We start from the raw sequence: 54405 nt of genomic DNA on the forward strand, positions 1-54405 counted from the left end.
CGGCAAGACCGACCAGCGAGTGGAACCCGGCAACCAGCTGCGGCATCGAGGTCATCGGAATGACCCGGGCGATATAGGCGCCGGCACCGCCGCCGATGGCGAGACCAAGGACGATCAGCACGAAACCGCCGAAGGATGGTGTCGCCAGCGTCAACGTGGTGAGGATGGCGATCGCCATGCCGGCCATGCCGTAGAGATTGCCCTTGCGGCTGCTGGCCGGATGGGAAAGCCCGCGCAATGCCAGGATGAAGAGAACGCCGGAAACAAGATAAAGGAAGGCTGCGATACTGCTCATGCGGTCCTCACTTGTCCTTCTTCTTGTACATCGCCAGCATGCGCTGGGTGACAAGGAAGCCGCCGAAGATGTTCACCGAAACGAGAACGAGCGCGACGAAGCCGAAGCCGGTTGCAAGCCCGCTCGTCGAAATGCCGACCGCCAGGAGCGCACCGACAACGATGACCGAGGAGATCGCGTTGGTGACCGCCATCAGCGGCGTGTGCAGCGCCGGCGTCACCGACCAGACGACGTAATAGCCGACGAAGATCGCCAGCACGAAGATCGCGAACTGGAACACGAAGGGGTCGATCGCGCCGCCTGTGGCGGCACTTGCGGCCTCCGGTGCGTGGGCAGCAGCCGACGTCACGGCATTCACGGCCTGGTTCAATTGCTCCAGCGCCTTGTCCATTGCCTCACTGGCCATCAGTTATCCCCCTTTTTCGCGCCGCCGAATGCCGGGTGCACGACACTGCCGGCATGCGTCAGCATCGTCGCCTTGATCAGTTCGTCCTCGAGATTGAGGGCGACCGCCTTCGTTTCCTTGTTGACCATGGTCTCGAGGAAGGTGACGAGGTTCTTGGCGTAGAGAGCCGAAGCGCTGGCCGCGATCCGACCGGCCAGGTTTGCGTAACCGATGACGCGCACGCCATCGACGTCGGCGACCTTGCCCGGCTTAACGCCTTCGATGTTGCCGCCGCGTTCGACGGCGAGATCGACGGCAACCGCGCCCGGCTTCATCGATTTCAGCATGTCACGCGAGACCAGCTTCGGTGCCGGACGCCCCGGGATCAGGGCAGTGGTGATGACGATGTCCTGCTTGGCGATATGATCGGCGACAAGGGCCGCCTGCTTCGCCTGGTATTCCTTGGACATTTCCTTGGCGTAGCCGCCCGCGGTTTCGGCCGCCTTGAACTCCTCGTCCTCGACGGCGATGAACTTCGCACCGAGCGAGGCAACCTGCTCCTTCGCCGCCGGACGAACGTCGGTCGCCGATACCGCAGCACCTAGACGACGCGCCGTGGCAATCGCCTGCAGGCCGGCAACGCCGGCGCCCATGACGAAGACCTTGGCCGCCGGAACGGTGCCGGCCGCCGTCATCATCATCGGCATGGCGCGGTCGTAGACCGCCGCCGCTTCGATGACCGCCTGATAACCTGCGAGGTTTGCCTGTGAGGAAAGAACGTCCATCGATTGCGCGCGGGTAATGCGCGGCATCAGCTCCATGGCGAAGCTGGAGAGCCCGGCCTTGGCCATGGCTGCGATCGCCTCGTCATTGCCATAGGGGTCCATGACCGCGATCACAATCGCGCCGCTCTTGTAGCCGCCGATCTCGTCGTCGGTCGGACGACGAACCTTCAGCACCACATCGGCGGTTGCTGTCGCACCGACCGAACCCATCCGTGCGCCGACGGCCTCGAACTCCGCATCCGGTATTTTCGACTTGGCCCCGGCTCCCGCCTCGACCACGACGTCAAGGCCAAGACCAATCATCTTCTTTACGGTTTCGACGGACGCAGCAACGCGCGTCTCGTCCCCCGTGGTTTCCTTCGCCACAAAAACAATATTGCCCAACCGCCCCCTCCTCCGGGTCAGCCAGTCTGCCGCAGGCTTCGCCTGCCCAGCCCGAGCATTCAGTCAAAGCTTTGGAAAAAGCGCCCCTCCCCGCGCCGCGCCTAGCGCAGCAGAACGAGGCCAGCGATGAAGACGATCAGCAGGACAACGAGGCCGCCGAGGAAGCCAGCACCGGTGAAGAAGCCAGCCGTCATGCCAAGCAGAAGAGCAACAAGAAACAGCGTGCCGTACTTCGTCGCGGCAAGGAACATGTTGTAAGTCTGCTCATGCTCCTTGTAGTCCATCGGCGCGCCGACTTCGGCAGGTCCCGTGTGATGCTCGGCCATGAATATCGTCTCCCTCAAACTTCCCGGTCGGCACGCAAGCAGCACGACCGTTTGACTGCCATGATTCCCTCGATCCCACGAGGAAATGTCCCTGCAGAGGGATTACACAAAGCGTCGATAAAGCGCAATGCATGAGAATGCCGCAGGCGGGCGACATTCTCAGCCAAATTCAAGCGGATGGGATCACAGGGGAAGATCAGTCCCAAGATCGCCCTCAGCCATGAAACGCGCCGTCGGTATGATGGTCAGCGGCGGCAGCGTGTGATTGGGCGTACGCGAGAACATCATCCGCTGTTCGCTGGCGCTCGAAATGAAGAACGGATAGCGCGTCAGCAGCTTACGGCCGACCTCGATGACGTTGGTCGCCATCAGCGTCAGGTCGAAACCATAGGTCTCGGTCATCCGGCTTGCGACGACGGTGTCGGCGTAGAAGACGCGCTTGTAGAAGGCCGCGTGCGCCGGGCGCACATGCTGCATTACACGGTCCGCGCGAAAATGCGCGGCAGCGACGATGTTCGGACGCAGCGTCAGATAAGGGATCCACGGCATTTCGGTGCTGAGTTCGGGGTCGGCAGCAAAGCGCGCCGGATCGATCAGGCTCAGCCCCGCGTCCAGAAACGCATCCATTTCCGCCGGAAAGATACCGCCCGATTGTGAGACACGGTGGTCCGGCGTCACGTGATGGATGCGAATCGTGCTGACGAGCTGTTCATAATAGTACAGTCCGAAAACATACGCCTGGCTATCGAAATCGGCTTCGTCGATCATGCCTTTGGCGGCGACCGGAAGCACTTCACGGGCCTTGTAGGCCTTGTAGCGCAGGCGCTCCACCGCTTCCATGTCCTCGCCGCTTTCGACGCGACGGTATTCGACGTGGTCCATTATCTCAAGAAGTTTACTGCTGAAATCACTCGTCTTTAAAGGGCTGTCTGCCATAGTTACCCGGTCCGCCTGTTAACGAAGCATTAATCATATGGAACCGGGCGAAGGGCAAGAATGCTTCGAGGATTTGCGTTATATTTGAATTGTTAAGGTTAACGGCCCGCTCTTGAACCAGAGCGCGGTCGGCCGAAGCGGCCGCTCAGATCATGCAACTTTCGGGCGACGACGTGGGGCCGTGCGGCGACTGAGGCTTTGGGAGAGGATGGCGATGTTCTGCGCCGGAACAGCCGGCGAAAAAACGTAACCCTGCACCAGATCGGTGGCACGATATTTGTTGAGCAAGGCCAGTTGCTCGGTGGTCTCGACACCCTCGGTGACGATCTTGAGGCCGAGCTCGCGCGCCAGGTTGACGGTGCCGCGCAGCAACTTGAGGCGGCGCCCGTCCTCGACGATGTTGCGCAGGAACGAGCGGTCGATCTTGACGATGTCGAGCGGCAGCGTGTCGAGGTAGCTGAGGCTGGAGAAGCCGGTGCCGAAGTCGTCGATCGCAATCGTGATCCCGCGCGCCCTGAGTTCCGCGAGAATCGCGCGCACCGCGGCCGGCTCGTCGATCAGGCAGCTTTCGGTAATTTCGAGATGCAATCGCGCGGGCTCGAGACCCGACGCCTCGAGCGCTTCGGAAACGACGGCAAGAATATCCGCGTCGCGCAGGTCGCGCGCCGACAGGTTGACCGAAACGGCGATATGATCCGGCCAGCTCATGCAGTCGGCGCACGCCTTCATGAGGATGAAGCGCGTAATCTCGGAGATGATGCCCATCTCCTCTGCAAGACGAATGAAGACATCCGGAGGGATCGCACCCTTCTCCGGGTGGACCCAGCGCGCCAGCGCCTCGGCGCATTCGATGCGTGTTCCGTCAGCCCTGAACATTGGCTGGTAGGCAATGCTGAGGCCGTGCTTGCCGATCGCCTCGCGCAGATCCGCCTTGAGCTTCTGCTGCTCGATATAGCGGCCATCCATCTCGCGTTCGAAGCCGGCAATGCCGCCGCGCTGTTTTGACTTGCTCTCGAAGAGCGCGAGATCCGCCTTGATGCTCCACTCCTCCATCGCGAAGGCATCGCTCTCGAGAATCGCAAAGCCGGCGCTCAGCGAAACGAGGAACGTGACGTCATCGGCCTCGTAGTTGCCCTGGATGCTCTCATGGAACCGATGAATCTCGGCGTCGAGCGCAGCCATGTCCTTCGCATGCGGGAAGAACAGGATGAACTGGTCACCCATCAGGCGGCCGACGATCGCCTTGCCCGCCTGCTTGGCGATGCGGGCTGCGATGGCACAGAGCAGGCGGTCGCCCGTGATGTGGCCGCGCATGTCGTTGACATGCTTGAACTCGTCGATATCCAGAACCATGAAGCCGACGGGGCCGCGCTTCTTCGGATGCTTGCCTAGGTAGTCTTGCACGAGATGGCTGAAGTACTCGCGGTTCGGCAGGCCGGTCAGCGCATCGAAGCGAACCATGTGCAGGATCTTCTGCTCGGCCTTCACGCGGCTCGATACGTCTTCGAAAATCAACACGGCGCCGCCGTCGGCACGGCGGCTGGCGGAAAACTCCAGCGACAGATCCTCGGGAAAGTGGATCAGCGTGCGCGACAGCTTGCCTTCGGCGACGTGCGTCATCTGCCGCAGGATAAGCTCCGGCTGCGTGGAATCCATAAAGCTGTAGCGGGCGCCGTAGCGCAGCACAGCACCGAGGTCGCGCTCCTTCAAGCGATCCGGATCGCCGATCTTCAGGAGGTCGCAGGCCTTGCGGTTGATGACCTGAATGCGGTTTTCCGGATCGACCATCACCAGGCCGTGCGGCATGTTGTTGAGCGCCGTGTCGAAGCGATCGGCGATCATCGAGATCTGGCGGCGCGCAATGACGTTCTCATAGAGGAACTCGCGCACACCATTTGCCATTGCCCGCGTCGTCAGGCCGAACGGAATGAGGAAGGCCGACAGGATCGCACGATAGAAGTCGAGCGCCATCAGGCTGCAGATGATCATCGGCAGACAGCAGGCCAGCGTCTGCAGGTCGATCGCCTTTTGCGATCCGTAGTTTCGGCCGACGACGGAGACCATCGACGCCATGGTGACCGCAATGCAGGCCAGTTCGGCAAACGGATCCTGCAGGAAGAAGATCGCGTAACCGCTGCCGATGCCGAGGATCGCAGCGGTCGAGGCAGCGCCGATGACGTAGACCGTTTCCCAATGTTCGATCTGGTCACGCGACAGCGTCAGCTTATCGACCTTGTCGAACATGCGGAAGGTGACCATGCGGCCGGCGAAAACCGCAAGAAAACCGAGCGAAAGAACGACGTAGAATGGAGAGCTGGTTTTCAGGGCAACAGCGAGGAAGGCAACCACATGCACGACGACACCCGCGACGAGTGTCATGCGATTCCCGAAGAGGGAACTGACAAACGACAGATAAACGTCGGTAGGGACCCTGTTCGGGTTATGTGGCTTCATCCATACTTTCCCTGTGCGGCGAAACCTTATCCCCAACCCTTTAAAAATTGATTTCGTGTAATCCATACATTTTGTCGAATTTTCCAAAACCCTGGCGTGATTTTTAGCGATTGCAAGGACTTATGCAGCCATGCGGGGAAGTTTTCGCCGTTTCCCGCCTAGCTTCAGGTTGTTTAGATGCTTCAGCACTAACGCCTAGCGGGTTGCGAAAGGCTTATACGACTATATTCCAACATACCCCCTTTGACCTTTCAATTTAAAAAACCGTGGTCTACACCGGTGGAAAGATAAAAGGCGCATAAAACCGCGCGACATAACAGGGGGAATGGCATGCCGGCTTTGCTGACCGTCAGCCGGCTGATCGATGCGGTCAGCCAATTCATGGGAAAACTGTCCGAATACATGGTGCTGCTTTGCTGTCTGATCAGCGCAGCCAACGCGCTGATCCGCTACTCTTTCAACTACAGCTCCAACGGCTGGCTCGAGATCCAATGGTATCTCTTCGCCTTCATCGTCGTGTTAGGCGCAGCCCATACGCTGCGCATGAACGAACACGTGCGCGTGGACCTTATCTACGGCTCCGTCTCCGACAAGGCCAAGATCTGGATCGATATCATCGGGCTCATTGTCTTCCTGATCCCCGCCTGCATCTTCCTGACCTGGCTCTGCTGGCCCTTCTTCCTGGCCTCTTACCTGCAGCATGAGATCTCTGCCAATGCCGGCGGCCTGATCCGCTGGCCGGTCAAGCTCGTTCTGTTCCTCGGCTTCGGGCTGCTGACCCTTCAGGGCATCTCGGAGTTGATCAAGCGGATCGCGGCCCTCACCGGCTACATGCAGATCGACACAACATACGAAAAGCCGCTGCAGTAAGCCGGACCGGGAGGAACACCATTGTTTGATTTCGGCATCATTCCGCCGGCCATGTTCGTGGGCATGGTCCTTTTCATGCTCTACGGCTTTCCGGTCGCCTTTTCGCTGGCTGCCGTCGGCCTGTTTTTCGGCATTATCGGCATCGCCACTGGACATTTCAGCGAAGCCTTCCTGCAGGCGCTGCCGCTGCGCTTTTTCGGCATCGTCTCCAACGATCTGCTACTCGCCATCCCCTTCTTCACCTTCATGGGCGCCATCCTGGAACGCTGTGGCCTCGCCGAGGACCTGCTCGAGGGAACTGGCAAACTGTTCGGCCGCATTCCGGGCGGCTTGGCCTACGCGGTAATCCTGGTCGGCGCCGTGCTTGGCGCCATCACCGGCACGGTGGCCGCCTCCGTCATCACCATGGGCGTCATCTCGCTGCCGATCATGCTGCGCTACGGCTACAGCCCAAGGCTCGCGACCGGCGTCATCGCCGCCTCCGGCACCATCACTCAAGTCATCCCGCCGTCGCTCGTGCTGGTCGTCCTTGCCGACCAGCTCGGCAAGTCGGTCGGCGACATGTATCTCGGCGCCATCGGTCCATCGATCCTGCAGGTCGCGATCTTCATGGGCTATATTCTGGTCCTGTCGATCCTGAAGCCGGCCTCCATGCCGCCGCTGCCGAAGGAAGTGCGCGGCGACTTCAACTGGTCCCTGCTCCTGAGGGTACTCTCGGGCATGGTGCCGTCGATCGTTCTGATCTTCCTCGTTCTCGGCACGATCTTCATGGGCCTCGCGACGCCGACGGAAGCGGGCGCGCTCGGCGTCGTCGGCGCCATGGTGCTTGCCGCGATGCATCGCCGCCTCACCTGGCCGCTGATGCAGGAAGCTATGCGGTCGACAATGCACATCACTTCGATGGTGGTGATGATCCTGATCGGATCAACCGTCTTCAGCCTCGTTTTCCAGGGCATGGATGGCTCGCGCTGGATCGAGCACATGCTGTCGGGCATCCCAGGCGGCCCGGTCGGCTTCCTGATCTTCGTCAACATCTTCATCTTTGTGCTGGCCTTCTTCCTCGATTTCTTCGAGATCGCCTTCATCGTCATCCCGATGCTGGCGCCGGTGGCCTCGGCTCTCGGCATCGACCTGATCTGGTTCGGTGTGCTGATCTGCGTCAACATGCAGACGAGCTTCATGCACCCGCCCTTCGGCTTCGCGCTGTTCTACCTGCGGTCCATTGCCGATCGGAACGTCAAGACCTCAGACATCTACATGGGCGCCCTACCCTGGGTCTGCATGCAGCTAATCCTCGTCGCAATCGTGATCTTCTGGCCGCAGTCGGTTACCTACTGGCTGGACAAGGGGCCGAAGGTCGATCCGAACTCGATCAAGATCGAGGTGCCGGGCTTCGGCGGCAACGGCCTGGGGCTGCCGCCGCTTGGAGCACCGGGCGGCTCGCCACAACTGCCTGGCCTGACCTTGCCGCCGATGAACGGCTTGCCCGGCCAACCGCCAGCAGCGGCACCCGCACCGCCGCCGGCAACGGACCTCAGCCAGCCGCCGAAGATCAACTGACAACAAAAAGCCCCGGATCGAAATCCGGGGCTTTTCCTTGTCCGAACTCAGCTGCCGGTCAGATCTTGCCGGCGCGCTGCTGGATCATCATGAACGTGTCGAAGGTGTACTCCGACAGCTGCGCCCAGAGATAGGCATCGCGCTTGAACGCGGTCTGGTCCTCGTAGATCTTCTTGAAATACGGGTTCGACGCCGAAATCTCCGCATAGATGCCGAGGGCCGCCTGGAAGCAGGCTTCCATGATTTCCTGACTGAAGGGACGCAGCGTGGCGCCTTCCGATACCAGCTGCTTCAGCGCCGGCGGGTTCTTCATGTCGTACTTTGCCATCATGTTGGTGTTGGCAAAGGCGCAGGCATCGGTGAGCGCCGCCTGGTAGTGCTTCGGCAGGCTGTTCCACTTCTCCAGATTGAAGAAGGCATGGACGGTCGGTCCACCTTCCCACCAGCCCGGATAGTAATAGTACTTCGCAACCTTGTGCAGGCCGAGCTTCAGGTCGTCATAGGGACCGACGAATTCGGAGGCATCGATCGTGCCCTTTTCGAGCGCCGGATAGATGTCGCCGCCGGCGATCTGCTGCGGAATGACGCCGACCTTGCTGATGACCTGGCCGGCCAGACCGGCGATACGCATCTTGACGCCCTTTAGGTCGTCGAGCGTATTGATTTCCTTGCGGAACCAGCCGCCCATCTGGGCGCCCGTGTTGCCCGCCGGCAGGCCGTAGATGCCCTGCGTGGCGAAGAACTCGTTCATCAGCTTGTTGCCGTTGCCTTCGTAGAACCAGGCATTGGTCAGGCGACCGTTGAGACCGAACGGGATCGCCGTTCCGATCGCATAGGTTGGATCCTTGCCGACGAAGTAATACGAGCAGGTGTGGGCTGCCTCGACGGTGCCTGCGCTGACGGCGTCAGCGGCCTGCAGGCCCGGAATGATTTCACCAGCCGCGAACGGCTGAATGGTGAAATTGCCGTCGGTCGCCGCGGCTAGGTGCTTGGAGATATCGTCGGCCGCGCCATAGATCGTATCCAGGCTCTTCGGGAACGACGACGTCATGCGCCACGAAATCTTGGGGTTCTCTTGTGCAATCGCAGGCGCTGCCAGCGTGCCTGCAGCAGCAACCGCACCGACGCCGGCGGTTCCTGCCTTCTTCATGAATGAACGACGATCCATCAAAAACCTCCCGTATAGATGGTACTGCGAGGTGAACCCTCATCTTTGCCCGCAGCGATAGGGGAACTAAGCACGGTGGCGACCGTGTTTCAAGCACTCTCCCATTAGTCTTTGGCATCACGACGGCAATATAGCGGCGAGAAGCATTTCCATCAAAATCAGCGAGTTAGGCGGGCTTCGCCGAAGCCAGCTGCCGACAATGCCGTAATTCTGCCTGCGATTGCGCCGAGACGTTGACTTCTAAGCCGTTCTCGGCTCTCACAATAGCAACCGCATCTTCTGACCGGGGTCAAAATGACGAAGCCGATCGTCGCCGTTCCTGCCGATATCCGCACCTTCGACGGCGCCACATGGCACGCCGTCCAGCATCAATATGTGCGCGCGGCGCTCAATGCCGCCGGCGTCATGGCCTTCATCATTCCGGCCTTCGAGGAAGGCTACGGAACGGACGCGATTCTGGACCGGGTCGACGGCCTCCTTGTCTCCGGTTCGGCCAGCAACGTTCACCCGTCTTACTACGGCGCAACCGCGACCGATGCCGACGGCCCCTTCGATATCGCGCGCGATGCCACCACCCTGCCCCTGATCCGCCGTGCCATCGACCGCGCCATTCCGCTGCTCGCAATCTGCCGCGGCATTCAGGAACTCAACGTCGCCTTGGGCGGCACGCTTGCCAGCGAAATCCAGGACCAGCCGGGCATATGGGATCACCGCACGCCGGCCGAGGTTGACCGTGACGGCAAGTACGCGATCCGCCAGAGCGTCTTCGTCAAGGAAGGGTCCTGCATCGCGGGCATCGTCGGTCCGGGCGAAATCAGGGTGAATTCGTTGCATCGCCAGGCCATCGCTAAGACGGCCCCGCGCCTGCAGGCGGAGGCAGTGGCCGAAGACGGGACGATCGAAGCGGTCTCCGTGATCGATGCGCCGGCTTTTGCGGTCGGTGTTCAATGGCATCCGGAATACTGGGCCGAGACTGACAAGCCATCGAACCAGATCTTCACGGCCTTCGGCGACGCCGTCAGGGACTACGCGGCAAGCAAGCTACTGAGGGAAAGACACCTGCCCGCCTGACCGCCAGCCAATCGGTCGCTCTAGCGCCGCATCGCCCATCGCAATCCTACAGTCACGGCCAGGCCCAGAAGCGGCCATATGGCCCAGAATACGCCGTGCCATGACAACAGATTGATCATGACAATGCCGATGCCGACAATCGCGAATCCGGCTATGCGCCGGTCAAAACGGTTCTGGCTGCGGACCCACCCCATGGCGACCACAAAGGCAAGGGCAAGGAGCGGCCACGCCGCCCAGAACACGCCCTGCCATGACAGCAGGTTGATTACCAACAGAGCGATGGCGACCACCGCGAACACGCCGCCCATCTTCCGCACCCTGGGGTCAGACAAGCGGATCGGCTCGGACGCGACTGCTGGCGACGGACCGGCCGCCGGAGCTGGTCCGGCAGATGGTTCTACTCCGATCCGAACGGAATAGCTTGGCACCGCCTCGCTGACGTTCTTTACCGTCAGCGCTCCTAGAAAATCGAAGCCGACGGCGACCTTGTTTCGAACCTGATCATAGACGGTATTGGAAATCACGATGCCGCCGGCCGGTGCGGAAGCCTGAAGCCTGGCGGCGATATTGACGCCGTCGCCGTAGATATCGTCGCCCTCGGCGAGGACATCGCCGAGATTAATGCCGATCCTGTAGAGCATCCGCCCGTCCGCCGGCCGAGCTGCGTTCATGCCGACGAGTTCGTTTTGGACGTCGATTGCGGCGCGTACGGCCTCCACGACGCTCGGGAATTCGGCAATCAGCCCGTCGCCCCAGGTATTGATCACCCGGCCGCCATGCGCGCCGATCAGTCGCGACATCGCATCGCGCGACCACTTCAGCATGGCAAGCGTGCCCTCTTCGTCGGCACCCATCAGTCGCGTGTAATCCTGGACATCCGCAGAGAAGATGGTCGTCAGCTTGCGCCGCATTTCGTTCATGATGTCTCGCCTTTACCCAATCAACGCAAGGCCGTCCGAGAAGCGAAATGAATATGCGCGATTGTGATTGATGTAAATTGACGCGACCGAACGTTGCCGAAAAACCTCTCGTGCACGCCCCGCTGACCGCGACATTCTGCCGCAGACCCATGATCGCGGAACAGCTGTCCCGATGGAGCGTTTCTATCAGTTAGATTGGGTACTACCGGCATTCCGCCGGCGGTCCCGAGTGGGAGGAAAATCATGAAAACGCTGTTGCTCTCAATGGCCGTGCTGGCCACGAGTGCCCTCTCGGCATTTGCCGCCGAACCGGCCAAGATGGTCGATACGAAGATGGGCAAGATCCTGGCAACCGAAAAGGGCATGACCCTCTATACCTTCGACAAGGATGCCAAGGACAAGTCAAACTGCGACAAGGCCTGCCTGAAGAAATGGCCAGCCTTCCATGCCGCGGCCAAGGCCAAGGCGGAAGGCGACTGGACGTTGGTCAAGGCAGCGGACGGCAAGGAAATGTGGGCCTATGAAGGCAAGCCGCTCTACATGTTTGTCGACGACAAGATGGAAGGCGACATGAAGGGCGATGGCATGGGTGGCGTCTGGCATGTTGCCAAATAGCTGAGTCGCCTATCCGACGGGCGCGCCTTCGCGCGCCCGCTGGCGAGCTACGCCTTCACCGGAGTCTCTGGTACGGGTGTGAGCGGCTTGCCCTTCCCGAACCACTCGACGAGGTTGTCGACAACCAGATCCGCCATGGCATTCCGTGTCGGCACCGAGCCCGACGCGAGGTGCGGCAGAAGCACCGCGTTCGGCAGATCGAGCAGGTGAGTAGGGACGTTCGGCTCGTCGTAGAAAACATCGAGCCCGGCGGCACCGATGGTTCCGGACTTCAGCGCCTGAGCAAGTGCATCCTCGTCGACTGTCCAGCCGCGCCCTACGTTGATGAAGACGCCGTCAGGTCCAAGTGCGGACAGGATTTCCGCATTTATGGTCTTATGGGTCTGTGGTGTCTTCGGGACGATGGAGATCAGCGTATCGACGGCCTCGGCGAGATCCTTCAGCGACGGATAATAGCCGTACGGCGCATCGGGGTGACGCGTGCGCGTGTGATAGCTGATCTTGACCTTGAACGGCTCCAGGCGCTTGGCGATTTCCTGGCCGATCCGCCCAAGGCCGTAGATTCCGACATGCCGCCCCTTGAGGGAGAAACGCGACAGCGGATAGTTCTGCCCTGGCAGCCAGTTGCCGGCACGCAACCAGTTTTCCGCACGCGGAAACTCGCGGATCGTGTTGAGTAAGAGCCCGATCGCCGTATCGGCCACCTCGTCGTTCAGCACGTCGGGCGTATTGGTGACGATGATGCCCTTGGTCGCAGCATATTTGGCGTCGACGCCATCATAACCGACGCCGAAGCTGGAGATCAGTTCCACATTCGGAAGACTGTCGATTGCAGCCGCATCGAACGTGCCGGAGACGGCAACACCGCGAATCTTTCCGGCCGTCTCCGCGCCAAGCGTCGAGGGATTGCCCTCGATAACATCGAAGCTCTCCTTCAGGCGGGTCAGGACGCCCCCGTGTATCTTCCCTGGAACGAGAACAGCGATGCGGGACATGGCATTTCCTTTTGGCTTACCTAAGGGCGCGGGCGATGAGGACTGGTCGACTGGCGGATGCGCATCTCCGGCTTGATGAGATGGAGCCCGTCAGGCTCGTGGCTGCCGGCCAGACGATCAAGGAGCGCGCGAGCCGCAAGGCGTCCAACTTCTGCCTGGCCATTCCATACCGTCGTCAGCGCCGGCATCGAGATCGACGCTTCCTCGAGGTCATCGTAGCCGGTGACCGAGATATCCTTGCCCGGGACGAGACCGGCGCGGGCAATGCCGTTCATCAGTCCGATCGCGACGAGGTCATTCCAGCAGACGGCGGCCGTCGGCTTCTGCGGCAGCGACAGGAAGTGCACCGCCGCTTCGAAGCCGCCCTGCATCGAGCGCGGGCCGGGGATGCGCAAGCCAGGGTCGACATCTATGCCGGCCTTGCGCAGCGCGTTGACGTAACCCTGGTAACGATCACGCCCCGTCGAGGTCTGGTCGGTGCCGCCGATCATCGCGATCGAGCTGTGGCCAAGGCCGATCAGATGATTGGTGGCGAGCGAAATGCCGTAGCTGTCGTCGCCGCGGTACGTCGGAAGGTCCAAGCCGTCCAGCGAACGGGCAACCAGGATCGCCGGCATGCCATTGTCTTCGGCAAGCTGCATGTCCTCCTGCGGCGTGCCGATCGCCGGCGACATGATGACGCCATCGCCACCGAGCTGCAGCAATGTCTCGATGAAGGTGCGCTGCTTTTCGACCGAGTCGTAATGATTGGACAGGATGAAAGTATGGCGGCTGCGATCGAGCTCGCTTTCGATCGCCTTCAGGATTTCACCGTAGAACGGATTCATGATGTCGTGCACAACGACACCGATGATGCCTGAGCGAGACGTGCGCAGGCTGGCGGCGCGGCGGTTGTATATATAGCCGAGCGCCCGCGCCTGTTCCTTGATTTTGTCTCGGGTGGCGCCAGCCACCAGCGGGCTGTCACGTAAGGCAAGAGATACGGTTGCTGTTGAAATGCCGAGCGTTTCGGCGATCGTCGAAAGCTTGATCTTTTGTGCCACGTGTCCTCCCCAGGCAACGCGCGGATTTCTATGCGCTCAGCCGATGGAGCGGCCGAGCCTTATTAAAATGTTTAATTAAAAGATTAAACGCAGCGAGGCAATTCGTAATTTCACAAATTTGTCAGATTTCCTCAGGCTCGTCGAACGGGATCGCGGCCGACTGCAGATTGGCATCGATGGCCTTCAAGAGACGGACCAGATTGCGGATTTCCTTCTCTGAAAACTCCTGGGTCGCCATGTGGTCGCAGGCCGACGCTGCCGTTTCGATTGCCTGCACGCTGCCGCGACCAAGCTGGGTGAGGTAGACCTTCGTCAGGCGGGCATCTTCCGCGTCCGGCTTGCGCTCGAGGAAGCCTTGCGCCTCCATGCGTCCGATCGTGCGCGTCATGGTCGGCGCCTTGACGCCGAGTTTGTGGGCCAGTCCGCCGGCCGTCATCCCGTCGCTCTCAGCCAGGGAAAGGATCACGCCGTCCTGGCCGGCATAAAGGCCGCTTTCGAGGAGATTGCGCGATAGGACAGTTCGCATCGACCGCGCCGCCTGTGTCAAAGCCGGCGAAAGATCAACGACGGTATATTCGGTCTGGTCCTTCTTCTTGGACTTCTGCTTCTTTCCGTCCTTGTGCTTCTTCCCCATCGCCATCCCTTTGACTTTGCTGCGTTGCGCACCCCTTACGTGTGGGGAGCAGGAACATTCATGATCACCTCCCCCAAATCGATTTCGATTTAAGGGGTTATGCGCTAAGCATTGAGAACGCTGCACAATGACATTGCGCATCATTTCGTCATAAACAAGAGGTCTTAGCCGGATGACGGAGCCTTCTCGCGACTTCGCGGATAACGATACGAACCTGACGCCCGCGGACCGCCGTCAATGGATCGCCGTTCTGCCGCTTGGCGCGCATGAACAGCATGGTCCGCATCTGCCTTTCGATACCGACACCCTGATCGCGAGGGGCATCGTTGCCCGGCTCAAAGCCGCACTTCCCGCCGCCTTGCCGGCGACGTTTCTGCCCACGGAAGAGGTCGGCTACTCGGTCGAGCATATGGACGTGAAGGGCACACAAACGCTGACATATGGCGAGGCCGTCGAGCGCTGGCTGGGCATTGCCCAAAGGCTCGCGGGGACGGGCATCCGCAAGCTGGTGATGCTGAACGCCCATGGCGGAAACTCACCGCTGATGACGATCGTCGCGACCGAAGCCCGAGTCCGGTTCAACATGCTGGCCGTCGCCACCAGCTGGACGCGCTTCGGCGTTCCCGCCGGTGTCATCTCGCCCGAGGAGAAGACGATCGACATCCACGGCGGCGACATCGAGACCTCTGTGATGCTGGCGCTTCACCCCGAAAAGGTGGACATGGAGAAGGCTGCGGATTTCCCCTCCCGCCAGTCCGATTTTGCCGCCCGCTTCAAGCATCTGCGCGCCTACGGCCCGCACGCCTTCGGGTGGAAGATGTCGGATCTCAGCGCATCGGGTGTGGCGGGCAACGCATCGCGGGCGACGGCGGAAAAGGGCGAGGCGCTGATTGCGCATTCGGTAAAAGGGCTGGTCGAACTGCTGCAGGATGTCGACGCATTCGACCCGGCAGAGCTTCATTGAGGCCGCCGCCGCTGCGACGTGATCTTATAACATACGAATCCCTTTGAACTGCCGCGCGCAACTCCTTATATGTGACCGACGAATTTTCAGCCCCGCCCCCGGGCGTGCCATCTCTCGAGGTTCTTATGACCGACGCGATCCCCACCCAGCAGAAGCCAATCCCCGTTACCGTTCTCACCGGCTACCTCGGCGCCGGCAAGACGACCTTGCTCAACCGCATCCTGTCGGAGAACCACGGCAAGAAATATGCGGTCATCGTCAACGAGTTCGGCGAGATCGGCATCGACAACGACCTCATCGTCGAATCCGACGAAGAAATCTACGAAATGAACAACGGCTGTGTCTGTTGCACCGTGCGCGGCGACCTGATCCGCGTCGTCGAAGGCCTGATGCGCCGCCCCGGCCGTTTCGACGGCATCATCGTTGAAACCACGGGCCTTGCCGATCCGGTGCCGGTCGCGCAGACCTTCTTCATGGATGACGACGTTCGCGCCAAGACGGAACTTGATGCCGTCGTCGCCCTTGTCGACGCCAAGCACCTGCCGCTACGCCTGAAGGACAGCCGTGAAGCCGAAGACCAGATCGCCTTCGCCGACGTCGTGCTGATCAACAAGACCGACCTCGTGACGCCGGAAGAACTCGCGCAGATCGAGGATGTCGTCCACGCCATCAACCCATCGGCCCGTGTTTACAAGACCAGCCGCTCGGGCGTCGATCTCGCGCGCGTTCTCGATCAGGGCGCCTTCAACCTGGAGCGCGCGCTGGAAAACGATCCGCACTTCCTCGATCATGACCACGACGATCACGTCTGCGGCCCGGATTGCGATCACGACCACCACCATCATCACCATGCGCATGATCACGATCACGATCATGACCATCATCACGACGATCACGACCATGATCATGACCACCATCACCATGGCGCCGTGTCGCCGATCCACGATGTAACGGTGCAGTCGGTGTCGCTGCGCGGCGGCGAAATGAACCCCGAACGCTTCTTCCCCTGGGTTCAGAAGATCACCCAGACGCAGGGCCCGAACATCCTGCGCCTCAAGGGCATCATCGCCTTCAAGGACGACCCGGAGCGCTATGTCATTCAGGGCGTCCACATGATCGTTGAAGGCGATCATCAGCGTCCGTGGAAGGATGGCGAGAAGCACGAAACCCGCCTCGTCTTCATCGGCCGCGAACTCGACCGCGAAAAGCTCGAGGCTTCCTTCAAGGCGTGTGAGGCGGCAGCCTGATGCCGACAGTTGCCCCGTTTGATCTCGACGGCCATATCCTGGCCGTCGAATTTTTAGGTGACACTCCCTTCTTCGCCAATGCTGCTGGCACCTTTCACCGCCTCGACGGCGGCGAGAAGGTGACCGAAGCCCATCAGGGCATGCTGAGCTGCATCCGCGATCCCTATAGCGAAAGCCTGATTTCCGGCGGCGAAGACGGCAAGGTGCTGCGCATCACGGCCGACGCCAACGTCACAGAACTCGCCAATGCGCCGCGCAAGTGGATTTCCCAGCTTGCCGCCGGCCCGCAGGGCTCCGTCGCCTACTCCTACGGCAAGAGCGCCTTCGTCCGCCTCGCCGATGGTACGACCAAGGAATTTACCGAAGAACGCACCGTCGAAGGCCTCGCCTTTGCGCCGAAGGGCATGCGCATTGCCACGGCGCGCTATAACGGCGTATCGCTGCATTGGGTCGGCACCGCTGCCAAGCCCGTCGACCTCGAATGGAAGGGTGCTCATACCGGCGTCACCTTCTCGCCTGACGGCAACTTCCTCGTCACCACGATGCAGGAAAACGCGCTGCACGGCTGGAAGCTCGACAGCAAGGCCGGCGCCGAGGCCCGCCACATGCGCATGACCGGCTACCCCTCCAAGGTGAAGTCGCTCTCCTGGTCGGCGAAGGGCAAGTGGCTTGCCTCCTCGGGTGCACCGGCCGCCATCGTCTGGCCCTTCCAGGGCAAGGACGGCCCGATGGGCAAGGCACCGCTCGAGCTCGGCACCCGCGCCAACATCATGGCGACGTCGGTCAAGTTCCATCCCGTGGAGGACATCCTCGCAATCGGCTTCATCGACGGCATGATCCTCGCAGTGCGTCTCAACGACAGCAAGGAAGCGCTGCTGCGGCGCCCCGGCAAGGGCGCCATCACCTCGATGAGCTGGAGCAAGAACGGCAAGCTGCTGGCCTTCGCCTCCGAAGCCGGCGATTGCGGCGTCGTCGACATCGCGGCCTAGCCGCCATGCGCCGCGGGATGCAGCAGCCCGACGTTGTCCGGCTTGAGGCCAAACATATGCGAGACGCCGCAATGCTGCGTCGTCTCGCGCTTTCGGAGCGGCTCCCCTGGTTGTCGGATGTTCATACCCCGGAAGAAGACGAGGTTTACTGGCGCACGCAGCTTTTCCCCAACCGCACGATACTCGGCGCCATCTCGGATCAACGGCTCGTCGGAGTTATCGCGTATGGCGAAAATGAAATCGAGCAGCTCTATGTCCTCCCCGAGTTCCAGGCCAGGGGTATAGGCAGCATGTTGCTTCACCGCGCTCAGGAAGAGATGGACGAAATAGAGCTCTGGACGTTCCAGAAGAACACCAATGCGCGACGGTTCTACGAGCGCAACGGTTTTGTCGCCGTAAAAGAGACGGACGGCGCTGGCAACGAGGAGCGGGAGCCTGATGTTCTGTATCACTGGCGCCGCCCGCCGTCATTGAGTGACCAACTGAAGTCTTCGGACACTTAGCCCGCATCCGGCTTTCGCTGATCAGCTTTGGCGGCTGGCAATGATAATCTCGGCCAATACACCATGCAGGGCATCGCGATAGCCGGTGCGCGCGGATGGGCCGGTTTCCTCCGATGTCATAACAACGGTCATCCCGATCGAGGGGACGATATAAAGCATCTGGCCGCCATAGCCCCAAGCGAAATGGACCTCTTCCCCGCCGATCCGGCGTGAGAACCAGCCATAGCCGTAGTCGTCACCAGAGAAGCGCGAATTGGTACGATGCTGCCAGGACTGGGCGATCCAGTCCGCCGGAACGACCTGCGTCCCGTTCGCCGTCCTGCCGCCATTGCGGTAGAGTTCCCCGAAGGCCAGCAGCGAGCGCGCTGTCATCGCCATCTGGTTGCCGCCGAGATAGATGCCTTGCGGGTCCCGCTCCCAGGCACCTATGCGAAAACCGTCGACGGGTGCAAGCCATTCGCGGGCGAGCGCCAGCGTCGACTTCCCGCTGACCTTCGTGAGGATAGCCGAGAGAAGGTGCGTGGAGGCTGTCGAGTAAAGCATCTGACCGCCGGGCTCGTCGTCGAAAGGCTGCGCAAGCGCGAACCGCACCCAATTCTGCGAGGCAACCCAGCGGCCGTAGTTGGGACCGGAGAGCCGCCCAAGCCCCGCCTGCATGGAAAGCAGGTTGCCAATCGTGATCTGGTTGAGACGCGGATCGGGATCGGCAGGCAGGTCGCCCTTCAAGATGGGAGCGATCCGCTGATCGGGGGCCTCAAGGAGCTTCTTCTCGATCGCAATGCCGACGAGGCTCGAAATGATCGATTTCGACGCGGACTTGATGTTGACGGACTCGGTCGTTGTGTGCCCGCGATATCCTTGCTCTGCCACGATCCGACCGTCTCTGGCGACGATCACGGCTTTCAGTGGCTTGAGATCCGTGCGGGACGACAAATTCTCCAGGAGAGCTGCCGTCCGGCCGTTTTCCTGCTGCGCGAAGGCAGCAAACGGCGACAGCAGGACAACGATGAGAAGAGCGAGGCGTTTAATCATTCCGCTGAGCTAGCGTAGCCACACTCCAAAATCATCGCCAGCGCGATGCGCCTCACGCGGACGTGAAGGTTTATGATCGGTGGGCGTTCACTGATGCACGCAAGTGCGGCTGATCGACGACCGTTTCGGCGCCTTTCTGTACTTGGCGATCATGCCGCTCGGACATTTCTTGTCGTCATAAAGCACCGCTTGGCCCGGCTCCAGCGACTCCAGGGTTGGCTTCGATGTGACCGTCCGGATCGCGGCGCTTGCCGGCGCGGAGCTGGCCGCGGCGAGGAGCAAAGAAGTGAACATCAGAACCAAGATTGAACGTCCCATTTGCACACCCTCAAGTTCAACATTGCTAATTTACTATCTTACCGAAAGAAGGCCGGCACAACGAAGCCGAAAGGCGTAAGCCGGCATTCGCGTAGGCGGCCCAAGACGCCGCGCGGAGCAGTGCTTCGCGACGGCTTTGCCGGATCGGAGATGGGCGGGGAGTGCAAATGTCAGGCTGTATCGCCTGCCCGATCGCGTCAGGCTTTCGGCGCCTCGAGATCGGCAGGAGCGTCTCCCGACCCCAATTCCCCCGATGGATCTTCCACCCTGACGGCTTCAGACCCAGCCTTGGCAACCGTCATCGGGCGCCGAAATATGAACGGAAAGCGGACCGGTTCATGAACCCGGCTCCCTGCCCGATGACGAGGAGATCATAGAGCGACCCGGCGTCAGCGAGGAAAACTTCTGCCCAAACTTTCATCTACATGCTTGAATTTATTGCACATTAATGAGAACAAACCGGGAATTCCATCCCCTTCGGGGTGAAACTCAGGTGTTGCTAAAATATCATTAATTTTTGCTCTCACAGTTTTTTGTTCATCTGGCGTTCAGAAAACTCTTGGGAAAGCCGCCTTTTGAGCCCACATTGAACTCCTGAGAATAGGAGTGCATGAATGATTCTAAGGGCCACTGCCGCAGCGACTGTATTCGCGGTTTATGCTTTCACGATGTTCTTCATCGCCGCTATACCTGAAAATGTCGTTCAGACTGCCGGAACTCAAATCATCGACGCAAGCGTCGTGAAATGATTGAAGCCTGAGGGGGCAAGCAGTCGTAAAAGTTTAGGCTACGCGTTCGCCGGCTCTTCCGGCGTCTCTAAACTCGATTTCCAAAAAGCAGGAAACGAAAAAGCCCCTCCCCATCAGGGGGAGAGGCTCTGCCGATCACGCCGCCCTGCGGACCGGGGCGCTTGTCAGCATCCGTCCCGAGGGGACGATCATGCCGGCCGCGCCGTCAAGCCAGCCTTCGATGAGTTGCAGCGCCAGGAAGCGCGAACGTTCGAAAGGGCCCGGCATGACGAGGTGTTGAGCCTTCTCGGCAAAGAAGCCGAAACGCTCGTAGTAAGGGGCATCGCCGACGAGCAGGATGGCGCCGTGCCCACGGTTCTTCGCTTCCAGAATGGCGGCGCGCATCAGTGCCGAACCGACGCCCTTGCCCTCGAAGGTGGAATCGACGGCCAGCGGCCCAAGCAACAGCGCATTGATCGGCGTCGCATCGGCATTAACGCCGGCCTCGATGTTCCATAGACGGACAGTGCCGATGACATGGTTGTCGCGATCACGCGCGACAAGTGCCAGGCCTTCGGCCGGCAGGCGGCCGCGGCGAATCTTCTCCGACGACTTCTTGCGGCGGTTCGGGCCCATGGCGCGATCGAGCAGGTTTTCGCGCGCGACGACATCGCCGGGGTTTTCGGCGTCGATGGTGAAGACAGAAGGCGCAAAATATGCGCGGACAGAATCAAGAACAGCGGCCATCGTGGCCTCCCGAACTCAAAACCGTTTCAAACGGTATCGTCAGATCATTGTGAGGGTGCCGCCCCGGCTGGCTACGGGGCGAGCGTGGTCTTTACTGGCACATAAGCCTTTCTCGGATCTGCGATCCGAGGGTCATGTGCTAGATAATGTAGGCCTTCAGCGGCTCGAAGCCGTTGAACGCGACCGCCGAATAGGTGGTCGTGTAGGCGCCGGTGCCTTCGATCAGGATCTCGTCGCCGATCGAAAGGGTGAGCGGCAGCGGGTAGAGATTCTTCTCATAAAGCACGTCGGCAGAGTCGCAGGTCGGGCCGGCGATGACGCAGGGCTCCATCTCGTCGCCGTCGCGCTCAGTGCGGATCGGGTAACGAATGGCTTCGTCCATCGTTTCGGCCAGACCGCCGAACTTGCCGATGTCGAGGAACACCCAGCGAGCGGCGTCGTTGTCGGACTTCTTCGAGATCAGCACGACTTCCGTCTTGATGACGCCGGCGTTGCCGACCATGCCGCGGCCCGGTTCGATGATCGTCTTCGGCAGGTTGTTGCCGAAGTGGTCACGAAGGCTCTGGTAGATCGCACGACCGTAAGCTTCCGCCGACGGAACGTCGCGCAGGTACTTGGTCGGGAAGCCGCCGCCCATGTTGACCATCTGCAGGTGAATGCCCTGCTTGGCCAGCTGAACGAAGACGCGCTTGGCATCGGCAAGAGCCGAATCCCAGGCATCGACCTTGGTCATCTGCGAACCGACATGGAACGACACACCGTAGGACTCGAGGCCGAGCTGATGAGCGTAGACGAGCACGTCGACGGCCATCTGCGGCACGCAGCCGAACTTGCGCGACAACGGCCATTCGGCGCCTTCGCCATCCGTCAGGACGCGGCAGAACACGCGGGCGCCGGGAGCGGCACGCGAGATCTTCTCGACTTCCTCGTGGCTGTCGACCGCAAAAAGGCTGACGCCGAGCGCATGCGCGCGGGCAACGTCGCGTTCCTTCTTGATGGTGTTGCCGTAGGAGATGCGGGCAGCGGTCGCACCGGCGTTCAGCGCCATTTCGATTTCGGCGACAGACGCGCAATCGAAGTTGGAGCCCATGTCGGCGAGCAGCTTCAGGACTTCCGGAGCCGGGTTTGCCTTGACGGCGTAGTAGATGGCGCTGTCCGGCATCGCATGACGGAAAGCGGAGAAATTGTCGCGCACGACGTCGAGGTCGACCACGAGGCAGGGACCGTCGGGACGTCGGGTTGCGAGAAAGTCGCGGATGCGCTGAGTGGTCATATCAATCCCTTTTCCAATTCCAGAGCTCCGGAAAAACCGGAGGACAAAGGGCAACCAATCACTCGCCTAGGAACCAGCCGGTGGAGACCCCGGAACCTTAGCAAGCGCTTGGACTGCGCAGATGATGAATCAACGCCGCGAAAGCGACATGGATCCGGCTTTGTCTGCCATGGATTGGAGGGGGTTCCCTACCGCACTTCCGGCAATGAAGGTGTGCCTCTTCAGTAACCCCCGCTGATGGAAAGCAGGGAGAGAACAAAAAGGCCCGCACCGTCGTTGCTTCAGGCGTCCTCGCATTTTCCGGTTGGCCGGAATAGCGACTGGAGGGGTTAATTCCAGGTACCTTACCGATTTCCTCACCAATTCGAGGGTTCGGCGGACACCCATGGGCACGTGCGACTTTGGGCTGACCCCGAAATAGGAATATTCGCAGTCATAATCAAGCGGTTTTTTCGGATCTCCCGGCAGAAAATATTTGAACAATACACCGCAATTTGTTCAACGTGGCGAAACGGCCCGCAACTGGCTGATTTGAATGGCGGTTCGGCGCTTTTTTTGGGAGACCACCATGGACACGCTCACTCGCATCCGCGCCTTCATCGATGTCGTTGAAGCGGAAGGCTTTTCGGCCGCGGCGCGGCGCACTGGCCGTTCCAAGGCGCTGCTCTCCAAATACGTTCGCGAACTTGAAGACGAACTCGGCGCCCTGCTGCTCAATCGCACGACCCGCCAGTTCTCCATGACGGAAGCCGGCCACACTTACTATCGCACCGCTTCCGACATCCTGAAGGAGATCGACAACCTCGCCGATCTCGTGCGCGAGAACAACGCGCAGCTGAAGGGCCGGCTGAAGGTCTCCGTGCCTCGCACCTTCGTCGACGCCGATGTCGGCCAATCGCTGATCGATTTCGCCAGGGAAAATCCCGATCTCGCGCTGGAGATTGCCGCCGACGACCGATTCGTCGATCTCATTGAGGAAGGCTTCGACGTCGCCATCCGCGTGACCAAGCTCGAGGATTCCGGCATGATCGCCCGCAAGATCTCGGATTTCCGGGTCCATCTCTGCGCGACAACCGATTTCGTGGAACGTCATCCCGAACTCGCCCACCCCTCGGACCTCTCGAACGTCCCCTTCATCATCGACACGAACTCGCGCAGCCAGGGTAGCATTCGCTTCTACAATCCCGACAACACCTCCTTTGCTGTTGCCGTCACCGGCCCGATGGAAGTCAACAGCCCGCATGCGACGCTACGCGCGGCGCTGGCGGGTATCGGCGTTGCGTTGATTCCCGATTTCATCGCCCGCAAACCGATCGAGAATGGCGAACTGGTCACGCTCTTCAATGATTACATTCCGACCGATCGCGGCATTTATGCTGTCTATCCGCACCGGCGGTATCTGCCGGCCAAGGTGCGCATCTTCGTCGACTATCTTCACAATTGGTTCAAGAAGCACCCCTGAGCTTTGCTGTCCGGGGCCGGTCCCAATTCCGTCCCATTTTCTGGCGAGGATTCAGGGCGCAACGCGATCCCGCAATTAAGAGCACGCATGAAGAAATCGACACTCCTGATGGCGTCGCTCCTGTCGCTTCTGCCAGCCGCCGCCTTTGCGCACCCGCATGTGTTCGTTGAGGCAAGGCTCGAAATAGTCGCTGACGACGATGGCAATGTCGCGGAGCTGCGCAACGTCTGGCGTTTCGACGAGGTCTTCTCGTCCTCCGTCGTCATGGATTTCGACAAGAATACCGACCTGAAACTCGATCCGAACGAGCTGGCCGAGGTCGGCAAGACGGTGCGGGGCTCCTTAGTCGACTACGACTACTACATGAACCTCACGATGGACGGTAAGAACATCAAGGTCGAGAAGCCCGACTTGATCCATGTGGACTACAAACAGGGCCAGCTCCTGATGTTCTTCGCCGTCAAGCCGGCGGAGAAGATGCCGCTCAAGGGACAGCTGACCTTCGGCGTCTATGATCCGACGCTCTACACCTCGATCGACTTTCCGAGCGACAACGAACTGGTCCTCGTCGGCGATGGCTTCAAAAGCTGCAAGCACCAGGTCGTCCGCCCTGATGCTGACCAGGTGATCGCCGAAAACAAGCAATCCTTGACCGACGCCTTCTTCAACGACCCGACGGGAACGAACATGTCGAAGCTCTTCGCGACGCGGCTGGATCTGACATGCTGAGGCACGGGCTTCGCCCGGTTGCGCTCTGCGCCGCATTGGTGCTCGTCGCGGGCATGGCCGTTGCCCATGCACAGTCGCCGCTCGGCATCGGCACGTCGGAACCGAGCTTCCAGCCGACAGGCGGCCCGCTCGCTCCCCTCCTCCTCTACATTAATGCGCAGCAGCAGGCCTTCTATCGTGCACTCACGGGCGCGCTGCGCGCCATGCGTGAGGATTCCTGGCATCTCTGGACACTGATCGGCCTCTCGTTTGCTTATGGCGTCTTCCATGCCGCTGGCCCGGGACACGGCAAGGCGGTCATTTCCTCCTACATGATCGCCAACGAAATCGAGCTGAAACGCGGCGTGTCGATCTCCTTCGTCTCCGCCTTCCTGCAGGGACTGGTCGCCATCGCCCTGGTCGGCGGCGCATGGTTGGTGCTTCGTGGCACTGGAATAACCCTGACCGCAGCAACGCAGGCGATGGAAATCGCCAGCTTCCTCATGGTCATCCTCTTCGGCTGCTGGCTGCTGTTTCGCAAACTGCGGGTGCTTACCGCCGGCATGCCGAACCGCGAGGCCATGGCAACCTCTTCCGGTCCCGTCAGCATGATGCTGGACTGGAAGGATAATGAAGCGCAGACGCAAGGCTCGAGCTACGCCTTCGGTGAAGCCGACGCTCTTAGGGCCGGCCACAAATTCATCGCGGGAATGGCCTGCGAGACCTGCGGGCAATCGCACATGCCCGATCCATCGCTGCTCGGGGCAGAGAAGTTCAATATCCGTGAAGCCTGGTCAGCCATCATTGCCGTAGGCCTGCGCCCCTGCTCGGGCGCGCTTCTGGTGATGACCTTCTCGCTTCTGAATGGGCTCTATCTCGGCGGCGTACTGTCAGTGATCGCCATGTCGCTCGGCACTGCGATAACGGTCGCGATCCTGGCAACGCTTGCCGTCATCGCCAAGGGCACGGCGATGCGGCTTGCCGGCCGCGGCTCGGCGGCTTCGGTATGGATTGGGAATTCGATCGAAATTCTGGGCGCCCTGCTGGTGATTGCCATGGGCGCGCTGCTGCTCGGCGCCTCGCTACAAGGCTAGTCGAACGGCTGCAGCGCTACTTGCCGCGCCGGCGCTGATAGCGTGCTCTCAGCCAGAACACGACGAAGAAGGCCAGGATCAGGCAGGCGCCGACACCGGCAGCAAGATACGGCGAGTAGCTGCCGAGTGCGAGCACGATGGTCGGCATGAAATAGAGGACGATGCCGGCGGCCACGAGAATAAGGGCCGCCGCAATTGCCTGCGAACGGCCTTCCGATTTCGGAGCCGTCATACGGCTGTTTCCTTGCTGATCTCAGCACGAATGTCCTCCAGCCGGCTCCTCTGCTTGCCATCCGCGTCAAAATTGTTGGGAGACAGCCATGCCTCGAACGCCGCGTTCAGGGCGGGCCATTCGGAATCAATCATCGAAAACCACGCCGTGTCGCGGTTGCGGCCCTTGGAAATCATGTGCTGGCGGAACACGCCTTCGAAGGTGAAGCCATAGCGGGCTGCCGTTGTCTTGCTCGCCTCGTTCAGATTATCGCATTTCCACTCGTAGCGCCGGTAGCCAAGCTCCTCGAAGATATGCTTGGCCATCAGATAGTGGACTTCCGTGGAGAGCGGCGAGCGCTTCATATCAGCGCCGTGCGCAACACCGCCCACTTCGATCACGCCGTTGGCTGGATCGGCCCGCATGTAGTTTGCCATGCCGACGATCTTGCCGGAGGCATTGTCGCGGAAGATATGCGTCAGCCAACCCGATTTGGCGACCGACTGCAGCCAGTTGGAGAAATCTTCCATACCGGTAAAATCGGGCTGCGCGAAATAGCGCAGCAGGGGATTGATAGCCATGCCGCCGAGCCCATCCCACAACGCTTGCAGATGTTGTTCGCGAACATAGGGCTCAACCGTGACGAAACGGCCCTTGAGGGTTACCGGCTGCGGTGCCGGGCAACCCTTGAAATTCGATAGATCGCGCATGCGCTCCTCCAGATAAGGACACATGGCTTAGGCCAGCCGCCCGGGAAAGGCAACTGGCCGATTGGTACCCTTACAAACTGATCTTGGCGGATGACACCGTTGCCTCGATGTGATCGACAAGCGCATCGGGAAGGCCGAGACGGCCGGCCAGCAGGTCGAGATAGCCACGCTCGGCGCGCGAATCCGGTTCAATGGTCAAGCGCGATGCGGTATACAGTTCCACCCGCTGCTCCTCGGTCGCCGCGGCGGCAACCAGCGCATCGATGTCGGTCGGCTGCGACAGCTCCCGTTCGATGAAGGCCGCGGCTTCGCCACTGACATCGGCAGCCTTGATCTTGTCGAGAATGAGCGCCCGTTCACCATCGTCGATATGACCGTCGGCCTTTGCCGCGGCGATCATCGCGCGGATGAGAACGAGGACGAACTCGTTGCTTTGAGCCGGTGAAGCCGCCCCGAACCCGGAGTCAGCAGGCGGCGGCAGCACGGCCGTCTTCGGCGGCGGCGCATCGGATGGCGTTGCGGGCGCCTGCCCTGCCTGGTAATTTCTGTAGGCCTGATAGCCGAGGCCGGCGATGGCGGCCAAACCACCGATCGTCAGTGCATTGCCAGCGATACTGCGACCAGTCTTGGTTCCGAGGAGCACGGTCGCAAGCGCGCCTGCCTTCCACGGATTATCCTTGGCCATCTGGATCGCGTCGCCGGCCCGGTCCTTGACGGAACCGCCGACCCCTGGCACCTGCGAACCCAAGAACTGCTCAAGAAGCTTTTTCGCGTCGAACATTCCTCATCATCTCCCTGTCTAGAGGCCAGAGGGGAGATAGGTATTGACGTTGGAAATACAAATGCAGGCGGAACCTCCGCCTGCATGACGCGCGGTTTCCCGCCAAATCAGGCCTTCAGGGCAGCTGCTTCAGACGCAAGCTTGGTGATGCCGACCCAATCGCCAGCGGCTACCAGTTCCTTCGGCGCAACCCAGGAGCCACCGACGCAGATGACGTTCGGCAGAGACAGGTAATCCCTTGCATTCTTCAACGAGATACCGCCGGTCGGGCAGAAGACGGTGCCTGCTAGCGGCGAGGACAGCGCCTTGAGATAAGCAGCGCCGCCAGCCTGTTCTGCCGGGAAGAACTTCAGAACCTGATAGCCTTCCTCGCGCAGCGCCATGACTTCGCTTGCGGTCGCAGCACCCGGCAGCAGCGGAACCGACGACTTGCGCGCAGCGTCGAGCAATTCCTGTGTTGCACCCGGGCTGACGACGAACTTGGAGCCAGCGGCAACCGCAGCATCCCAGTGGGCGGCATTGAGGATGGTGCCAGCCCCGACCTCGGCGCCTTCGACCTCGTCGGCAACGGCACGAACAGCATCGAGCGCAGCCGAAGTGCGCATCGTGATCTCGATTGCCTTCAGACCGCCTGCGACAAGAGCGCGCGCGAGCGAAACGGCGGACTTGACGTCATCGACGATCAGGACCGGAACAACAGGCTGGAGTTTCAGGATGGAAAGGAGCTTTTCTGTCTTTTCGCCCATGGCCGCGTGATCCTTTTGAAACGATTGAATTCGGGATCGGAATAACCCCAAGGGTAAGCTTTGTCGAGCCGAAACACATCTTTGGAATACTATGGGTACCCATGGCGGTAAAATTAGGCTAGCGTAACAAAATCGTCACACAAGGTTCACCGGAAATGGCGAAAGAAATCGAGCGGAAGTTTCTGGTGCACGGCGATGCCTGGCGCGCTGGAGCTGAAACAAAATCCGTTTTCAAGCAAGGCTATATTGCCTCGATGGACGACCGCTCGGTACGCGTGCGCGTACTCGACAATGTGAAGGCGAGACTGACCGTAAAGATCGGCCGGAGCACGCTGACCCGCGAGGAATTCGAATACGACATCCCCGTCGCCGACGCCGCGCAACTGCTCGACGAAGCAATCGGGATCATCATCGAGAAAACCCGGTATCGCGTCCCTCATGGCGGTTTCGTTTGGGAGGTTGACGTGTTCGCCGGGCAGTACCGTGGCTTGGTGATCGCCGAAGTGGAGATGCGCTCGGAGAGCGACAATCCTTCGCTGCCTTCATGGGTCGGCCGCGAGGTCACTGGCGATTTCCGTTACTCAAACCAAGCGCTTGCCACCGAATACGAGCACGATCGGCATGCCCTTTCGCATACGGCCTGACCACAGTTTCACGGCGGAGTTCCGGAAGGCCGCTGCAGGCCAGATGTCTCACGCGATCCGTACACTTGAAGAAAGACCGGAGGGTAAGCACGAGGCGATCCATGCCTTTCGCAAAAACCTGAAGCGCGTGCGTTCCCTTTATCGCTTGGTGTCCAGCGAGGTGCCGGAGTTTCGCGAGCGGGAGAACGCCCGGCTTCGCGATCTCGCAATGTCGCTTTCCGCTATCCGGGACGCGACCGCGCTGATCGAGACTGTCAGGTACCTGAAGACAAACGCCCGCAACACAGCAGAGGCGAAGGCGCTTGGCCGCATCGTCGCAGCCCTCGAAAACCGGCGCGACCATATGGCCGAAGCCGAAGCCGACATTGATCAAAAACTCGCCGAGGCACCGGGCGTGCTGAGGGACGCCATCGCAGCTGTTGAAGAGGTCCACTTCAACGGCGGTCCGCGCAGGAATGCACGGCTTGTCGCCAAGGGCTGGCGCGACACAACATCGAAGGCGAGGAAGGCCATCGAGCATTGCCAGGCCGAAGCTTCGGCGGAAACCTTTCACACATTGCGCAAGCGGGCACAGGACTACCGGGCCTACCAACGGCTGCTCCGGCCACTCTGGCCTGCTGCAATGAAGGCGAAATACGAGGTGACGAGCAGCCTGATCGATCTGCTCGGCCATATCCATGACCTCGACGTGCTATGCGCACTGGTGGAGGCGGAACCACAGCACTTTCCGAATGCAGACGACCTCGCACGTCTGCTCGATGCGATCATCTTCCGCCAGCAGGAAGATCGACGTGCGGCACTCGAGCGGGCAGAAGACGTCTTCGGCGATGATCCGCAGGAGGAAGCGGACAGGATCGAACTGCTCTGGCGCGCGCAGGTGAGCTGAATCGCCCCAATTGCGCAAAAACCCGGAAAGCTGTATTTGCAGCCGCATGACAGACACGCTGACACAACCGACGTCTGCGACGAGCCCCTTCCTCGTTGCGGCTCTCTACCATTTCGTTTCGGCCCCGCGCTTCGAAAGCCTGCGCGAGCCGCTGCAGACGCTTTGCGAGGAAAACGGCGTGAAGGGCACGCTGCTTCTGGCGCACGAGGGGATCAACGGCACGATCGCCGGCCCGGATGCGGGCATCAAGACGGTGCTGGCGTTTCTGCGTGCCCAGCCGGAATTCGCCGCGCTCGAGCACAAGGAAAGCCGTGCATCGAAGATGCCCTTCCTGCGCATGAAGGTGAAGCTCAAGAAAGAGATCGTCACCATGGGCGTCGAGAACATCGACCCCAACAAGGTGGTCGGCACCTACGTCACGCCGCAGGACTGGAATGCGCTGATCTCCGATCCTGATACGATCGTCATTGACACCCGCAATGACTACGAAACGGCAATCGGGATCTTCCGCGGAGCCGTCGATCCGAACACGAAGACCTTCCGCGAGTTCCCGGACTGGGTGCGCAACAACAGCGGCCTGCACAACAAGCCGAAGATCGCCATGTACTGCACCGGCGGCATCCGTTGCGAGAAGGCAACCGCTTTCATGAAGGAGCAGGGCTTCGAGGAGGTTTACCACCTCAAGGGTGGCATCCTGAAATACCTCGAGGAGGTCCCGCAGGAAGAGAGCCTCTGGGACGGCGCCTGCTTCGTCTTCGACGAGCGCGTGTCGGTCGAGCACGGCCTGAAGGAAGGCGAGCACAAGCTCTGCCACGCCTGCCGCAATCCGATCACGGCCGAGCAGATTACATCACCGCAATACGAGGAAGGTGTGTCCTGCAGCAACTGCTACCACACGCGCAGCGAGGACGACCGTCTGCGCTATCGCCAGCGGCAGCATCAGATTGCGCTCGCCAAGAAGCGTGGCCAGAAGCACATCGGCAGCTGAAAGCCTGCGTCAGGCGGCGTTGGTGCGGCGGGTCGTAACCTTCGCCGCGCGGATATGCATCAGCCGTTCCGTGATCTGCTCGGCGGGCATCGGTCGACCGAAGAAATAGCCCTGCAGCGTATCGCAGCCGAAGAGCCGCACCGCGATGCCCTGCTCCTCGGTCTCGATACCTTCAGCCGTGACTGGAATGTCGAGCGAGCGGGCAAGCGCCACGGTCGCCTGCAGCATTTCGCGCTGGCTCTCGCTTTCGAGGATGTTCATGACCAGTGAGCGATCGATCTTGATGCGATCGAAGCCGAACTGCCTGAGATAACCGATGGATGAGAAACCCGAGCCGAAATCGTCGAGCGCAACCTTGACCCCCAGCGTCTTCAGCCGCTCGATCGCCTGACGGGTGCGCTGCGGGTTCTGGATCATGTAGCCTTCGGTGACTTCGAGCGTCACGCGTTTGGCCTCGATCTCCGTCTGCTTCAACACGTATCGGACATAGTCGGCAAAAGCCGGGTTTCGGAACTGCCCTGGCGAGACATTGACCGAGATACGCAGTTCCGGCCATTGCTTGGCGGTTTCACAAGCCTTGCGCAAAACAAAAAGACCCAACGCCTCAATCAGCCCGCTGGTTTCCGCAATGGGGATGAAAACTTCAGGCGAGACGGGTCCGTGGCCCGGACGATTCCACCGCACCAACGCCTCGACGCCAGTCATTTCATGCGTCGCGGCGTCGATCAGCGGCTGATAGGCGATCTGCAAGTCGCCGCCTTCGATCGCCATCCGCAAATCGAGTTCCAGAGCGTTGCGCTCCGCGCGGTCCGCATCCATTGCCGGATCGTAAAGCGTCATGCGCGCGCGGCCGGCTTCCTTGGCCTTGTACATGGCAAGGTCGGCACGACGAACCAGTTCCTCGCGGTCGATCGCGCCGCCTTCCGACATGGCGATGCCGATGCTCGCGCCGATGACAACGACACGCCGGCCGATCTCCAGGGGCTCGGCCAGGAAGTCCAGGATCTGCTCGGAAAGCTGCAGAGCAACCGCATGCTCACTTTCGGAGACAAAAGCGATGGCGAACTCGTCGCCACCGATGCGGGCCAGAACAGCGCCCTCCGGGATGAGCACGTTGAGACCGGCGGCAACCGCGCGGATCAGCTGGTCGCCAGTCCCGTGACCATACGCGTCGTTGACTTCCTTGAAGCCGTCGAGATCGAGGTAAAGGATGAGCACATTGCGGCGTGTATCGGCTGCTTCTGCGACGAAGGCGTCGATCGCCGTTCCAAGCCCGTCGCGGTTCATCAAACCGCTCAACCTGTCACGATTGGCTTCCTCGCGGGCATTGATTTCCTCCGCCTTGAGGCGTCGCAGCGCCAGCCAGCCGATGATGAGGAGGACGATGAAGAACAGGCCGACGAGCCCGACCGCCTTCACGACCATCGGACGAACCTCGCCATAGCCGATATCGCCGGGCGCTCGCGACACCCAGACCAGCTTGCCGAGAGCAACCGATTGCGCGTCGGTGATCGTCACGGAATAAGGAGTTTCGAATTCCGGAGCGACCAGCTTCAACCCGCCAATAACGTAGGTCGCACCAAGCTCCGTAACCTTGTCGGCGTTGAGATGCCTGGCGAAGATGAGGTAGCGATGCTTTCCCGCCGGAATATCGAGCGAGCCCGATTTCTCGCGCACCAGCGCCACGCCAACGACGGCGATCCCAGCTTTCGTGCTGACAAAGCCTGTAGCCTCGGGATTGTCCTGCGGGGCCGCAACCTTCACCTTGTCGAACAGCGTCCAGAGCGAAGAGGAGAAGAAATCATTCAGCGCGCCGTCCATCGGCTTGCCTTCCTGATAGGCCATGATCGGCTTCTTCTCGTCATCGATCACGATCGCCATGTCGAACAGCGAACTGTTGACCGACATCTCACCATAATTGCTGATCGTCCAAGCCATGCCATCGGCGGCATAGACGTTAACGGCAGCGTCATCCCAGGCTGCGTAGTCGTTGAGCGTCGCGCCCAGCTGCATCTCGAAGGTCTTCAGAGCGCCGGACATCGTTTCCCGTGAGCGCTCGTCGTCCAGCACATTCGAACGGTCCGCGACGCGTTGAAGCGCGCTCAGCACGAGAAGGGTGACGATCGCGACGACTATGGCGAAGGAAAAGAGCACGCCAGCGACGGTCGCATGGCGACCGAAGCTTAAACCTCTTTTGTTTCCCCCGAAAATTACCCGCATTCACTGCTCCCCGATTGAGGAAGTCTGCCAGCCAAGGGCTCAAGAAACGGTTAAAGATCGATGTAACGATTAATCATCCGCCTTCCAGCGTGATGACCACAGAAACGCAGAATATTTTTAAATATTTCAAATACTTGTCTGACGCGATCAGATCTTTGGGATATTGATTGCAGCACAGAATTTTACAAGTGCTGATACGAGGGGACCGCTTATGGTGCTTTCGGCCAAGGCGGCTGCCAGCGCGTCGTCCGATTTTCCGAGCAACGGAAGCCGCAAAAAGGCGCCGTCGACGAGGGCGAACGACATCGTCCTCAGCACTTCGGTCAACTGTTCTAGCGCGAAATCGCCGCGATGCGAGGCATGCGCGATCATCACAGGCTTGAATGGCACTTCGTCACGGGACACGAGCCAATCGAGCGCGTTCTTCAATCCGCCCGGCAGGCCATGGGCATATTCCGGACAGGCGACGATGATGCCGTCGGCCGCCCGGATCTTGGCTGCGAACGTTTCAACGATCGCTGGCGTGCTTTCGCCCTCGCGGTCGGGGCTGAAGATCGGCAGTTCGCCGATCAGATCCGAGATCTCGATCGCGACACCTGCAGGTGCGTTGTCGCGGAGGGCTTCGAGCAGCCGGCGGTTGGTCGAAGCCTTTCGCTGGCTGCCGCAGATCGCATAGAGGACGAGCGGCTTTTCCATGCGCTTGGGTTTAAGCCACGGCGCCGATTCGCGCCATGTGCCCTTAGCTGCTCTTGTGGTTGCCCTTCGGGAACTGCGCGGCAAGCTCGCTGTACCACTTGCCACTCTTTTTCACCGTGCGAACCTGCGTGTCGTAGTCGACATGCACGAGGCCGAACCGCATGCGGTAGCCCTCGGCCCACTCGAAATTGTCCATCAGGCTCCAGGCGAAGTAGCCGCGCATCGGATAGCCGTCCTTGATCAGGTCGGCGACCGTATCGAGGTGCTCGCTGTAATAATCCAGGCGCATCGTATCGTTGACTTCTCCCTGTTCGATGCCGGTATTGTCACAGGCACCGTTCTCGGTGATGTAGCACTCCGGCAGCTCGTAGCGACGATAGAGATCCTCAACGACGTTCTTCAGGCCAGGCGCATAGACTTCCCAGCCGATATCGGTCTTCACGTCGCTGACGCGTGGCGCCTCGACGGTCCAAGGGAAATCGCCGTTCTTCGCAGGATCATCGGCGACACGCAGCGGCGTGTAATAGTTGAGGCCCCACCAGTCGAGCTTCTGGTTGATGATCTTCAGGTCACCCTCTTCCACAACAGGCATGCGGTCGCCGAGCGCTTCCAGGAACTCCTTCGGATACTCGCCCTTGAAGACCGGATCGAAGAAGGCACCGTTGTGGAACTGGTGAGCACGTTCCCCAGCCGCCTGATCGGCCGCGCTGTCGGAGCCCGGCATGACGGACATGGCGTTGAGCACGAGGCCGACAGGCACATTGGGCGCTTCCGCGCGGATCGCCTCGACGCCGAGACCGTGCGCGAGGTTCATGTGGTGCATGGCGTGCAGCGCCGCCTGCATGTAGCGCTCGCCCGGCGCATGAATGCCATAGAGATGGCTGAGCCAAACAATGCACCACGGTTCGTTGAAGGTCGCGACGCTGTCGAGGCGGTCGCCGAGGCGGGCCATCACGGTCTTGGCATAGCGCTGGAACGCATATGCCGTCGACCGCGCCGTCCAGCCGCCGTCACCGGCAAGAAGCAGCGGCAGATCCCAGTGGTAGAGCGTTGCGAAGGTCTTGATGCCCCGCGCCTTGCAGCCATCGACGAGGCGATCGTAGAAATCGAGACCTGCCTCGTTCACCGGGCCGGTGCCGTCAGGGATGATGCGCGGCCAGGCGATCGAGAAGCGGTAGGCTTCGACGCCCATGGACTTGATGAGATCGAGGTCCTGATCGAGCCTGTTATAGTGATCGCAGGCGACATCGCCATTGTCGCGGTTGAAGACGCGACCCGGCATGTTGCAGAAGGCATCCCAGATGGAGGGCTTGCGGCCGTCTGCCTTGGAAGCGCCTTCAATCTGAAACGCTGCCGTCGCAACGCCAAAGGTGAAATCGCCCGGGAAGCGGGCAGCAAGGGTCTTCGGATCGATCATGGAAATCCCGTTCTTCATGGTTTCGAGAGGCGGTTTAGCCAAGCGGACCGGTGTTGTACAGGGTGGAAGTAACAACACTGTAACGTTTCAGGTTAGCCATCCCGAGGGCGCCTTACGCATCAGGCGTTCGTGCCTTGCATTGCCCGCCTTTTCGCGAAACAACCCTCACATGAGCATTCCCACCACACACCCCTTCGCTTTCGACCCCACCTACGGCATGACCCTTGCCGACCTCCGAGCGATCGTACCGCCAGAGGCGCCGCCGGGCTTCGACGCCTTCTGGCGGGACCGATACGAAAAGGCGATCGCCACCGACCCACAGCCGGTGCTTCGGAAAAGCAAGCTGACCCATCCCGACTGGCAGGTCCTCGACATCACCTACACTTCGACCGGTGGATTCGGGATCGGCGGTTGGCTGCTCCTGCCGCGGCGGCGGCCGGTGCGCCGCGGGCTTGTCGTCGGCCACGGCTATGGCGGTCGCGACGCGCCCGACTTCGACCTGCCGGTCGAGGAAGCTGCAATCCTTTTCCCCTGCGCCCGCGGCCTGTCGCTCAGCGCTCGGCCACCGATTCCGGCTGATGCGTCGGGCCACGTCCTGCAGGGCATCGCGCGTCCGGACACCTACATTATCGGTGGCTGCATCGACGATCTCTGGCTTGCCGTCTCAACGCTTCTGGCACTTTATCCATGGCTCTCCGGCCACATCGGCTATAGCGGCGTCAGCTTCGGCGGCGGCATCGGCGCGCTGGCGATCCCGTTCGATCCGCGCATCGATCGCGGCCACCTCGTCGTCCCGACCTTCGGCGACCGGGAACAATGGTTGACACTGCCGACCGTCGGCAGCGCCGATTCCGTGCAGACGTACCAGAAGGCACACGGAAGCGTGCTCGACACCCTCCGCATGTTCGACGCCGCCAGTGCTGCAAGCCGGATCAAGGTGCCGATGCTCGCAGCCGTCGCCCTCTTCGACCCAGCCGTGGCACCGCCCTGCCAGTTCGCGGTGGCCAACGCCCTGCCGACATCAAAATATAATGAAACCTTCATATTGGATGCGGGACACTTCGATTATCCCGGAAGCATTGAGCAGAGCGCGATCCTGCGCGAGAAAGTGCGAGATTTCTTCAAGGTGTTATGAACCGGGAGTATCTGCGCTGGCATAGTCCGCGCCTGCATCGCGAGATGGAGTTGCTGGTGTTCGGCCATGCCGGCGCCAAGGTGTTGATGTTTCCGACCCGCGAGGGGCGTTTCTGGGAGTACGAAAGGCTCGGCGTTATAGAGAGCCTTGCCGAAAAGCTGCACGCCGGCCAACTGCAGCTCTACTGCATCGAGGGGCTCGCCGCCGAGACCTTCTACGGCTTCGACCGTCATCCGGCCGACCGCATCCGCCGCCACACGGCCTTCGAAGATTATATCCTGAACGAAGTCCTGCCGCTGATGGCATCGAAGAACGGACATGAGTGCACCATCGTACATGGCTGTAGCCTCGGCGCCTTCCAGGCCGCCAGCCTGGTCTTCCGGCATCCGCACCTGTTCCGCAAGCTGGTTGCCTTCTCCGGCCGCTATGACCTGACGATCAGGGTCGAATCCTTCGGCGATCTGTTCGACGGCTATTACGACGACGCCGTCTATTTCCATACGCCGACGCACTTCCTGCCGGGACTGCATAGCGGCTGGCAGCTGGAAAAACTGCGCGAGGTCGAGATCGTCCTGACCATCGGCGACGCCGACCCGTTCCTCGACAACAACTACCACCTCAGCCGCCTGCTGGCGGAAAAGCAGGTCGGCCACCAGCTGCATGTCTGGAACGGCCGCGCGCATCGCGCAGGCGCCTGGCGCAAGATGGCCGGCCTCTACATCTGATCCGGCAGCCATCTGCCTAGACAAGAACCTCTTCTCCCAGCGGAAGCTGTATCAGTCGCGATATGCCGATATTCTCCAGAAACACCTCATCGTGACTGACGACCAGCAGCGCACCGTCATAGGCCTGAAGGCCAGCCTCGACGGCCGCTATGGAATCGATATCCAGATGGTTGGTCGGCTCGTCCAAAATCAGCAGCGGCGGCGGCTTCGCACCGCCGAGGACGCAGGCAAGCCCAGCGCGCAGCAACTGCCCTCCAGACAGCGTCGACACCTGCTGCAGGGCGGCATCTGCCCGGAACATGAAACGCGCCAGCGCCGCGCGGCAGGCATTTTCGTTGGCGCCGGGATTGAGATTGCGGAAATTCTCGCGGATCGATAGCGATCGATCGAGGAGACTGACGCTCTGATCGAACAGCGAAAAGCCCGTCATGACGGCGACCGTTCCGGACCACGGCTGCAACGCGCCTGTTATCAGGGCCAGCAGGGTCGTCTTGCCGGAGCCGTTCGGTCCGGCGATAGCGACACGATCGGGGCCGGTGATTGTAAGGGAGAGGTTTCGGATGATTGGCGCCTCCGACCGATAGCCGGCGGTGACGCCTTCCAGTCTGAGAACATCCCTGCCGGGCGGCAGTCCCGTTGAGGCGAGCTGAGCCGAGAAAGGCTGCAGGATCTCGATCCGCTTCCTCGCCGCCGAGGCCTCTTCCATCGCCTCCTCGCGACGTTTCTCGCCAAGGCGAACCTTGTTGCCGCTGGTGTTTTCCGCCGCCCGCTTTAGGCCGCCGGCGACGATGCGCGGCATATCCCCACGTGCCGCCTTCTTGCGGCCGTTACGGTCACTGCGGGCCTGCCGTTCGGCGGCGACCTGGGCGCTGCGGGCCACATCGGCAACGCGCCGCTCGGCGTCCGCGAGATCGTGTTCGGCGGCAGCGAGCTCGAGCGACTTGCGCTCCTGAAAGGCACTCCAGTTTCCACCATATCGCCGGGCGCCAAGCGTGGTGATCTCGACGATCGCATCCATGGTTTCAAGCAGTTCGCGATCATGGCTGACAACGATGGCGCCGGCGCGCCAGCCGGCGAGCAAGGCGATCACGGCTTCCCGCCCATCGCGATCGAGATTGTTGGTCGGCTCGTCGAGCACAAGGAGATCGGGATCCGAGAAGACGAGAGCCGCAAGACCCACGCGCGTCCGCTGCCCGCCCGAAAGCGAGGTCAGCAGCGTTTCCGGTTTCGCGTCCAACCCGACGCGTTCGATCGCCGCGGCAATCCGCGCCTCGATCGTCCAATCGGCATTGGCGAGTTCGTCAGTGGTGGCCTCGCCGGCTTCGGCGCGATGAAGGATAGCGAGCGCATCACTGGCGCCGAAGAGATCGGCGACGGTTGCGCCCTCCTCCACCTGAACCGACTGGCGGAGGATGCCGAGGCGTCCGCCAAAGGCAATGCTGCCCGACTGCGGCTGCAGTTCGCCGGAAACGAGCTTCAGCAGCGTCGTCTTGCCGACACCGTTGCGACCGACGAGGCCGGTTCGTTCAGCGCCGAAGCTCAGATCGAGTTGGGAAAGAAGGGTGCGCCCGTCAGGCGTGGACCACGAAAGATTGGACAGGGTAATGGATGCAGGCATGGATAAAGGACTCCCGAATGGCAAGGCGAACTGGCGTTGCGATCGGGGTGAAATCCATTGCTGCACACATCCTGTTGGTATTGGCGATGACCGCAATCTAGGCGGGCACCACGCCAAAATCAAGGCAGCGGATGACGGAGTCAGATCACGGGAGATCGCAGCGTGCTTTCACGCAAGGAACGATCGACCTGTATACGCGCATCCGGCCGCCGAGAGCCGTGCCAGCATGTCAGCGCGCAATCAAATGCTATCATATTGAAAACGCTGATAACGCTGATGTCAGAAGTCGTGAATTTGCGATCCCTGGAAGCCACGCTAGAGAGCAAGGAGGACATCACCACGAAAGGAACCCGATGCTCTCCTCGATCCACCTGGCGCAGCCATATCTCCTCAGCCTGTTGCGCGTCGTCTCCTCGCTCGTGCTCTTCAGCTACGGCACGCAGAAGATCCTGCATTTTCCGGCCGCGGAACGAGTGCCAGACGTAGGCTCGATGTCCTGGATCGCCGGCCTGCTCGAACTGACGCTCGGCTTCCTCGTATTAACAGGCTTCAAGACACGCGCCGCGGCTTTCGTCCTCTCGGGTCTGATGGCTTTTGCCTATTTCATCGGGCATGCCCCAAAAGGGTTCTACCCAGCGCAGAACGGTGGCGTCGCCGCAATCCTGTTCTGCTTTGTCTTTCTCTATCTGGTTGCGGCCGGCGGTGGCCCCTTCAGCATCGATGCGCTCATCAAGCGCAAGCAGGCAGCGGCCTGATCAATACCCGAGCCGAAGCGGCGCGCTCTGCCGCTTCGGCCCACTATGCCGGAGAACGCTAGGGGTTCTGCTTGGCGTCCCTGAGCTTGACCGCCATCGTCACCGTGCCACGCACAACAATGTCGTTTCGCGAACCGCGATTGAGATCGGCGCTGCTGGTGAGGTTGATGATCTGGCAGCTCTCGGCCAGCGTCTGCAGGATGAGATCGCATTGCCCCCCAGCCATCATGTAGAAGCCCTTTTGCGCGGCCTTGATCTGTTCCCCGGCTTCCTCCCCGGCCTCGACAGGCACGGACAGGGATACCGTCGTCTGCACGTTCACCGTGCCAGGAACACGCTGGCCGGCATAGAAGTTCGGTGTGCGGTTGGGGACTTCCTGCGACAATGCCGGAGACGCAGCGAGCGCGAAGATGCATGTCAGAATTCGGGCAGAGGCTTTCATCGACCGTTTCTCCATCTGATTGCGCTCATTTCTGCCACAGCATTGTTAAACGACAATGAGCGCGGTCCCTAATATTCTAGGAAGCGCGCCCATTGGTTTTATCCGTGATGTAGTGGAGCGAGGATCAGACCTTGACCCAGGCACCGTTCTTCTTCGAGGAGGCCACGCAGGCCTCCACGAAGGCAACGCCCTTCACACCGTCATCGACCGTCGGATAGACCACGGCCTTATCAACCGCCTTGCCCTTCTTGTGGGCGTTGATGGCATGCGCGGCCTCGGTGTAGATCGTCGCGAAGGCTTCGAGGTAGCCTTCCGGATGACCGGACGGGATGCGCGAAACGCGGGCCGCCGCCGGGCCGGAGCCGGCGCCGTTGCGGGTGATCAGGCGCTTCGGTTCGCCGAACGGCGTGAACCAAAGGTAGTTCGGATCGGCCTGAACCCATTCCAGACCGCCCTTGGTGCCGTAAACGCGGACCTTCAGACCATTCTCATGGCCGGGCGCGACCTGGCTGCACCAGAGCATGCCCTTGGCTGGCTTCTCAGAGCCCTTGGCCTTGAAGCGCAGCATGACGTGGGCGTTGTCGTCCAGACGGCGGCCTTCGACGAAGCTGTCGAGATCGGCCGCAAGGCTGTCGAGTTCGAGGCCCGATACGAAGGAGGCAAGGTTATAGGCGTGCGTGCCGATATCGCCGGTCGAACCGCCTGCACCCGACTGGGCCGGGTCGGTACGCCAGACGGCCTGCTTCGCACCGGTCTGCTCGACGGCTTCCGTCAGCCAGTCCTGCGGATACTCGGCCTGCACCAGGCGGATATCGCCGAGTTCGCCGTTTGCGATCATCTCACGGGCCTGACGGACCATCGGATAGCCGGTGTAGTTATGCGTCAGGATGAACAGGGCGCCGCTCTCGTCGGCGACCTTCTTCAGCTTCTTGGCGTCGGCAAGGTTCGACGTCAGCGGCTTGTCGCAGATGACATGGATGCCGCGACGCAGGAATTCCTTGGCGGCGTCATAGTGCACATGGTTCGGCGTGACGATCGAAACCGCTTCGATGCCGTTCTTCAGCTTCGCTTCGCGGATCGCCATCTCGCGGTAGCTGGAATAGGTGCGCGATGGGTCAAGGCCGAGGTCGCGGCCCGATGCCATCGCCTTTTCCGGCGTCGACGACAGCGCGCCGGCGATCAGGTCGTACTGGTCGTCGATGCGGGCAGCGATGCGGTGCACTGCGCCGATGAACGCGCCGGCGCCGCCACCGACCATGCCGAGACGGATGCGCGGTTCGCGCGCCTGTTCTGTAGATGCTTCAATTGCCATTGGTTCCTCCTGGAAATCTTCTGTCTTGTGCCACGATCGCGCTCCTCAAGCCGCCACCTTCTCCCCACCAGCGGGAGAAGGAATACGCCGCACCTCCCAGTCGCTTGCTTGGGCAGATCCCCTCTCCCCGCCGGCGGGGAGAGGGTTAGGGTGACGGGATGCGCGCAATGTTTCGGCGTTGCAGGCGCTCGCGTCTCAGAGCCCGAGCATGCGGCGGTTGGCAGCCTGGTCCGTACCGCCGGCTGCGAAATCGTCGAACGCTTTTTCAGTGACGCGAATGATGTGCGCCTTGACGAACTCGGCACCTTCGCGTGCGCCATCCTCCGGATGCTTCAGCGCGCATTCCCATTCGACCACGGCCCAGCCGTCGAAGTTGTTGGCCGTCATCTTCGAGAAGACAGCACCGAAATCGACCTGACCGTCGCCGAGCGAACGGAAGCGGCCGGCACGCTCGACCCAGCCCTGGTAACCGCCGTAAACGCCCTGGCGACCCGTCGGGTTGAACTCGGCATCCTTGACGTGGAACATCTTGATCCGGTCTTTGTAGATGTCGATGTTGTCGAGGTAGTCGAGGCACTGCAGGATGTAGTGCGACGGATCGTAGAGCATGTTGGCGCGCGGATGGTTCTTCACGCGCTCGAGGAACATCTCGAACGTGATACCGTCATGCAGGTCTTCGCCGGGATGGATTTCGTAGCAGACGTCGACGCCGTTTTCGTCGGCGTGATTGAGGATCGGCGTCCAGCGCTTTGCAAGCTCGTCGAAGGCGGTTTCGACGAGGCCGGCCGGGCGCTGCGGCCACGGATAGATGAACGGCCAGGCAAGCGCGCCGGAGAAGGTCGCATGCGCCTTGATGCCGAGGTGCTTCGACGCCGTCAGCGCCATCTTCACCTGCTCGACTGCCCATTCCTGGCGGGCCTTCGGATTGCCGCGCACTTCAGGTGCCGCAAAGCCGTCGAAGGCTTCGTCATAGGCCGGATGCACGGCGACGAGCTGGCCCTGAAGATGGGTGGAGAGTTCCGTCACTTCGACGCCGTTCTGGCGGGCAACGCCAGCGAACTCGTCGCAATAATCCTTCGAGGAAGCCGCCTTCTTGAGGTCGATGAGCTGGCTGGCCCAGGTCGGAACCTGCACACCCTTGTAGCCGATATCGGCTGCCCATTTGGTGATCGAATCCCAAGAGTTGAAAGGCGCGGCATCGCCCGCGAATTGTCCAAGGAACAGGCCTGGGCCCTTGATCGTTTTCATGTCAATTCCTCCCTAAAAGATGACCGTAAACGTTTCTGGCAGTGTTCTACCACGCGATTTGAAGTCTGCAAGCCGATTTAGGCGAAACTGCAAATTTGCCCCGCGGGGCGGAAATCGAAAGCGGCCGACTTAACCACGGCCTGCCCCGGGCTGCAAGATGTACGTACCGCATTTCCCGTTCGACGGGTGACCACTGGCGCATCTCGTCTCTGCCCCCGCGACCGCGGCGGTAGACATCGCGTCGTCTCGTGCTACTGTCTTCAGACCAGGAGGTTGGCGCATGACCCGGCGTCTGGCAGCAATCTTGGATGCGGATGTTGTCGGCTTCTCCCGGCTGATGGGCCTTGACGAAAGCGGTACGTTCGCGACGCTGAAAGCGCACAATAGCGAAATCATCGTCCCCGGCATCGGCAGGCATCACGGACGCGTTGTCAAATTTGTTGGCGATGAAGCGCTCGCCGAATTCGCAAGCGTGGTCGATGCCGTCGGCTGCGCCATGGAGATCCAGAAAGCACTGCTTCAACGCAACGAGGCACTCGAACCGGATCGGCGCATGCTGTGGCGGATCGGCATCCACGTTGACGATGTACTGGTTGAGGAAGAGGACATCTTCGGTGATGGCGTGAACGTCGCCGCAAGCCTGCAGGCGCTGGCGCCGCCGGGCGGTATCTGCGTGTCCCAGCAGGTCAACGACCAGATCCGGTCGAAGCTTGACTTCCGGGCAATCGATTTCGGCAATCGCAAACTTAAGAACGTCGATCGACCAATCCGGGTCTGGCGATGGACGGCGGACAGCGAGCAGCTTCCATCGGCTGCCGCATCGAAGCACAAGGGAACGAGGCCTCTGCGCAATCGGCCCTCGATTGCGGTTCTGCCGTTCAGCAACATGTCGAGCATCGAGGAACAGGAACATTTCTCGGACGGCTTCACCGACGAGTTGATCGCCACGCTGGCGCGCTGTCGCTGGCTGCTGGTGGCAGCCCGCAACTCCTCGTTCAGCTACAAGGGCCGCAAGCCCAATGCGCAACAGGTGGCGGAGGACCTTGGCGTCAAGTACGTGCTGGAGGGGAGCGTGCGCCGCGCGGCAGATCGCGTTCGCATTACCGCGCAATTGCTGAACGGCACGGATGGCAGCCTGCTCTGGGCGGAACGCTACGACCGGACGTTGGCCGACATCTTCGAGGTTCAGGACCAGCTGGCATCGGAAATCACCGGAACGATTGAGCCGGAACTCGGTTCCATCGAATTCGCCGCCCTTCGGGGCCGCACCGTGTTGGACATGGATGCCTGGGAAATCTACCTGAAGGGCCTCTGGCATCTCTATCGGTTCACGCTCGACGAATTGAAGACTGCCAAGGCGCTGTTCGAGCAGGCAATCGATATTGATCCGACCTTCGCGCAGGCGCAGGCGCGACTGGCTTATGTTCACATTCAACTCGGCTGGTATGGCCCACTTGATGAACGCGCCGAGCGGATTTGTGATGCGATCGACCTTGCCGAACGCGCCATCATATCCGATCAGAGAGAGCCTGCCGCGCACCTCGCCTTGGGCAGGGCCCTGGCACTTGATGGTGCGACGGAGGCCGGACTTGCGCATCTGCGCAACGCGTTGCAGTTGGACCAAAGTTTTGCGCAGGCCCACTTCGCGCTTGGACAGGTCCTCTGCTACGTCGAACGGCCCACCGAAGGCATAGAGGAGATCAAGGAAGCATTCCGGCTCAGTCCTCGCGATCCGCATCTGTGGACTTTCCATAACGTTCTCGCGCTCGCGAACTATCAATTGGGCAACATGGCGGAAGCGGCCAAGGCAGCGCGTGCATCACTCCGCTCCCCGAACGCAACCTTCTGGCCGGCGATTTTTCTGGCCGCTGCCCTCGGAAGGCAAGGCGAAATGAACGAAGCGCGAGAGGCAATCTCCAGGCTTCATCGCTTCCGGCCGGGTATGACGTGCCGTTACGCCCGCCGAGAATTCTATTTCGGCGACAATCCAGTCATGACCGAAGCTTTCATCGACCGCTGCATCACGGACCTCGCCAAGGCCGGACTGCCGGACTAAAAAGCGACGTTGTCAAAAAAAGACGCCCGTCCTTTCGAACGGGCGCCGCATTGGATTTTCAGATCAGAACGGAGAATCCGGGAAGTAGAAGTCCTTCGCATTGTCCTTCGTGACAAGCGTCGCGTCGAGGACGAAGGTGCCGCGAACCGGAACCTGGCCGTAGAGACCAGCAGCCGTCAGCTCCATGGCCGTGCCAACCATTGCCGGCGGATAAAGAACGTCGACCGGGATCAGCTTGTCGCCGTCCATGACCTTCTTGACCATGTCCTTGGAGCCGGCGCCGGCGACAACATACTTGATGTCGGTACGCTTGGCCTGCTCGATCGCCTGCAGCACGCCGACAGCCATGTCGTCATCCTGGCACCAGACCACGTCGATCTTCGGGTACTTCGTCAGATAGTCCTGCATGACCTTGAAGGCATCGTCGCGGTTCCAGTTACCGTACTGGCGGTCGAGAACCTTGACCTTGGAGCCGGCAATGCCCTTGTCGAAGCCGTCCTGGCGCTGCTGATCGATCGGGATCGGCAGGCCGCGAATGACGACGACTTCGGCGTCCGGCGTCTGCGCAGCGATGTACTTGCCAGCGACTTCACCGAGCGCCGGGTTGTTGCCAGCGACATAAAGGTCACGGACGGTGTCATCGTTGGTCGAGGGCGCACGGTCGACGAGCGCGACGTACTTGCCCTTGCCCTTGACTTCCTTGATGGCGTTGACGAGCGGATCCGGATCCGACGGCAGGATGACGAGGGCGTCGATGCCCTGTGTATCAAGGTCCTGCACAGCGTTCGCCTGGCTGGCGGCATCCGGCGAAGTCTTGACGATGACGTTCAGGCCCGGATGCTGTTCCATCAATTTCTTGGCGATGCGTTCGGCGTGGAACACGACGCCCGAGGTCCAACCATGGTCGGCTGCCGGAATCGAGACGCCGATGGTGAACTTCTTGTCCTGTGCGTATGCGGTACCCGCCAGCGTGACGGCCGCAACCGCAAGACCCAACATGAGTTTGCGCATTCTATTTCCTCCCAATAAACGTCAGGGACTTTTCCTACCCGTCAACCGGACGCCCTGTGATCCCGGCCAATTCCTGGAGCCAGTCCGCTTACGATTTGCGGACCAGCGAGCGCTGCACCAGCATGGCGATGATGATGATCGCACCCTGGATTGCACCGATGAGATATTCGCTGATGAAGTTCGACAGCAGCATGATGTTGCCGACGAGCTCGAGAATGAAAGCGCCGCAGATGGTGCCCCAGACGCGACCGGCGCCACCCTTGAGTGCCGTCCCACCGACGACGACGGCGGTAATCGCCTGCAGCTCCCAGAGGATACCCGTCGTTGCCGAGGTCGAGCCGAGGCGCGGCACATAAAGCAGCACGGCGATGGCGACGCAGAGCCCCTGGATGACGAAGGCGATGGTGCGCACACGATTGACGGCGATGCCGGAATAGCGCGCCACGTCACTGTTGGAACCGACCGCGACGACATGGCGTCCATAGCGTGTGCGGTAGAGAATGAAGGCTGCCACCGCAGTGACCGCAAGGATGACAACGATCGGCACCGGCACGCCGAGAATGCTGCCGAAATAGGCCGGACGGTAAAGCGTCTGGATATCGGCCGAGCGCAGCGTGATCGCGCCGCCCTGGCTGAGCCATGTTGTTAGGCCACGATAGATGCCCATCGTGCCGAGCGTGGCGATGAACGGCTCAATCCTGCCGACCGTAGTGATCAGGCCGTTGGCCAGTCCACAGAGCGCACCGGCGACGAGCGTGAAGACGACCGCAGCCGCCAGCATCAGCGTCGGATCGGCAATCACGCCGGAATTCATCAAAAGGATCATCAGGCTGGCAACAAAGGCCACCATCGACCCGACGGACAGATCAAGATCGCCTGCGGAGATCACGAATGTGGCGCCGACGGCGATGATCGCGATGAAGGCGCAGCGGGTCGCGACATTGGCAAGGTTGGTGATGCCGATGAAGTTCGGATTGACCAGCGCCCCGACGATCAAGAGCAATATCAGGGCTGCAAAAGGTGCAACGGCCCTGAGATCGATATCCCGCCAGGGGCGACGCCGGATTTCCCTGGTCTCCTCGTTCACGCTCATTTCCAAACCAACCTCCCGCCCCAAATTCGATGGGCATCATATTTTCGCAGCGCGCTTGACGCAGCCGCCTCCCGCCAATGTCAGGCGGCTTTTCTCTTCAATCCGGCGGCGTAACGCATGATCTCCTGCTCCGAGATCTCGTCACCCTCGAGCACGCCAACGATCCGTCCCTCGCGCATCACGGCGACGCGCGTGCAGAGGCCGATCACTTCAGGCATTTCCGAGGAAACGACAATGATGGATCGACCGTCGCGCGCCAATGCCGAGATGAAATGATAGATCTGCTGCTTGGTGCCGACATCGATGCCGCGTGTCGGCTCGTCGATGATGATGATCTCGGGCTCGGTCTCCATGACCTTGGCCAGCAACAGCTTCTGCTGATTGCCGCCTGACATGCGGCCGGCAACGATGTTGGTGTCGCGAACGCGGATATCGAAGCGCCGCCGCGCCTTGGCAAGCGCCTTCGCCTCGCTGCTCGGGCTGAGATAGCCGTGCCGCGAATGCTGGCCGAGCGACTGCAGAGTCAGATTGGTCATCATGCCGGAACGCAGGAGCAAACCCTTCGACTTGCGATCCTTCGTCATGTAGGCAAGCCCGGCGCGGTTGGCTGCATGCACATCGCCCGAAAACACGGATTCACCGCGAATGACGACCTCGCCGGACGCACGCGCCCGCAACCCGGCGATTGCTTCCATCAGCTCCGTGCGACCAGAACCGATCATGCCGGAGAAGCCGATGATCTCGCCCTTGCGAACCTCGAAGCTCGCATCCTGCACATAGCCGGTTGAAACACCTTCGACCCGGAGGACGACGTCCTCGTCGACATTGGGTTCCACTTTGGTGGGATAAAGGCTCGACAGTTCACGCCCGACCATCAGCTGCGCAATGGATTCGCCGTCGAGCATCGCCGTCGGCGCCGTCTTGACCCACTGGCCATCGCGCAGCACGGTCACCCGGTCGGTGATCTCCATCACCTCGTCGAGCTTATGCGACACGAAGATAAAGCTTGTTCCCTTGTCGCGTAGCTTGCGCACCTGCCGGAACAGGAAATTCGTCTCCTCGCGCGACAGCACAGCGGTTGGCTCGTCCATGATGACGACGCGGGCATCGCGGCTGATTGCCTTGGCGATTTCCACCATCTGCTTGTCGGCGATCGACAATGTGCTGATGATGGCATTCTCGTCGACGTGGGAGCCGAGGAGATCAAGCGCCTTGCGGGTCTCGGCGCGCATGTACCTGCGATCGAGCACGCCGAACCGCGTGACTTCGCGACCGAGGAAAAGGCTCTCCGTGACCGTCAGATGTTCGGCGAGATTGAATTCCTGATGGATGAGAACGATGCCGAGCGCTTCGGCCGCGCCGTTGGCCGGCAACACGACCGGCTTGCCATCCAGCAGGATCTCGCCCGAACTCGGCTGCTCAAAACCGGACATGACCTTGACCAAGGTCGACTTGCCCGCGCCATTTTCACCCATGAGGGCGTGGATCTCACCGGCACGGAGATCGAAATTGACGCTGAAGAGGACTTGCACGCCGCTGAACGACTTGCAGATGCGCCGCGCGGACAACACCACGGGCGCGGCGTCGGCAGAATCCACACTCATTGACTGACTTCCTCCCTGCGGCTCCCATCCGCTTGAAGCCATATGTAAACCTTTACACGACGCATGTAAAGGTTTACATCACTGTTACACACAGATCTGCAGGTCCTGGCATTTGACCTCCCGGCAAGTCTGTGTAGTGTCGCGGCGAAGGCATCCAAGGCAGGACGCAGTGTCGAATTCCACGCCCGCAACCATAGAAGACGTCGCTCGGATCGCCGAGGTTTCGATCGCGACGGTATCGCGGGCGATCCACACGCCGGAAAAGGTCGCCAACTCGACGCGACTGAAGGTCAATCAGGCGATCGCCATCACCGGCTATACGACGAACGCCATGGCCCGCAGCCTGCGCCTCGGCCGATCGAACATGATACTAGTGGTTGCCCCTGATATCGGCGACCCGAACTTCTCCAACATTCTCGTCGGTCTTGAGAACGAAGCGCGTGCCCATGGCTACGGCATCCTGATCGGCCATACGCAGAACGATGCACAGCGTGGCCTCGAATATCTGAAGTTTCTGAATTCCAACCAGGCCGCCGGGCTGATCCTCTTCACCGGCATTTTGCCCTTCGGCCATCAGACGATGACCGCGCGCCTGCCGCCGAGCGTCGGGGTGTTCGAGCCGGTTTTCAACGGCGGCATCCCTTATGTCGGCGTCGATGACGTCGAGGGCGCCAGAAAGGCGGTCGACCTGCTGCTGGCCGAGGGCCATCGCAAGATCGCCTTCATCGGCGATTCGCGGACGCGCCTTGCTTACAGCCGCCGGCGCCAGGGCTACGATGCGGGGCTAGATGCAGCGGGCGTTGCACCGGACGTGCGTATCGTTCTCGAAGGCGACGGAACGCTGGAAAGCGGCCGTCACGCCGTCGAGCAACTGTTCATGCGCGACACCCTGCCGACCGCTTTCATGTGCGTCAACGACCAGACGGCGATCGGCGTTATGATCGGCCTTGGCGCCCGCGGCTACGACATCCCGACCGACTTCTCGGTAACCGGCTTTGACGACGTGCCACAGGCCGTCTTCATGTCGCCGCCGCTGACAACGATCCGCCAACCACGGACTTTGATCGGCAAGCAGGCCATGGCGCTGCTATTGGAGTTCCTCTCTGACGGCCAGCCGGCGGAAACCGAGATCCTGCTGCGTCCAGATCTTGTCGTGCGCAATTCAGTTGGCGCGCCGTCGCGCCGATGGACGAAACGCTGAGCGGGAGCCGATCGCAGGGCGTTATTCGGCCGGCCTGAAAATCCACTTCACAACATACTGCCCGTTTCGCTTCAGTTTTGTCTTGGTCATGACCTCAACCGGTCCGCCGATTGCGGCCTCGGCTGCCTCAAAGGCTTGGCGGGCTTCTGACATTGCCTTGTGATAGACGCTGTTGTCGCGCTTCGGGCTGTCGGCAACCGCTTGCGCGATGGCCGTCAAGTCCCTTTCTCTGCCGGCCATAGCCTAGCCCCCTGATTTGAAAAACGACGGTCTAAGCTTATCGGCGTTCGCTGCGCAAGCGGAACGAAAAAATTGGCTTTTGGCTGCACGGCCGTGGCTCGCACACGGAATCGATGCGGCGTCGCTACCGCTACCGACTGCGCTTGAACGCCTCCCACCGCTCGTCCCGTTCGCGCTGGTAAGCAGAATTAAGCGCCGCGCTCAAATCTTCCCTGCTGATCGGCTTGCCGCAGCTTTCGCATACCGGGCCAAGCCCCGCCGGCTTGCCGCAGGTCAGGTGCGTATATTGGACCGCCCGACCTTCATCCGGCGACTTCATCCAGGTTTCACCCCAAGCGCGTAGCGCCAGGATCACCGGATAAAAAGCCTCGCCCTTTTCGGTCAGATGGTACTCGTAGCGCGGAGGCCGCTCGCTGTAGCGCCGGCGTTCCACAATGCCTTCCGCCTCCAGCGACTTCAAACGCGATGCAATCATCTGCGGCGTCCCCCCGGTCTGCGCCTGGATCTCCTCGAACCGATAACTGCGCATGAAGAGCTCGCGCAGGATCAGTACCGTCCATCGGTCCCCGACCACCGCCTCTGAGCGGGCCACCGGGCATAGCGTATCCAAAACCGATTCCTTGTCCATTTCGCTACTTTCTTTTTCATAGGTACTTGCAACTATGATTTTCATAGCCAACATAAGAAACCGTGGAAGCAAGTGCAATAGGTCCAGACGGACCTACGCCGAGAGGAATGACAATGACCCAAGCCACTCATGGCGGCGAGGCAAACCTCTATACCGCCAAGACCCACACAGTCGGCGGTCGGGAAAGGGGAACTGCTCGCAGTTCCGACGGCAATCTCGACATCAAGCTCGCAATTCCCGGCTCCGAACGAACCGGCAGCAACCCTGAACAGCTTTTGGCAGCGGGATGGTCGGCGGCATGCTTAGAGGGTGCCATTGCCCGCGTCGCACGCAGCAAAAAGATCTCCCTCCCCTCCGGTCCGGAGATCGATGCCGAAATTGACCTCAACCTTGCCGATGATGGCCTCTTTCTGCGGGCGCGCTTGAACGTCCGGCTGGACGGTGTCGATGCGAAGGCAGCGGAGGCAATCGTCGAGCAGGCCCATCTCACCTGCCCCTTCTCGAAAGCGTTGCGAGGCAACGTGGATGTCGAAATCAAACTTACCCCGTAATGAAAGGAACCAGCCATGAGCGATCATGAAATCGTCGATTCAAGCTTTACCGCCATCATCAACGCACCGATCGAGAAGATAGATATTCCGAAATGGTGCTTCACGCTGCCGGAGGATGAATATCAGCGATGCTCGCCGGCTCACATCGCCGCGGGCTTCACCACCGCACCGGACGGCAAGCGCATGTCCATCAACGTCGAGACGATCGGCGGCAGCCTGATGGTTCAGCACTACGTCGAGACGTTGGGTGAAAAGGATCACCTGATCCTTGAGTCGGTTTCGGATATAGTCACACCGACGGGCCGCACGACGATCCATGTGCTTTGGGAACTCAGCGTCAGGCGCATCGACGATCAGACCTGCGAATTCACGAACCACGTTCGTTCCAAGGCAACAGAAGAGTTCAAGGCCTTTCTCGACAGGCAGGGCATCCCCTTCGACGTGTTCCGCGCACAACGGCAGCCGATGTCGATTGCGCACAACAAGGGAGAAACACCCCTTTTCGCTGCGAGCATTGAGCGCGCCGCGCTTCGCAATTAGGCATCTCGGAACGTCAAACTCTGGAGACAGACATGTCACAGCCGAACGACAGCAAGCAGACGACAGCGCTCCTCTTCGTCGATCGTGCTGCTGAACCACAGGGCGCCCCGCCGTCTCCATGATGAGAGCGGTACCCTGACCTTCGAGGTCATGGTGTCGAACGACGACGAGGCGAAGTTGCATATCTATGAAGTCTACGCTGATGCCGCCGCATTCGAGGCGCATCTGAACAGCTCCTCCATCAGGCAGTTTCGCGAAGAAACCGCGGGGATGGTAGCCGGCATCGTTGTGGCGAAGTCCACGCTGGCGCAATAGGGCCAACTGGAAGAAACGGCGGCGCCGCCTTTCGCCGCCGCTCCAGCCATACGGGCGACCGCTGGAAACGTCTGAAAATTTCCATGTTGACATTATGTTGCATATACATCATATAATTGTCCATGGGAACGAGGACGGAAAGCAAAATGGGCGTGACGAATATCGTCGGCGAGATCACGCAGAACTGTCTGATGACGCGTACGCGTCGTATATCGCGCTTCGCAACCAATCTCTATGACCATGAACTGCGGCACTACGGGGTCAACGCCCCACAGTTCTCGTTGCTTGTGCTGATCGCTAAGCTCGGTAGTGCAAGCCGCGCCGAAATCGGGCGCGCCAACTACCAAGATCGCTCAACGCTGACACGCAATCTCGCCCTCCTCCTGAATGAAGGCTGGATCGAAGAGAAGGTTTCCGAAAAGGGCGGACGGAGGCGTCCGATCATCCTCTCACAAGCCGGCAAGGATCTGCTGACTTCGGCAGCTCCGGCCTGGCGACTAGCGCAGACGAAGGCGCGGGCCTTGCTTGGCGCGGAAGGCGTTGCTGCCGTGCTCGATGTGGCCGACAGCCTGCCACTCGGCCAAGTCGAGTAAAGGAATCACAAATGTTGCATATACAATATCAATAACTTCAATGTTGCATATGCAATTAAGTTGCCGAATACGCTCAACTGAAAGGACCGTTATCATGAGCACCATCGTCAAAGCCGCCGCCGTGCAGATCAGTCCCGTGCTCTACAGCCGGGCAGGCACCGTCGACAAGGTTGTCAGGAAGATCCGAGAACTGGGCAAGCAGGGCGTTCAGTTCGCGACCTTCCCGGAAACCCTCGTTCCCTACTACCCCTACTTCTCCTTCCTGCAACCCGCATTCCAGATGGGCAAGGAGCACCAGCGCCTGCTCGAAGAGTCGGTGACAGTGCCTTCCGCCGAAACGCGTGCCATCGGCGAGGCGGCCCGCGAGGCAAAGATGGTCGTCTCGATCGGCGTCAACGAGCGTGACGGCGGATCGATCTACAATACGCAGCTCCTCTTCGATGCCGACGGTACGCTGATCCAGCGCCGCCGCAAGCTCACGCCAACCTATTACGAGCGCATGATCTGGGGCCAGGGTGACGCCTCGGGACTGCAGGCGGTCGACAGTTGCGTCGGGCGCATTGGCCAGCTTGCCTGCTGGGAGCATTTCCTGCCGCTGGCCCGCTACGCCCTCATCGCCGACGGCGAGCAGATCCACTCGGCGATGTATCCGGGATCGATGTACGGCCAGCTTTTTGCTGACAAGATAGAAGTCAGCATTCGCCAGCATGCGTTGGAATCCGCCTGTTTCGTGGTCAATGCCACGGCCTGGCTCGACGCCGATCAGCAGGCTCAGATCCTGAAGGACACGGGGTCCGCCGGAGGACCGATTTCCGGCGGTTGCTTCACGACCATCGTCAATCCCGAGGGGCAGATCATCGGCGAGCCGCTGACCGCAGGCGAAGGCGAAGTGGTCGCCGATCTCGATTTTGCTCTGATCGACGCGCGCAAGAGGCTCATGGACGCCGCCGGCCACTACAGCCGTCCGGAGTTCCTCAGCCTGCGGATCGACCGCAGGCCGGCCCTCCATGTCCATGATCTGAGCGCACAGCCGAAGGCCGAAGCCTTCCACGCAAGATCTGTTGAGGAAAAGGCCGTCGAGGTTCTCTGAACGCGCGCTGAATTTGAACGAACGGAAAGAAGGCAAGGACCATGACTACTCAATCGTCTCAGGATAGCCCGATCCTCGTAACCGGTGCGGCCGGCGACGTCGGCGCCGTTGGCCGCAACCTTACAGAGATGCTGCTCGCGAAGGGCCACAGGGTGCGCGCCCTGGTCCGCCGGGAGGATGAACGTGCCGAAGCCCTGAGGCGCCTCGGAGCCGAGGTGGTCCAGGGTGACCTGACCGACCTCGCCTCGATGCATCGGGCGATCCAAGGCACAAAGCGTATCTATTTCGGCATGTCGATCTCGGCTGCCTATCTGGAAGCGACGATCAATACCGCGGCCGTTGCGCGCCATCATGGTGTCGAGGCGTTCGTGAACATGTCGCAGATGACCGTTTCGCAAATGAGCATCACCGAGACAACCGACAGCCCGCAACACCGGCTGCACTGGCTTGCCGAGCAAGCCCTGGCCTGGTCCGGTCTGCCGGTGGTTACCGTCCGCCCCACGGCCTTTCTGGAAGGCTTCTTTCTGCGGCTCGCCGCCGACAGCGTCCGGGAACGAGACGAACTCGCATTGCCGCTCGGCAGCAGCAAGACGTCGCCCGTCGCCGCCGCGGATGTTGCAAGGGCTGTCGCCGTGGTCCTCGACGATCCGGCACCGCACATCGGAAAGATCTATAACTTGACCGGCTACGAGTCGGCCGATCTTGACCACCATGCGCGTAGCTTTTCCGAAGCCCTCGGACGGCCTATCCGCTACCGTGACATTCCGCTGCCCGCATGGATTGATGCGTTGAAGAATGCCGGCGTACCGCCGCATCTTGCCAGCCACCTTGCCGTGATGGCGGACCTCCACAAGCAGGGCAGCTACGACCGCATGACCGATGATCTCTTCCAGCTCATCGGCAAGGCACCTGTCAGTATGCAGGAATTCGTAAAACACAATGCCACCGCGTTCACGCGCGGCGGTGCCGCGGGCTGAGGCTATATTTACAGGAGCTGGGATGCGATGGCGGCCTTGTCGATGACAGACCAGACCGCCTCGATCTCCCCATCCCGAAATTCATAAAACACGTTCTCGGTGAATGAGATTCTCTTGCCATTCACCGGTAGCCCAAACAGCAGCCCTATCGGCGTGCAGTCAAACCGCAGGCGGCTTCCGACGCGCGGCGGCTCGGAAACCAGAAAATCGATATCGAAGAAGAGGTCCGGAATCGTTTGAAAGTCACCCTCGAGCATCTGGCGATATCCAGACAATCCGATCGGCTCTCCGTTGTAGCGAACATCCGGATGAACGAACTGTCCGAGCGCCGACCAATTCTGGCTGTTCAGGCAGACGATGTATTCCCGATAGATGGCCGCAAGGTCGGCTTTGGACACGACTCTCCTCCGGTTCTTATGGTACCGGGGCCAATTAGGATGACGCGGAGATTTGGCAACCAGACATG

General features: G+C 60.8%; 58 protein-coding genes (1 of these 58 running past the window's edge). 26 read left to right on the forward strand and 32 right to left on the reverse strand.

Annotated elements, in window-relative coordinates:
* From FHT76_RS20150 to FHT76_RS20175, 6 genes are all read right to left on the reverse strand, one after another.
* Window positions 1-295 carry the beginning of an NAD(P)(+) transhydrogenase (Re/Si-specific) subunit beta gene (locus FHT76_RS20150; protein ID WP_259128727.1) on the reverse strand. The gene continues 1100 nt to the left of window position 1, outside the view, so 295 of the gene's 1395 nt are visible here — the first part of the coding sequence; its start codon is at window positions 293-295; its stop codon lies off the left edge, out of view.
* A 7-nt stretch (window positions 296-302) separates the two neighbouring features.
* Entirely contained in the window at window positions 303-701 is a 399-nt protein-coding gene (locus FHT76_RS20155) for a proton-translocating transhydrogenase family protein (RefSeq protein ID WP_016557041.1), read from the reverse strand.
* On the reverse strand, window positions 701-1849 hold the full coding sequence (locus tag FHT76_RS20160) for a Re/Si-specific NAD(P)(+) transhydrogenase subunit alpha (protein ID WP_183862333.1): 1149 nt from the start codon (window positions 1847-1849) through the stop codon (window positions 701-703). The genes FHT76_RS20155 and FHT76_RS20160 overlap by 1 nt, the downstream gene beginning before the upstream one ends.
* Before the next feature lie 101 nt (window positions 1850-1950).
* Window positions 1951-2175: an aa3-type cytochrome c oxidase subunit IV gene (locus FHT76_RS20165; RefSeq protein WP_114714416.1), complete on the reverse strand. Its 225-nt coding sequence runs from the start codon at window positions 2173-2175 to the stop codon at window positions 1951-1953.
* Window positions 2176-2358: 183 nt separating this feature from the next.
* Window positions 2359-3111 (reverse strand): N-acyl amino acid synthase FeeM domain-containing protein, encoded by a 753-nt coding sequence (locus tag FHT76_RS20170; protein WP_183862335.1) that lies wholly within the window; start codon window positions 3109-3111, stop codon window positions 2359-2361.
* A 150-nt stretch (window positions 3112-3261) separates the two neighbouring features.
* The gene (locus FHT76_RS20175) at window positions 3262-5565 is read right to left on the reverse strand and encodes a bifunctional diguanylate cyclase/phosphodiesterase (protein WP_183755848.1); all 2304 of its coding nucleotides are present in this window, start codon (window positions 5563-5565) and stop codon (window positions 3262-3264) included.
* A 330-nt stretch (window positions 5566-5895) separates the two neighbouring features.
* On the opposite strand from FHT76_RS20175, the gene FHT76_RS20180 reads away from it, so the two are divergent.
* Together FHT76_RS20180 and FHT76_RS20185 are read left to right on the forward strand one after the other, a co-directional pair.
* On the forward strand, window positions 5896-6435 hold the full coding sequence (locus tag FHT76_RS20180; RefSeq protein WP_016557036.1) for a TRAP transporter small permease subunit: 540 nt from the start codon (window positions 5896-5898) through the stop codon (window positions 6433-6435).
* Between the two features lie 21 nt (window positions 6436-6456).
* Entirely contained in the window at window positions 6457-7995 is a 1539-nt protein-coding gene (locus FHT76_RS20185) for a TRAP transporter large permease subunit (protein ID WP_183755849.1), read from the forward strand.
* Between the two features lie 58 nt (window positions 7996-8053).
* Here the strand turns inward: FHT76_RS20185 and FHT76_RS20190 are convergent, their stop codons facing one another.
* The gene (locus tag FHT76_RS20190) at window positions 8054-9163 is read right to left on the reverse strand and encodes a TRAP transporter substrate-binding protein (protein WP_183755850.1); all 1110 of its coding nucleotides are present in this window, start codon (window positions 9161-9163) and stop codon (window positions 8054-8056) included.
* 294 nt (window positions 9164-9457) lie between these two features.
* On the opposite strand from FHT76_RS20190, the gene FHT76_RS20195 reads away from it, so the two are divergent.
* Window positions 9458-10234 carry a gamma-glutamyl-gamma-aminobutyrate hydrolase family protein gene (locus FHT76_RS20195; RefSeq protein WP_183755851.1) on the forward strand — a complete coding sequence of 259 codons (777 nt, stop codon included), beginning with the start codon at window positions 9458-9460 and terminating at the stop codon, window positions 10232-10234.
* Between the two features lie 20 nt (window positions 10235-10254).
* Here FHT76_RS20195 and FHT76_RS20200 read toward each other — a convergent pair whose 3' ends face one another.
* Entirely contained in the window at window positions 10255-11154 is a 900-nt protein-coding gene (locus FHT76_RS20200; protein ID WP_259128695.1) for an adenylate/guanylate cyclase domain-containing protein, read from the reverse strand.
* 243 nt (window positions 11155-11397) lie between these two features.
* On the opposite strand from FHT76_RS20200, the gene FHT76_RS20205 reads away from it, so the two are divergent.
* Window positions 11398-11769 (forward strand): hypothetical protein, encoded by a 372-nt coding sequence (locus FHT76_RS20205; RefSeq protein WP_016557031.1) that lies wholly within the window; start codon window positions 11398-11400, stop codon window positions 11767-11769.
* Between the two features lie 47 nt (window positions 11770-11816).
* On the opposite strand, the gene FHT76_RS20210 is transcribed toward FHT76_RS20205, so the two are convergent.
* From FHT76_RS20210 to FHT76_RS20220, 3 genes are all read right to left on the reverse strand, one after another.
* The gene (locus FHT76_RS20210) at window positions 11817-12764 is read right to left on the reverse strand and encodes a 2-hydroxyacid dehydrogenase (RefSeq protein ID WP_259128693.1); all 948 of its coding nucleotides are present in this window, start codon (window positions 12762-12764) and stop codon (window positions 11817-11819) included.
* A gap of 20 nt (window positions 12765-12784) precedes the next feature.
* A complete protein-coding gene (locus FHT76_RS20215) occupies window positions 12785-13807 on the reverse strand; it encodes a LacI family DNA-binding transcriptional regulator (protein WP_016557029.1) in 1023 nt (340 codons plus the stop codon).
* 121 nt (window positions 13808-13928) lie between these two features.
* Window positions 13929-14441, reverse strand: coding sequence for a MarR family winged helix-turn-helix transcriptional regulator (locus tag FHT76_RS20220; protein ID WP_405049280.1), 513 nt, complete (start codon window positions 14439-14441; stop codon window positions 13929-13931).
* Between the two features lie 172 nt (window positions 14442-14613).
* On the opposite strand from FHT76_RS20220, the gene FHT76_RS20225 reads away from it, so the two are divergent.
* From FHT76_RS20225 to FHT76_RS20240, 4 genes are all read left to right on the forward strand, one after another.
* Window positions 14614-15405 carry a creatininase family protein gene (locus FHT76_RS20225; protein WP_183862347.1) on the forward strand — a complete coding sequence of 264 codons (792 nt, stop codon included), beginning with the start codon at window positions 14614-14616 and terminating at the stop codon, window positions 15403-15405.
* Window positions 15406-15530: 125 nt separating this feature from the next.
* Window positions 15531-16652, forward strand: coding sequence for a GTP-binding protein (locus FHT76_RS20230; protein WP_183862349.1), 1122 nt, complete (start codon window positions 15531-15533; stop codon window positions 16650-16652).
* Window positions 16652-17641 carry a WD40 repeat domain-containing protein gene (locus FHT76_RS20235; protein WP_259128689.1) on the forward strand — a complete coding sequence of 330 codons (990 nt, stop codon included), beginning with the start codon at window positions 16652-16654 and terminating at the stop codon, window positions 17639-17641. Before FHT76_RS20230 ends, FHT76_RS20235 begins: the two co-directional genes overlap by 1 nt.
* A 5-nt stretch (window positions 17642-17646) precedes the next feature.
* Window positions 17647-18144 (forward strand): GNAT family N-acetyltransferase, encoded by a 498-nt coding sequence (locus FHT76_RS20240; RefSeq protein ID WP_183862353.1) that lies wholly within the window; start codon window positions 17647-17649, stop codon window positions 18142-18144.
* Between the two features lie 21 nt (window positions 18145-18165).
* Here FHT76_RS20240 and FHT76_RS20245 read toward each other — a convergent pair whose 3' ends face one another.
* Both FHT76_RS20245 and FHT76_RS20250 read right to left on the reverse strand, forming a co-directional pair.
* Window positions 18166-19176 carry a serine hydrolase gene (locus FHT76_RS20245; RefSeq protein WP_183862355.1) on the reverse strand — a complete coding sequence of 337 codons (1011 nt, stop codon included), beginning with the start codon at window positions 19174-19176 and terminating at the stop codon, window positions 18166-18168.
* 87 nt (window positions 19177-19263) lie between these two features.
* Window positions 19264-19470: a DUF6719 family protein gene (locus FHT76_RS20250; protein WP_259185777.1), complete on the reverse strand. Its 207-nt coding sequence runs from the start codon at window positions 19468-19470 to the stop codon at window positions 19264-19266.
* A 638-nt stretch (window positions 19471-20108) separates the two neighbouring features.
* Here FHT76_RS20250 and FHT76_RS20255 point away from each other — a divergent pair.
* Window positions 20109-20243 (forward strand): hypothetical protein, encoded by a 135-nt coding sequence (locus FHT76_RS20255; protein WP_259128685.1) that lies wholly within the window; start codon window positions 20109-20111, stop codon window positions 20241-20243.
* Window positions 20244-20378: 135 nt separating this feature from the next.
* Here FHT76_RS20255 and FHT76_RS20260 read toward each other — a convergent pair whose 3' ends face one another.
* Complete coding sequence (locus FHT76_RS20260; protein ID WP_183862357.1) at window positions 20379-20969, reverse strand: GNAT family N-acetyltransferase; 591 nt, start codon at window positions 20967-20969, stop codon at window positions 20379-20381.
* A gap of 139 nt (window positions 20970-21108) precedes the next feature.
* A complete protein-coding gene (gene odc2 / locus FHT76_RS20265; RefSeq protein ID WP_065694722.1) occupies window positions 21109-22242 on the reverse strand; it encodes an ornithine/lysine decarboxylase in 1134 nt (377 codons plus the stop codon).
* A gap of 568 nt (window positions 22243-22810) precedes the next feature.
* Here odc2 and FHT76_RS20270 point away from each other — a divergent pair.
* From FHT76_RS20270 to FHT76_RS20280, 3 genes are all read left to right on the forward strand, one after another.
* A complete protein-coding gene (locus tag FHT76_RS20270) occupies window positions 22811-23704 on the forward strand; it encodes a LysR family transcriptional regulator (protein WP_183755861.1) in 894 nt (297 codons plus the stop codon).
* An 87-nt stretch (window positions 23705-23791) separates the two neighbouring features.
* On the forward strand, window positions 23792-24433 hold the full coding sequence (locus FHT76_RS20275) for a DUF1007 family protein (protein ID WP_183862359.1): 642 nt from the start codon (window positions 23792-23794) through the stop codon (window positions 24431-24433).
* Window positions 24434-24486: 53 nt separating this feature from the next.
* Window positions 24487-25506, forward strand: a complete 1020-nt coding sequence (locus FHT76_RS20280) for a nickel/cobalt transporter (protein WP_246712616.1) — start codon at window positions 24487-24489, stop codon at window positions 25504-25506.
* 16 nt (window positions 25507-25522) lie between these two features.
* Here the strand turns inward: FHT76_RS20280 and FHT76_RS20285 are convergent, their stop codons facing one another.
* The 4 genes from FHT76_RS20285 to FHT76_RS20300 all read right to left on the reverse strand — a co-directional run bounded on the left by FHT76_RS20285 (window position 25523) and on the right by FHT76_RS20300 (window position 27954).
* Window positions 25523-25738, reverse strand: a complete 216-nt coding sequence (locus tag FHT76_RS20285; protein WP_183862363.1) for a hypothetical protein — start codon at window positions 25736-25738, stop codon at window positions 25523-25525.
* On the reverse strand, window positions 25735-26427 hold the full coding sequence (locus FHT76_RS20290) for a GNAT family N-acetyltransferase (RefSeq protein WP_183755865.1): 693 nt from the start codon (window positions 26425-26427) through the stop codon (window positions 25735-25737). The genes FHT76_RS20285 and FHT76_RS20290 overlap by 4 nt, the downstream gene beginning before the upstream one ends.
* Before the next feature lie 70 nt (window positions 26428-26497).
* A complete protein-coding gene (locus FHT76_RS20295) occupies window positions 26498-27208 on the reverse strand; it encodes a tellurite resistance TerB family protein (RefSeq protein WP_183755866.1) in 711 nt (236 codons plus the stop codon).
* 107 nt (window positions 27209-27315) lie between these two features.
* Window positions 27316-27954, reverse strand: coding sequence for a 2-dehydro-3-deoxy-phosphogluconate aldolase (locus FHT76_RS20300; RefSeq protein WP_183862365.1), 639 nt, complete (start codon window positions 27952-27954; stop codon window positions 27316-27318).
* 155 nt (window positions 27955-28109) lie between these two features.
* On the opposite strand from FHT76_RS20300, the gene FHT76_RS20305 reads away from it, so the two are divergent.
* From FHT76_RS20305 to FHT76_RS20315, 3 genes are read left to right on the forward strand one after another with little or no spacing between them, the layout of a single operon-like run.
* Window positions 28110-28598 carry a CYTH domain-containing protein gene (locus FHT76_RS20305; RefSeq protein WP_183862367.1) on the forward strand — a complete coding sequence of 163 codons (489 nt, stop codon included), beginning with the start codon at window positions 28110-28112 and terminating at the stop codon, window positions 28596-28598.
* Complete coding sequence (locus tag FHT76_RS20310; protein WP_183862369.1) at window positions 28576-29484, forward strand: CHAD domain-containing protein; 909 nt, start codon at window positions 28576-28578, stop codon at window positions 29482-29484. The genes FHT76_RS20305 and FHT76_RS20310 overlap by 23 nt, the downstream gene beginning before the upstream one ends.
* 46 nt (window positions 29485-29530) lie before the next feature.
* Window positions 29531-30472, forward strand: a complete 942-nt coding sequence (locus tag FHT76_RS20315; RefSeq protein WP_183862372.1) for a rhodanese-related sulfurtransferase — start codon at window positions 29531-29533, stop codon at window positions 30470-30472.
* A gap of 9 nt (window positions 30473-30481) precedes the next feature.
* On the opposite strand, the gene FHT76_RS20320 is transcribed toward FHT76_RS20315, so the two are convergent.
* The 3 genes from FHT76_RS20320 to FHT76_RS20330 all read right to left on the reverse strand — a co-directional run bounded on the left by FHT76_RS20320 (window position 30482) and on the right by FHT76_RS20330 (window position 34805).
* Window positions 30482-32692 (reverse strand): EAL domain-containing protein, encoded by a 2211-nt coding sequence (locus tag FHT76_RS20320; RefSeq protein WP_183862374.1) that lies wholly within the window; start codon window positions 32690-32692, stop codon window positions 30482-30484.
* A gap of 147 nt (window positions 32693-32839) precedes the next feature.
* Window positions 32840-33388 carry an NADPH-dependent FMN reductase gene (locus FHT76_RS20325; RefSeq protein ID WP_183862376.1) on the reverse strand — a complete coding sequence of 183 codons (549 nt, stop codon included), beginning with the start codon at window positions 33386-33388 and terminating at the stop codon, window positions 32840-32842.
* A gap of 43 nt (window positions 33389-33431) precedes the next feature.
* Window positions 33432-34805, reverse strand: coding sequence for a GH1 family beta-glucosidase (locus tag FHT76_RS20330; RefSeq protein WP_183862378.1), 1374 nt, complete (start codon window positions 34803-34805; stop codon window positions 33432-33434).
* Window positions 34806-34974: 169 nt separating this feature from the next.
* On the opposite strand from FHT76_RS20330, the gene FHT76_RS20335 reads away from it, so the two are divergent.
* A complete protein-coding gene (locus FHT76_RS20335; protein ID WP_183862380.1) occupies window positions 34975-35940 on the forward strand; it encodes an acetylxylan esterase in 966 nt (321 codons plus the stop codon).
* The gene (locus FHT76_RS20340; RefSeq protein WP_183862382.1) at window positions 35937-36665 is read left to right on the forward strand and encodes an esterase family protein; all 729 of its coding nucleotides are present in this window, start codon (window positions 35937-35939) and stop codon (window positions 36663-36665) included. Before FHT76_RS20335 ends, FHT76_RS20340 begins: the two co-directional genes overlap by 4 nt.
* A 16-nt stretch (window positions 36666-36681) precedes the next feature.
* Here FHT76_RS20340 and FHT76_RS20345 read toward each other — a convergent pair whose 3' ends face one another.
* Window positions 36682-38283: an ABC-F family ATP-binding cassette domain-containing protein gene (locus FHT76_RS20345; protein WP_183862384.1), complete on the reverse strand. Its 1602-nt coding sequence runs from the start codon at window positions 38281-38283 to the stop codon at window positions 36682-36684.
* A gap of 353 nt (window positions 38284-38636) precedes the next feature.
* Here FHT76_RS20345 and FHT76_RS20350 point away from each other — a divergent pair, with 353 nt between their 5' ends.
* Window positions 38637-39038 (forward strand): DoxX family protein, encoded by a 402-nt coding sequence (locus tag FHT76_RS20350; protein WP_183755875.1) that lies wholly within the window; start codon window positions 38637-38639, stop codon window positions 39036-39038.
* A 58-nt stretch (window positions 39039-39096) separates the two neighbouring features.
* Here FHT76_RS20350 and FHT76_RS20355 read toward each other — a convergent pair whose 3' ends face one another.
* The 3 genes from FHT76_RS20355 to FHT76_RS20365 form a co-directional block, all read right to left on the reverse strand.
* Complete coding sequence (locus FHT76_RS20355; RefSeq protein ID WP_183755876.1) at window positions 39097-39480, reverse strand: hypothetical protein; 384 nt, start codon at window positions 39478-39480, stop codon at window positions 39097-39099.
* A gap of 124 nt (window positions 39481-39604) precedes the next feature.
* The gene (locus FHT76_RS20360) at window positions 39605-40792 is read right to left on the reverse strand and encodes a Gfo/Idh/MocA family protein (protein ID WP_183862387.1); all 1188 of its coding nucleotides are present in this window, start codon (window positions 40790-40792) and stop codon (window positions 39605-39607) included.
* Window positions 40793-40987: 195 nt separating this feature from the next.
* Window positions 40988-42040, reverse strand: coding sequence for a sugar phosphate isomerase/epimerase (locus FHT76_RS20365; protein WP_183862389.1), 1053 nt, complete (start codon window positions 42038-42040; stop codon window positions 40988-40990).
* A 280-nt stretch (window positions 42041-42320) separates the two neighbouring features.
* Between FHT76_RS20365 and FHT76_RS20370 the strand changes: the two genes are divergently transcribed.
* Entirely contained in the window at window positions 42321-44096 is a 1776-nt protein-coding gene (locus FHT76_RS20370; protein ID WP_183862391.1) for a tetratricopeptide repeat protein, read from the forward strand.
* A 63-nt stretch (window positions 44097-44159) separates the two neighbouring features.
* On the opposite strand, the gene FHT76_RS20375 is transcribed toward FHT76_RS20370, so the two are convergent.
* The 3 genes from FHT76_RS20375 to FHT76_RS20385 form a co-directional block, all read right to left on the reverse strand.
* Window positions 44160-45107, reverse strand: a complete 948-nt coding sequence (locus FHT76_RS20375; protein WP_016556996.1) for a substrate-binding domain-containing protein — start codon at window positions 45105-45107, stop codon at window positions 44160-44162.
* A gap of 88 nt (window positions 45108-45195) precedes the next feature.
* Window positions 45196-46200 carry an ABC transporter permease gene (locus FHT76_RS20380; protein ID WP_016556995.1) on the reverse strand — a complete coding sequence of 335 codons (1005 nt, stop codon included), beginning with the start codon at window positions 46198-46200 and terminating at the stop codon, window positions 45196-45198.
* Between the two features lie 80 nt (window positions 46201-46280).
* Window positions 46281-47804 carry a sugar ABC transporter ATP-binding protein gene (locus tag FHT76_RS20385; protein ID WP_183862393.1) on the reverse strand — a complete coding sequence of 508 codons (1524 nt, stop codon included), beginning with the start codon at window positions 47802-47804 and terminating at the stop codon, window positions 46281-46283.
* Between the two features lie 169 nt (window positions 47805-47973).
* On the opposite strand from FHT76_RS20385, the gene FHT76_RS20390 reads away from it, so the two are divergent.
* A complete protein-coding gene (locus tag FHT76_RS20390; protein WP_016556993.1) occupies window positions 47974-49005 on the forward strand; it encodes a LacI family DNA-binding transcriptional regulator in 1032 nt (343 codons plus the stop codon).
* 21 nt (window positions 49006-49026) lie between these two features.
* Here FHT76_RS20390 and FHT76_RS20395 read toward each other — a convergent pair whose 3' ends face one another.
* The gene (locus tag FHT76_RS20395; RefSeq protein ID WP_183755883.1) at window positions 49027-49245 is read right to left on the reverse strand and encodes a hypothetical protein; all 219 of its coding nucleotides are present in this window, start codon (window positions 49243-49245) and stop codon (window positions 49027-49029) included.
* A gap of 130 nt (window positions 49246-49375) precedes the next feature.
* Entirely contained in the window at window positions 49376-49873 is a 498-nt protein-coding gene (locus FHT76_RS20400) for a helix-turn-helix domain-containing protein (protein ID WP_183862394.1), read from the reverse strand.
* Between the two features lie 107 nt (window positions 49874-49980).
* Between FHT76_RS20400 and FHT76_RS20405 the strand changes: the two genes are divergently transcribed.
* From FHT76_RS20405 to FHT76_RS20430, 6 genes are all read left to right on the forward strand, one after another.
* Entirely contained in the window at window positions 49981-50424 is a 444-nt protein-coding gene (locus tag FHT76_RS20405; RefSeq protein ID WP_405049279.1) for an Ohr family peroxiredoxin, read from the forward strand.
* A 15-nt stretch (window positions 50425-50439) separates the two neighbouring features.
* On the forward strand, window positions 50440-50964 hold the full coding sequence (locus FHT76_RS20410; protein WP_183862398.1) for a hypothetical protein: 525 nt from the start codon (window positions 50440-50442) through the stop codon (window positions 50962-50964).
* A 150-nt stretch (window positions 50965-51114) separates the two neighbouring features.
* Entirely contained in the window at window positions 51115-51279 is a 165-nt protein-coding gene (locus tag FHT76_RS20415; protein WP_246712608.1) for a putative quinol monooxygenase, read from the forward strand.
* 146 nt (window positions 51280-51425) lie between these two features.
* A complete protein-coding gene (locus FHT76_RS20420; protein ID WP_183862400.1) occupies window positions 51426-51872 on the forward strand; it encodes a MarR family winged helix-turn-helix transcriptional regulator in 447 nt (148 codons plus the stop codon).
* 94 nt (window positions 51873-51966) lie between these two features.
* Window positions 51967-52962 carry a nitrilase-related carbon-nitrogen hydrolase gene (locus FHT76_RS20425; RefSeq protein WP_183862402.1) on the forward strand — a complete coding sequence of 332 codons (996 nt, stop codon included), beginning with the start codon at window positions 51967-51969 and terminating at the stop codon, window positions 52960-52962.
* 41 nt (window positions 52963-53003) lie between these two features.
* Entirely contained in the window at window positions 53004-53939 is a 936-nt protein-coding gene (locus tag FHT76_RS20430; RefSeq protein WP_259185775.1) for an NAD(P)H-binding protein, read from the forward strand.
* Window positions 53940-53947: 8 nt separating this feature from the next.
* Here the strand turns inward: FHT76_RS20430 and FHT76_RS20435 are convergent, their stop codons facing one another.
* Complete coding sequence (locus FHT76_RS20435; RefSeq protein WP_183862406.1) at window positions 53948-54337, reverse strand: ester cyclase; 390 nt, start codon at window positions 54335-54337, stop codon at window positions 53948-53950.
* Between the last annotated feature and the right edge of the window lie 68 nt (window positions 54338-54405).

This window comes from Rhizobium sp. BK176 (genome assembly GCF_024808055.1).

What these genes read in the sequence shown, in the direction of transcription:
- FHT76_RS20295 (WP_183755866.1), bottom strand. Translation starts at nt 27,208, where the DNA reads ATGTTCGACGCGAAAAAGCTTCTTGAGCAGTTCTTGGGTTCGCAGGTG.
- FHT76_RS20355 (WP_183755876.1), bottom strand. Translation starts at nt 39,480, where the DNA reads ATGAAAGCCTCTGCCCGAATTCTGACATGCATCTTCGCGCTCGCTGCG.
- FHT76_RS20415 (WP_246712608.1), top strand. Translation starts at nt 51,115, where the DNA reads ATGGTGTCGAACGACGACGAGGCGAAGTTGCATATCTATGAAGTCTAC.
- FHT76_RS20255 (WP_259128685.1), top strand. Translation starts at nt 20,109, where the DNA reads ATGATTCTAAGGGCCACTGCCGCAGCGACTGTATTCGCGGTTTATGCT.
- FHT76_RS20365 (WP_183862389.1), bottom strand. Translation starts at nt 42,040, where the DNA reads ATGAAAACGATCAAGGGCCCAGGCCTGTTCCTTGGACAATTCGCGGGC.
- FHT76_RS20400 (WP_183862394.1), bottom strand. Translation starts at nt 49,873, where the DNA reads ATGGACAAGGAATCGGTTTTGGATACGCTATGCCCGGTGGCCCGCTCA.
- FHT76_RS20275 (WP_183862359.1), top strand. Translation starts at nt 23,792, where the DNA reads ATGAAGAAATCGACACTCCTGATGGCGTCGCTCCTGTCGCTTCTGCCA.
- FHT76_RS20285 (WP_183862363.1), bottom strand. Translation starts at nt 25,738, where the DNA reads ATGACGGCTCCGAAATCGGAAGGCCGTTCGCAGGCAATTGCGGCGGCC.
- FHT76_RS20250 (WP_259185777.1), bottom strand. Translation starts at nt 19,470, where the DNA reads ATGTTCACTTCTTTGCTCCTCGCCGCGGCCAGCTCCGCGCCGGCAAGC.
- FHT76_RS20380 (WP_016556995.1), bottom strand. Translation starts at nt 46,200, where the DNA reads ATGAGCGTGAACGAGGAGACCAGGGAAATCCGGCGTCGCCCCTGGCGG.
- FHT76_RS20260 (WP_183862357.1), bottom strand. Translation starts at nt 20,969, where the DNA reads ATGGCCGCTGTTCTTGATTCTGTCCGCGCATATTTTGCGCCTTCTGTC.
- FHT76_RS20375 (WP_016556996.1), bottom strand. Translation starts at nt 45,107, where the DNA reads ATGCGCAAACTCATGTTGGGTCTTGCGGTTGCGGCCGTCACGCTGGCG.
- FHT76_RS20230 (WP_183862349.1), top strand. Translation starts at nt 15,531, where the DNA reads ATGACCGACGCGATCCCCACCCAGCAGAAGCCAATCCCCGTTACCGTT.
- FHT76_RS20325 (WP_183862376.1), bottom strand. Translation starts at nt 33,388, where the DNA reads ATGGAAAAGCCGCTCGTCCTCTATGCGATCTGCGGCAGCCAGCGAAAG.
- FHT76_RS20155 (WP_016557041.1), bottom strand. Translation starts at nt 701, where the DNA reads ATGGCCAGTGAGGCAATGGACAAGGCGCTGGAGCAATTGAACCAGGCC.
- FHT76_RS20385 (WP_183862393.1), bottom strand. Translation starts at nt 47,804, where the DNA reads ATGAGTGTGGATTCTGCCGACGCCGCGCCCGTGGTGTTGTCCGCGCGG.
- FHT76_RS20190 (WP_183755850.1), bottom strand. Translation starts at nt 9,163, where the DNA reads ATGGATCGTCGTTCATTCATGAAGAAGGCAGGAACCGCCGGCGTCGGT.
- FHT76_RS20210 (WP_259128693.1), bottom strand. Translation starts at nt 12,764, where the DNA reads ATGTCCCGCATCGCTGTTCTCGTTCCAGGGAAGATACACGGGGGCGTC.
- FHT76_RS20430 (WP_259185775.1), top strand. Translation starts at nt 53,004, where the DNA reads ATGACTACTCAATCGTCTCAGGATAGCCCGATCCTCGTAACCGGTGCG.
- FHT76_RS20420 (WP_183862400.1), top strand. Translation starts at nt 51,426, where the DNA reads ATGGGCGTGACGAATATCGTCGGCGAGATCACGCAGAACTGTCTGATG.
- FHT76_RS20395 (WP_183755883.1), bottom strand. Translation starts at nt 49,245, where the DNA reads ATGGCCGGCAGAGAAAGGGACTTGACGGCCATCGCGCAAGCGGTTGCC.
- FHT76_RS20320 (WP_183862374.1), bottom strand. Translation starts at nt 32,692, where the DNA reads ATGCGGGTAATTTTCGGGGGAAACAAAAGAGGTTTAAGCTTCGGTCGC.
- FHT76_RS20410 (WP_183862398.1), top strand. Translation starts at nt 50,440, where the DNA reads ATGAGCGATCATGAAATCGTCGATTCAAGCTTTACCGCCATCATCAAC.
- FHT76_RS20340 (WP_183862382.1), top strand. Translation starts at nt 35,937, where the DNA reads ATGAACCGGGAGTATCTGCGCTGGCATAGTCCGCGCCTGCATCGCGAG.
- FHT76_RS20225 (WP_183862347.1), top strand. Translation starts at nt 14,614, where the DNA reads ATGACGGAGCCTTCTCGCGACTTCGCGGATAACGATACGAACCTGACG.
- FHT76_RS20180 (WP_016557036.1), top strand. Translation starts at nt 5,896, where the DNA reads ATGCCGGCTTTGCTGACCGTCAGCCGGCTGATCGATGCGGTCAGCCAA.
- FHT76_RS20170 (WP_183862335.1), bottom strand. Translation starts at nt 3,111, where the DNA reads ATGGCAGACAGCCCTTTAAAGACGAGTGATTTCAGCAGTAAACTTCTT.
- FHT76_RS20425 (WP_183862402.1), top strand. Translation starts at nt 51,967, where the DNA reads ATGAGCACCATCGTCAAAGCCGCCGCCGTGCAGATCAGTCCCGTGCTC.
- FHT76_RS20280 (WP_246712616.1), top strand. Translation starts at nt 24,487, where the DNA reads ATGGCCGTTGCCCATGCACAGTCGCCGCTCGGCATCGGCACGTCGGAA.
- FHT76_RS20195 (WP_183755851.1), top strand. Translation starts at nt 9,458, where the DNA reads ATGACGAAGCCGATCGTCGCCGTTCCTGCCGATATCCGCACCTTCGAC.
- FHT76_RS20305 (WP_183862367.1), top strand. Translation starts at nt 28,110, where the DNA reads ATGGCGAAAGAAATCGAGCGGAAGTTTCTGGTGCACGGCGATGCCTGG.
- FHT76_RS20240 (WP_183862353.1), top strand. Translation starts at nt 17,647, where the DNA reads ATGCGCCGCGGGATGCAGCAGCCCGACGTTGTCCGGCTTGAGGCCAAA.
- FHT76_RS20315 (WP_183862372.1), top strand. Translation starts at nt 29,531, where the DNA reads ATGACAGACACGCTGACACAACCGACGTCTGCGACGAGCCCCTTCCTC.
- odc2 (WP_065694722.1), bottom strand. Translation starts at nt 22,242, where the DNA reads ATGACCACTCAGCGCATCCGCGACTTTCTCGCAACCCGACGTCCCGAC.
- FHT76_RS20175 (WP_183755848.1), bottom strand. Translation starts at nt 5,565, where the DNA reads ATGAAGCCACATAACCCGAACAGGGTCCCTACCGACGTTTATCTGTCG.
- FHT76_RS20345 (WP_183862384.1), bottom strand. Translation starts at nt 38,283, where the DNA reads ATGCCTGCATCCATTACCCTGTCCAATCTTTCGTGGTCCACGCCTGAC.
- FHT76_RS20205 (WP_016557031.1), top strand. Translation starts at nt 11,398, where the DNA reads ATGAAAACGCTGTTGCTCTCAATGGCCGTGCTGGCCACGAGTGCCCTC.
- FHT76_RS20335 (WP_183862380.1), top strand. Translation starts at nt 34,975, where the DNA reads ATGAGCATTCCCACCACACACCCCTTCGCTTTCGACCCCACCTACGGC.
- FHT76_RS20200 (WP_259128695.1), bottom strand. Translation starts at nt 11,154, where the DNA reads ATGAACGAAATGCGGCGCAAGCTGACGACCATCTTCTCTGCGGATGTC.
- FHT76_RS20360 (WP_183862387.1), bottom strand. Translation starts at nt 40,792, where the DNA reads ATGGCAATTGAAGCATCTACAGAACAGGCGCGCGAACCGCGCATCCGT.
- FHT76_RS20245 (WP_183862355.1), bottom strand. Translation starts at nt 19,176, where the DNA reads ATGATTAAACGCCTCGCTCTTCTCATCGTTGTCCTGCTGTCGCCGTTT.
- FHT76_RS20165 (WP_114714416.1), bottom strand. Translation starts at nt 2,175, where the DNA reads ATGGCCGAGCATCACACGGGACCTGCCGAAGTCGGCGCGCCGATGGAC.
- FHT76_RS20310 (WP_183862369.1), top strand. Translation starts at nt 28,576, where the DNA reads ATGCCCTTTCGCATACGGCCTGACCACAGTTTCACGGCGGAGTTCCGG.
- FHT76_RS20300 (WP_183862365.1), bottom strand. Translation starts at nt 27,954, where the DNA reads ATGGGCGAAAAGACAGAAAAGCTCCTTTCCATCCTGAAACTCCAGCCT.
- FHT76_RS20235 (WP_259128689.1), top strand. Translation starts at nt 16,652, where the DNA reads ATGCCGACAGTTGCCCCGTTTGATCTCGACGGCCATATCCTGGCCGTC.
- FHT76_RS20330 (WP_183862378.1), bottom strand. Translation starts at nt 34,805, where the DNA reads ATGATCGATCCGAAGACCCTTGCTGCCCGCTTCCCGGGCGATTTCACC.
- FHT76_RS20290 (WP_183755865.1), bottom strand. Translation starts at nt 26,427, where the DNA reads ATGCGCGATCTATCGAATTTCAAGGGTTGCCCGGCACCGCAGCCGGTA.
- FHT76_RS20270 (WP_183755861.1), top strand. Translation starts at nt 22,811, where the DNA reads ATGGACACGCTCACTCGCATCCGCGCCTTCATCGATGTCGTTGAAGCG.
- FHT76_RS20405 (WP_405049279.1), top strand. Translation starts at nt 49,981, where the DNA reads ATGACAATGACCCAAGCCACTCATGGCGGCGAGGCAAACCTCTATACC.
- FHT76_RS20220 (WP_405049280.1), bottom strand. Translation starts at nt 14,441, where the DNA reads ATGGGGAAGAAGCACAAGGACGGAAAGAAGCAGAAGTCCAAGAAGAAG.
- FHT76_RS20350 (WP_183755875.1), top strand. Translation starts at nt 38,637, where the DNA reads ATGCTCTCCTCGATCCACCTGGCGCAGCCATATCTCCTCAGCCTGTTG.
- FHT76_RS20370 (WP_183862391.1), top strand. Translation starts at nt 42,321, where the DNA reads ATGACCCGGCGTCTGGCAGCAATCTTGGATGCGGATGTTGTCGGCTTC.